The organism is Paenibacillus sp. CF095, from assembly GCF_900101225.1.
Taxonomy (GTDB): Bacteria; Bacillota; Bacilli; order Paenibacillales; family Paenibacillaceae; genus Paenibacillus.
This window is the reverse complement of the sequence record NZ_FMZN01000001.1, coordinates 2,998,917-3,056,587: the sequence shown is the minus strand read 5'-3', so window position 1 is coordinate 3,056,587 and position 57,671 is coordinate 2,998,917. Positions and strand designations below refer to the sequence as shown.

Annotated in this window: 42 protein-coding genes (2 of these 42 cut by a window edge); 37 read left to right on the top strand and 5 right to left on the bottom strand. The window is 46.3% G+C overall.

Annotated elements, in window-relative coordinates; translation table 11 throughout:
* Positions 1-500, bottom strand: partial view of a type A chloramphenicol O-acetyltransferase gene (catA, locus tag BLS69_RS13200; protein ID WP_091032146.1) — the 5' portion only. The gene continues 148 nt to the left of window position 1, outside the view; only the first 500 of its 648 coding nucleotides appear in the window; the start codon lies at positions 498-500; its stop codon lies off the left edge, out of view.
* A 230-nt stretch (positions 501-730) separates the two neighbouring features.
* Between catA and BLS69_RS13195 the strand changes: the two genes are divergently transcribed.
* From BLS69_RS13195 to BLS69_RS13155, 9 genes are all read left to right on the top strand, one after another.
* Positions 731-1,291, top strand: coding sequence for a flavin reductase family protein (locus BLS69_RS13195; RefSeq protein WP_091032144.1), 561 nt, complete (start codon positions 731-733; stop codon positions 1,289-1,291).
* Positions 1,292-1,865: 574 nt separating this feature from the next.
* Complete coding sequence (locus BLS69_RS13190) at positions 1,866-3,959, top strand: acyltransferase family protein (protein WP_091032141.1); 2,094 nt, start codon at positions 1,866-1,868, stop codon at positions 3,957-3,959.
* A 256-nt stretch (positions 3,960-4,215) separates the two neighbouring features.
* Complete coding sequence (locus BLS69_RS13185; RefSeq protein WP_091032139.1) at positions 4,216-5,529, top strand: extracellular solute-binding protein; 1,314 nt, start codon at positions 4,216-4,218, stop codon at positions 5,527-5,529.
* Between the two features lie 101 nt (positions 5,530-5,630).
* Positions 5,631-6,512 (top strand): carbohydrate ABC transporter permease, encoded by an 882-nt coding sequence (locus BLS69_RS13180; protein WP_091032136.1) that lies wholly within the window; start codon positions 5,631-5,633, stop codon positions 6,510-6,512.
* Positions 6,513-6,548: 36 nt separating this feature from the next.
* A complete protein-coding gene (locus tag BLS69_RS13175; protein ID WP_164783106.1) occupies positions 6,549-7,403 on the top strand; it encodes a carbohydrate ABC transporter permease in 855 nt (284 codons plus the stop codon).
* A gap of 30 nt (positions 7,404-7,433) precedes the next feature.
* Complete coding sequence (locus BLS69_RS13170) at positions 7,434-9,215, top strand: sensor histidine kinase (RefSeq protein WP_091032133.1); 1,782 nt, start codon at positions 7,434-7,436, stop codon at positions 9,213-9,215.
* Positions 9,212-10,798 (top strand): helix-turn-helix domain-containing protein, encoded by a 1,587-nt coding sequence (locus BLS69_RS13165; RefSeq protein ID WP_091032131.1) that lies wholly within the window; start codon positions 9,212-9,214, stop codon positions 10,796-10,798. The genes BLS69_RS13170 and BLS69_RS13165 overlap by 4 nt, the downstream gene beginning before the upstream one ends.
* A gap of 167 nt (positions 10,799-10,965) precedes the next feature.
* A complete protein-coding gene (locus BLS69_RS13160) occupies positions 10,966-13,464 on the top strand; it encodes a beta-mannosidase (RefSeq protein WP_091032129.1) in 2,499 nt (832 codons plus the stop codon).
* A 216-nt stretch (positions 13,465-13,680) separates the two neighbouring features.
* On the top strand, positions 13,681-13,908 hold the full coding sequence (locus BLS69_RS13155) for a hypothetical protein (RefSeq protein WP_091032126.1): 228 nt from the start codon (positions 13,681-13,683) through the stop codon (positions 13,906-13,908).
* Positions 13,909-14,025: 117 nt separating this feature from the next.
* On the opposite strand, the gene BLS69_RS13150 is transcribed toward BLS69_RS13155, so the two are convergent.
* Positions 14,026-15,141: an FAD-dependent monooxygenase gene (locus tag BLS69_RS13150; RefSeq protein WP_091032122.1), complete on the bottom strand. Its 1,116-nt coding sequence runs from the start codon at positions 15,139-15,141 to the stop codon at positions 14,026-14,028.
* Between the two features lie 271 nt (positions 15,142-15,412).
* Between BLS69_RS13150 and BLS69_RS13145 the strand changes: the two genes are divergently transcribed.
* Positions 15,413-15,895, top strand: a complete 483-nt coding sequence (locus tag BLS69_RS13145; protein ID WP_091032120.1) for a MarR family winged helix-turn-helix transcriptional regulator — start codon at positions 15,413-15,415, stop codon at positions 15,893-15,895.
* Positions 15,896-15,992: 97 nt separating this feature from the next.
* On the opposite strand, the gene BLS69_RS13140 is transcribed toward BLS69_RS13145, so the two are convergent.
* Positions 15,993-16,292 carry a hypothetical protein gene (locus BLS69_RS13140; RefSeq protein WP_091032117.1) on the bottom strand — a complete coding sequence of 100 codons (300 nt, stop codon included), beginning with the start codon at positions 16,290-16,292 and terminating at the stop codon, positions 15,993-15,995.
* Positions 16,293-16,735: 443 nt separating this feature from the next.
* On the opposite strand from BLS69_RS13140, the gene BLS69_RS13135 reads away from it, so the two are divergent.
* The 5 genes from BLS69_RS13135 to BLS69_RS13115 all read left to right on the top strand — a co-directional run bounded on the left by BLS69_RS13135 (position 16,736) and on the right by BLS69_RS13115 (position 21,690).
* A complete protein-coding gene (locus tag BLS69_RS13135; protein WP_091032114.1) occupies positions 16,736-18,760 on the top strand; it encodes a Na+/H+ antiporter in 2,025 nt (674 codons plus the stop codon).
* A gap of 112 nt (positions 18,761-18,872) precedes the next feature.
* Positions 18,873-19,811, top strand: a complete 939-nt coding sequence (locus BLS69_RS13130; protein WP_091032112.1) for an aldo/keto reductase — start codon at positions 18,873-18,875, stop codon at positions 19,809-19,811.
* A 66-nt stretch (positions 19,812-19,877) separates the two neighbouring features.
* Positions 19,878-20,666, top strand: coding sequence for a polysaccharide deacetylase family protein (locus tag BLS69_RS13125; protein ID WP_091032109.1), 789 nt, complete (start codon positions 19,878-19,880; stop codon positions 20,664-20,666).
* Positions 20,667-20,881: 215 nt separating this feature from the next.
* Positions 20,882-21,088, top strand: a complete 207-nt coding sequence (locus BLS69_RS13120) for a YwbE family protein (protein ID WP_026081155.1) — start codon at positions 20,882-20,884, stop codon at positions 21,086-21,088.
* Positions 21,089-21,108: 20 nt separating this feature from the next.
* Complete coding sequence (locus tag BLS69_RS13115) at positions 21,109-21,690, top strand: DUF4269 domain-containing protein (RefSeq protein ID WP_143023573.1); 582 nt, start codon at positions 21,109-21,111, stop codon at positions 21,688-21,690.
* A 222-nt stretch (positions 21,691-21,912) separates the two neighbouring features.
* Here the strand turns inward: BLS69_RS13115 and BLS69_RS13110 are convergent, their stop codons facing one another.
* Complete coding sequence (locus BLS69_RS13110; RefSeq protein ID WP_091032103.1) at positions 21,913-23,355, bottom strand: hypothetical protein; 1,443 nt, start codon at positions 23,353-23,355, stop codon at positions 21,913-21,915.
* A 526-nt stretch (positions 23,356-23,881) separates the two neighbouring features.
* Between BLS69_RS13110 and BLS69_RS13105 the strand changes: the two genes are divergently transcribed.
* The 20 genes from BLS69_RS13105 to BLS69_RS13010 all read left to right on the top strand — a co-directional run bounded on the left by BLS69_RS13105 (position 23,882) and on the right by BLS69_RS13010 (position 53,176).
* Positions 23,882-25,681 (top strand): sensor histidine kinase, encoded by a 1,800-nt coding sequence (locus tag BLS69_RS13105; protein WP_091032100.1) that lies wholly within the window; start codon positions 23,882-23,884, stop codon positions 25,679-25,681.
* A complete protein-coding gene (locus tag BLS69_RS13100; RefSeq protein WP_176872703.1) occupies positions 25,656-27,269 on the top strand; it encodes a response regulator transcription factor in 1,614 nt (537 codons plus the stop codon). Before BLS69_RS13105 ends, BLS69_RS13100 begins: the two co-directional genes overlap by 26 nt.
* A 185-nt stretch (positions 27,270-27,454) precedes the next feature.
* Entirely contained in the window at positions 27,455-28,441 is a 987-nt protein-coding gene (locus BLS69_RS13095) for an ABC transporter permease (protein ID WP_076208980.1), read from the top strand.
* Positions 28,442-28,458: 17 nt separating this feature from the next.
* A complete protein-coding gene (locus BLS69_RS13090; protein ID WP_017689303.1) occupies positions 28,459-29,367 on the top strand; it encodes a carbohydrate ABC transporter permease in 909 nt (302 codons plus the stop codon).
* Between the two features lie 133 nt (positions 29,368-29,500).
* The gene (locus BLS69_RS13085; RefSeq protein WP_036609560.1) at positions 29,501-31,030 is read left to right on the top strand and encodes an ABC transporter substrate-binding protein; all 1,530 of its coding nucleotides are present in this window, start codon (positions 29,501-29,503) and stop codon (positions 31,028-31,030) included.
* Between the two features lie 180 nt (positions 31,031-31,210).
* A complete protein-coding gene (locus BLS69_RS13080; RefSeq protein ID WP_091032095.1) occupies positions 31,211-31,909 on the top strand; it encodes a hypothetical protein in 699 nt (232 codons plus the stop codon).
* Between the two features lie 299 nt (positions 31,910-32,208).
* Positions 32,209-33,963, top strand: coding sequence for a sensor histidine kinase (locus BLS69_RS13075; protein ID WP_091032092.1), 1,755 nt, complete (start codon positions 32,209-32,211; stop codon positions 33,961-33,963).
* A gap of 73 nt (positions 33,964-34,036) precedes the next feature.
* Positions 34,037-35,665, top strand: coding sequence for a response regulator (locus tag BLS69_RS13070; protein ID WP_091032090.1), 1,629 nt, complete (start codon positions 34,037-34,039; stop codon positions 35,663-35,665).
* A gap of 123 nt (positions 35,666-35,788) precedes the next feature.
* The gene (locus BLS69_RS13065) at positions 35,789-37,480 is read left to right on the top strand and encodes a type 2 periplasmic-binding domain-containing protein (RefSeq protein WP_091032087.1); all 1,692 of its coding nucleotides are present in this window, start codon (positions 35,789-35,791) and stop codon (positions 37,478-37,480) included.
* Between the two features lie 188 nt (positions 37,481-37,668).
* A complete protein-coding gene (locus tag BLS69_RS13060; RefSeq protein WP_074094500.1) occupies positions 37,669-38,559 on the top strand; it encodes an ABC transporter permease in 891 nt (296 codons plus the stop codon).
* A gap of 29 nt (positions 38,560-38,588) precedes the next feature.
* Positions 38,589-39,467 (top strand): carbohydrate ABC transporter permease, encoded by an 879-nt coding sequence (locus tag BLS69_RS13055; protein WP_091032085.1) that lies wholly within the window; start codon positions 38,589-38,591, stop codon positions 39,465-39,467.
* A 32-nt stretch (positions 39,468-39,499) separates the two neighbouring features.
* A complete protein-coding gene (locus BLS69_RS13050) occupies positions 39,500-40,585 on the top strand; it encodes a glycoside hydrolase family 53 protein (protein WP_091032082.1) in 1,086 nt (361 codons plus the stop codon).
* A gap of 87 nt (positions 40,586-40,672) precedes the next feature.
* Positions 40,673-42,745 carry a beta-galactosidase gene (locus BLS69_RS13045; RefSeq protein ID WP_091032079.1) on the top strand — a complete coding sequence of 691 codons (2,073 nt, stop codon included), beginning with the start codon at positions 40,673-40,675 and terminating at the stop codon, positions 42,743-42,745.
* Positions 42,746-42,954: 209 nt separating this feature from the next.
* Positions 42,955-44,394, top strand: a complete 1,440-nt coding sequence (locus tag BLS69_RS13040; protein WP_091032075.1) for an NAD-dependent malic enzyme — start codon at positions 42,955-42,957, stop codon at positions 44,392-44,394.
* Between the two features lies 1 nt (position 44,395).
* Positions 44,396-45,118 (top strand): HD domain-containing protein, encoded by a 723-nt coding sequence (locus tag BLS69_RS13035; RefSeq protein ID WP_091032073.1) that lies wholly within the window; start codon positions 44,396-44,398, stop codon positions 45,116-45,118.
* Positions 45,119-45,418: 300 nt separating this feature from the next.
* Complete coding sequence (locus BLS69_RS13030) at positions 45,419-46,486, top strand: FUSC family protein (protein WP_091032071.1); 1,068 nt, start codon at positions 45,419-45,421, stop codon at positions 46,484-46,486.
* A gap of 101 nt (positions 46,487-46,587) precedes the next feature.
* Positions 46,588-47,079 (top strand): hypothetical protein, encoded by a 492-nt coding sequence (locus BLS69_RS13025; protein ID WP_091032068.1) that lies wholly within the window; start codon positions 46,588-46,590, stop codon positions 47,077-47,079.
* A gap of 243 nt (positions 47,080-47,322) precedes the next feature.
* Positions 47,323-49,698, top strand: coding sequence for an RNA polymerase recycling motor HelD (gene helD / locus BLS69_RS13020; protein WP_091032066.1), 2,376 nt, complete (start codon positions 47,323-47,325; stop codon positions 49,696-49,698).
* A gap of 311 nt (positions 49,699-50,009) precedes the next feature.
* Complete coding sequence (locus tag BLS69_RS13015) at positions 50,010-51,869, top strand: adenine deaminase (RefSeq protein ID WP_091032063.1); 1,860 nt, start codon at positions 50,010-50,012, stop codon at positions 51,867-51,869.
* Positions 51,870-52,255: 386 nt separating this feature from the next.
* Positions 52,256-53,176, top strand: a complete 921-nt coding sequence (locus BLS69_RS13010; protein ID WP_091032059.1) for a hypothetical protein — start codon at positions 52,256-52,258, stop codon at positions 53,174-53,176.
* A 156-nt stretch (positions 53,177-53,332) separates the two neighbouring features.
* On the opposite strand, the gene BLS69_RS13005 is transcribed toward BLS69_RS13010, so the two are convergent.
* Positions 53,333-54,253 carry an AraC family transcriptional regulator gene (locus tag BLS69_RS13005; RefSeq protein ID WP_091032057.1) on the bottom strand — a complete coding sequence of 307 codons (921 nt, stop codon included), beginning with the start codon at positions 54,251-54,253 and terminating at the stop codon, positions 53,333-53,335.
* A gap of 172 nt (positions 54,254-54,425) precedes the next feature.
* Here BLS69_RS13005 and yicI point away from each other — a divergent pair, with 172 nt between their 5' ends.
* A complete protein-coding gene (gene yicI / locus BLS69_RS13000; RefSeq protein ID WP_091032055.1) occupies positions 54,426-56,744 on the top strand; it encodes an alpha-xylosidase in 2,319 nt (772 codons plus the stop codon).
* A gap of 75 nt (positions 56,745-56,819) precedes the next feature.
* On the top strand, positions 56,820-57,671 hold the 5' portion of the coding sequence (locus tag BLS69_RS12995) for a phosphotransferase family protein (protein ID WP_091032052.1). The gene runs 159 nt beyond the window's last position; 852 of the gene's 1,011 nt are visible here — the first part of the coding sequence; the start codon lies at positions 56,820-56,822; its stop codon lies off the right edge, out of view.

Sequence of the window (57,671 nt, the reverse complement as noted above, 5' to 3'; positions counted from 1 at the left end):
AAAATAGGCAACAAGTAGGTTCCCTCATTGTAAATATTCAGATTAAATCCCGTAAAGTTCACCCAAGGAATACTGGAAACGGGAAAAGTATTTGGCGGTTCATTGGGTTTGGCAACAAATTGTTTGTGATCTTTGTAATTCTTCATATCTTCCAGATAACGATTGTGGAACGTCTCGAAATCTTCATGGAATGCTGTCCAGATCGTTGAGAAACTCTTGTCGTCCTCATGAAAAATCGTATAACTCGGAGACATTTTGTCCCAATAGCCCAATTTCCCCTCGGCATCAAAACAAGTTCGAAATTGTCTGTGTGCATTGACAACCGTAGAGATCATATAGATAAGAGCAGGATAGAATTTCAATCCTTTAAGCTTGAGTTCGGTACTCAATAGAGTGATATCCAGATTAGCAGTTATGCTGTAGGTACATCTGACCTGATTCAAGTAGTGGTCAAAGTATGGCTTTCGATCCCACTGATCTAACACGATTGAATTAAACATAAGTTATAACCTCCTAAATTTGAATAATGCCTTCATTTAGGAGGTATATTTGACTGATTTGACCATATCCTATCACATTCCCAGTATCGTATTTTAGAAATTGACCATCTCAGTATAACATGATACTGAATGTGTCGCTTATAGCGAAATCCTCTGCAAAACGCTTTTTCAACCTGCTTCTTTACTTTATAATTAAAATTGTCTTTATAACGAAGAAGAGAGGGGATTAGATGCGTCAGCCGATAGAAGAACCCATATTTTATTCTTATCCTGGAATGGTAGCGGTGGTGACTTCACGTCATGAGGGAGTCCAGAATGTGATGGCGTCCGGATGGCATACATACATCGGATCATCACCAGGCGTATATGGCATCTCCCTTCGTAAGGAAACATACTCCTATGAACTCATTGAGAAGAGCGGCGTATTCGGTGTTCATTTCCTACCAGGTCATCGATCGGAGTGGATTCAAGCTGCAGGAACGTTCAGTGGAAGAGATACGGATAAATTCACAAAATTCGGCATTCCATATGAGGAAGGAATCAAGGTAAGTGTACCCATTTTGACAGACGCTTATTTTGCTTATGAATGCAAGGTTATGGAGATTACGACATATGGTGACCATGAATGGATTGCAGGTGAAGTGTTGCAGCGATATCAGGATCAGAAGTATTTTCTGGAGAATGGAATGGTTGATCTGGAGAAGTTGCAAATCCCAATGTACACAGGGCGTTCAACATACCGGATCATGGATGCGAGGACAGAAGAAAAGATTCACCCGTTCCACCTCTAGGGTCCTAGGCAAGAAGAAGCAATTATGAGCAAAACTTTCAATCCGGTCTGACATAGGTTTATAATGGATATTGGCTGCTGAGCAAGTCGGCAGCCTTTTGTTATGAATTCAATTGTTTCAATCGTTGTGTGCGTGGGTATGCTGGTTTGCGCAAGCGGGACAGGTAATTTTAGCCACTCGATGAAAAGTACTATATTTAACGACAAAATTAGAGTATGATTTTACAGCTATATGAGCTGGCAGGAAAGGTTACATCGGTTTAATCGTTTGTAACTATTCCTGTAAAGTATGAGGCTTATTTCGGGCGTATAATGCTAAACGTGAACTCACGAATGAATATAAAGAATATTTTAATGATTAAACTTAATGGACAGGCAATTCGTCTTCTTTAAGATTATAGAATTCACACAGAATGTAGCATCATCGGATAGTGCTTCAAACAGAAGCTTTTCTTATGTTGTAAATGAAAGATGGAAGGTGCAATACGTATGTTAATGACAACCAGAACGATCAGGAGTTCCTTTATGCCCCCAACACCGATGTTGTTGACCCACAGTAATAAGGAGGGGCATGCATGTCACAATCGTTAAATCGTAAGAGACATATGAACGGACTTGACGGCTTGCGAGCCATCGCTGTAATTGCGGTAATCGCGTATCATCTGAATTTGGATTTTATTCCGGGCGGACTGCTCGGTGTAGGGATATTCTTTGTTCTCTCGGGATATTTAATTACAGATATTCTCGTGTCACAGTGGCAGGAACATGGACGCATTTCACTCGGTGATTTCTGGGTAAGACGGGTAAGGCGTTTGCTTCCAGGCATGCTGACCATGACAGCTGTGGTGATGATCTGGTTGGCCTGTACAGACCCATCCCGGCTCGCTGCGCTTCGTGGTGATATCGTTTCGGGTGTATTATACATAAGCAATTGGTGGTATATCTTTCACAACGTTTCCTATTTCGAAAGTTTTGGCCCTCCATCACCGTTTGGCCATTTCTGGTCGCTGGCTGTGGAAGAGCAATTTTATCTGATATGGCCTCTTCTACTGATCGCTGCAATCGTAGTGTTCAAAAGAAAGGGATGGCTGGTCGTCTTCATTGTTGTCGCAGCTGAATTGTCTACTGGTGCAATGGCCATCATGTATAATCCAGATTTGGACCCGAGCCGTGTATATTATGGAACAGACACGCGGGCATTCGCACTGCTTGCTGGTGCTGCTCTTGCCGTGGTATGGCCTAGTCGTAAGCTGTCGAGCTCTCTGCCTGGCATGAACCGGCTTGTGCTCGATGTGTCGGGACTTGCTGCGCTTGCTTTATTAATCTACATGATGCTGAATAGCAGTGAATATGATCCGTTTCTGTATCAAGGGGGCATGGTGCTTCAGGCTATTGCAACAACGTTGCTGGTAGCGGTGTTGGCTCACCCATCGTCTTTCCTAGGACGTATCATTGGAGCGAAGCCACTACGCTGGATCGGAGAGCGATCCTACGGATTATATCTGTGGCATTATCCTGTCATTATGTTAACCAATCCCGCGGTGGATACGGGAGGAACACATCCTGTACGAATCATTTTACAGGTTGCTGGAACGGTTGTACTGGCTTCATGGTCTCTTAAATATATTGAAAATCCGATTCGGTACAACGGATTCCGTGATTCTTGGTCCCGATTATGGGGAAGAGGGCGGTCATCGATCGGTATACGTAACGTATGGTGGAAGCGGGCAGGTCTGTTGATGACGATTCTGCTGTTGTCCTATACGGTATCTCAGATGATGGTCTCACATGCAGCGAACTCCGACTCCCATTCGGTATCGATGTCCAACACATTGAATGGAGAGAATTCCGTGGCGGAGGAACAGGGACAGGATGTGTTGCCAGCTATTACAGGAACGTCAGGCTCTGGCCAAAAGAACGATGCTCATACCCATAAACCGGAAGCAGGAACGAAAGATGATCCGGGGAAAAATGAGAAGCCAACAGGAGAGTCTGCTCCAGACTCAAAACCTGACGACCAAGACAATTCAGTGAATCCTGGCAAGGACGATCAGTCTGAAGATAAGCCGGCCGATGACTCCGTGACTAACGAGAATGATACACCAGATGATGCTGGAGCGAATCAATCCGATAATACGGATCATACGGATGATGCACCTGATTCATCTCAGGACAATGAAGAAACGGCTCCTCCTGCCCAGGATGGCAAGGTTCATTATACCGTCATTGGAGATTCGGTGATTTTGGATGCAAAACCGTATCTGGAGCAAAGTATATCGGGAGTGTATGTGGACGGACATGTCGGTCGTCAGATGTGGCAGGCAGGTGATGTATTGGAAGGTCTGAAACAAAACAACCAAATGGGCAGCAAAGTGGTGCTGGAGCTCGGGACGAATGGTTCCTTTAACTCCAAAAACTTGAATGCTGTGCTTGATTATCTCAAGGATGAGGATCGGGTATATCTGGTTACTGTGCGCGTACCTCGTCCGTGGGAACGAACGGTGAACAGGGCTTTGAATGAGGCAGCATCCAAATACAGCAATGTCTCGTTGATTGACTGGAACAGTGCAAGTGAGGGACATGACGAATATTTTGAAAAAGACGGCGTACATCTCACTACGCAAGGATCCGAAGCTTTTGCAGAACTGGTGAAAAACAGTATCCAATAATACGCAATCATATTTAATACGATTTAGCACTTATTCATTATATATAGCCTGGGGTGAAGCTACCGACGGCTGCAACAAGAAAGAGCTCTCATTGTGAGGGCTCTTTTTATATGTTAGGGACAATTAGTCAGCAAAGTGAATTCCAAACAGGGAAACCGATATTTTTCACCCCTGCATCCGTGGATCGTCACCTTACGGTATGATAGCGTTAACATTTACAATAAGTGTATTCAAATCGCCGAGGGGGAATATAGAGATGTTGAAAAAATGGCTTTCGGGTTTCCTGGCAATAACATTGTTCTCCATTATTCTGGCTGGCTGTGCTGGCGGGGACACTTCAGAAGGAGGCAGCGGCAATGACAAAGTAACCGTCACACTCTGGCACAACTGGACCGGACAGGATGCAAAGGCGGTTGCGATGCGCAAAATTATTGAAGATTTCCGCGCGGCGCATCCAGATATTGAAGTTGTGGATGAAGGCTTGCCAACAGATGGTCTCAAAACCCGGCTTCGTACGGTGGCAGCTGCCAACGAGATGCCAGACCTGTTCGTGATGTGGCCGGATGCCATGACTAAGGAATTTGTAAAAGGGGATCTGTTACAACCCATTAATACAGAGCTGGACGCAAAGCCAGAGTGGAAAGATAACTTTATCCCCAATGCATTGGACGGATACACCGTAGACGGGAATATCTACTCCGTGCCCATGAATCTGGCGCCGAGTTCCTTCATTTATTACAATGAAGCTTTGTTCAAACAGTACAACGTAAAAGTGCCTGAGACCTGGGCGGAACTGGAACAAGCGATTGCTACTTTTAATCAAAATAAAGTTATTCCCATGGCACTTGGCAACAAAGCCAACTGGGTAGCTCAATCAACGATATTCAGTACACTGGCTGATCGGATTACCGGTACGGACTGGTTCCTGAAAGCGGCAGCACAAGAGGGTGCAAGCTTTACCGATCCGCAATTTATTGAAGCCTTGAACAAGATGCAGGAGCTTGGCAACACCAAGGCATTCCAAGATGGATTCAACAGTATCGATGAGACACAGATGATGCAGCTTTATTTCCAAGGTAAGGCAGCGATGGTCATGAACGGCGGATGGGCCTTGGCAAATCTGGTGAACAATGCACCTGAAGAGGTGCTGAACAACACACATATTACGATTCTTCCTCCAGTGGACGGAGGTCAGGGTGAACCAAGAACAACATCCGGTGTAGTAGGAACCGGGTTGGGTGTAAGTAAAAAGCTGAGCGGTGCACAAAAAGAGGCAGCGATGGAGCTGTTCTACGCGCTGGCAGGACCTGATGGTCAGAAGGCCACATTGGATAGCAGCACATTGGTGAGTTACAAGATTGATCTGGACAAAACCAAAGCACATCCATTGTTCGTAAAATTATATGATCTGATGCAGGAAGTGAAGATCACGCCAGTATACGATTCCAAGCTGGGGTCGGCAACGGTTGAGGTTATTAATAATGCATTGCAAGAGTTGCTTATGGGTGGCAAGGCCGAAGACATTGCGGCTAAAATTCAGGCGGCTCAAGCCAATGCAGTTAGTCAGTAAGCATTCGTTAAAACCCCTTCCCGGCAGGGGAGGGGTTTTAAGTATGAATGGGATAGTCAGTTGCAAGTTGGTAAAGGAATTTATCGAAGGGAAGTGAACAGATGAACGCACTGCGCAGTCGGCGTTTTATTATGCTGGGGTTGGCCCCGGCAGTCATCATTTATGCATTGTTTGTATTTGTACCGGTCGTGTGGTCGGCATACTACGGTTTCTTCAACTGGTCCGGCATCGGCGCATCCAAATATATTGGTGTGGATAATTACGTGGAGATCTGGCATGATCCTGTATTTTGGCGGGCGCTGAAAAATAACGTTATTTTTGTGTTGGCGTCGGTATTTGGACAAATTCCGTTAGCGCTTATGCTGGCGGTCATCTTACACAAAAGCAATCCATTACAGCGGTTTCTGCGCTCAGCCGTATTTCTGCCGATGGTGTTATCCACTGTAGTTATTGGTATGATCTGGCAGTATATCTATCATCCGCAGATCGGGATATTGAACTTTCTGCTGGACGCACTGGGGCTTGAAAGTTGGAAGCTGCAATGGCTTTCCGATGACAAGATTGCCATTTTCTCATTGGTACCGCCGCTGCTCTGGAGCTTTGTCGGGTTGTATCTAATTATCTTCATCTCGGCGTTGCAGAATATTCCCGGCGAGATTCATGATGCTGCCAAAATAGACGGGGCTTCAGGAATCCGGAAGCTGGTATCCGTCTCTCTGCCCATGATCTGGGGTACGGTTCAGGTAGCGATCATTCTATGTATTTCGGGTAGTCTGAAATCATTCGATCTGGTCTACATCATGACCAAGGGTGGTCCGGCACATGCGACGGAACTGCTTGCAACGTATATGTACAATTCCACCTTTACAACATACCGATATGGTTTTGGTAGTGCGATCTCAACAACCATCGTACTGATCTCCCTGCTGCTGATCGGAACAAGCCAGTGGTTAACCAGTCGCAAACGAAAAGAGAATCAATAGAGAGGAGGAGTTATCATGCGCGTGACACCTGTATCCATGCCATCACCACGAAGCAGCTCGGGCCATCCGATTCGCCGCCTACGTAGCGGAATTGTTTGGACGCTGCTAACGGTCTATGGTATTTTAACATTGTATCCGTTCTACTGGCTCGTGATTAGTGCATTCAAAACAAATGAAGATTTCTATAGCAGGCCCTTTGGACTGCCGGAAAACTGGAATGTTGCCAATTTCAGCAATGCATGGGAAAGCTCCAGGCTGGGGACCGCTTTTGGCAATTCACTAATCGTATCGGTGGGGTCACTTATTCTAACGCTGTTTATTGCAGCGCTGGCTTCATTCATCCTGGCTCGTTTCCAGTTTCGCTGGAAAGGGTTAATAATGACCTTCTTTGTTGTTGGTATGCTCATTCCGATCCATAGTACACTTGTTCCCTTATTTATTTTAATGAAACAGATGTCTTTGCTAAATACGTACTGGGCCTTAATATTACCTTATACGGCTTTTGCTTTGCCTACGGCAATTTTTGTGCTTACTGCTTATCTGACAAGTGTTCCACGTGATATTGAAGAGGCAGCTTTTATTGATGGAACAGGACTTTGGGGGCTGTTTACCCGGATCATGTTACCGATGTCCGTCCCAGCGTTGTCTACGGTTACGATCCTAAGTTTCTTGCATGCATGGAATGACTTTTCATTTGCGCTTGTGTTCATCAACAAAACCGGATTGAAAACGTTACCGCTGGCCATTGCGAACTTTGCGGATGGGTATCAAACCGATTACGGCTTAACGCTTGCTGCCATGACCCTGTCGGTCATTCCAACCATTATCTTGTATCTCATATTCCAGGAACAGGTTATGAAAGGCATGACAGCAGGAGCTGTCAAAGGATAAGCGAAAGCGCATCCAGAGGAGGAGAAACGTTTGGCACGCTGGCTCACATCTTCGTTACAAAGGAAGCTATCGGTCGTCGTGACGGCTTCAATGATTGTGCCATTGCTGGCCTTGGGCCTGTTCGCCTTTCTGATCTCTTCCCGCATTACAGAGCAAAAAACAAAACTGTCCGGCATGGATACGCTTAAACAGGTGGAAGCAAATCTTCGTTATATGTTGCAGGATGCCGAGAATCTCTCCATTTTCCTGATTGGAGAACGGGACATTCAGCAGTATCTTAGCCACAATGAAGATCATGAGCTGGACCGGGTGGATATCCTGGGCAGGATGACCAATCTGGCGGCTTCCAAGAAATATATCGCCAACATCGCCATATATCCGGGACGTTTTGATGCCACATTGTCAACCGCTACCTGGTATGAATCCAATGAATCCAACCTGTCGTATCCCTCTGTTCCAAGCGGTGAAGCAGTCAAACAATGGACGGGGGTATACCCGGTGCAGAATTACGCGGGTATTCAAAATGTGATCACATTGGTTCGGCCAATCCGCAGTATCCATGATTATCGACCCATCGGCTGGTTAGCCATTAGTCTGGATGAGAAGGCCATATCCAAGGGATGGGCCGCTCTGGGATTAGGCAGAGGGCAAGGCAGACTGGAGCTCATCGGCAGTTCTGGAGAGATTCTGTCTTCAATGGACAAATCCCGGCTTGGACTTAAGCTGGAGCAGGCCGAACCAGGAGTCACAACGTTAATTCAGGGTGGTGGTAGCGGAACAACCACATATGGTAGTGGTGAGGATAAACGGACGTTGCTCTATTATCCCGAAGAATTGACGGGGTGGACGTTGGTTGGAACGGTTCCCTATGACCAGTACAAGTCCGAGAATCGGTACATTCTTATTCTGACCGGTTGCGCCGTTGCGATGTCTGCTGCGATCAGTGCTGGCTTGGTCTGGTTTACGGTTCGTCGTGTGACGAGGCCGCTTCGTGTACTTACCCGACATCTGTCCCGAATTGATCCGGAGCGTCCTCTTCCGCTGTTTCGGTCTGAAAGTGATGACGAGATTGGCAGGCTTGGGGAGAGTTACAATCTGCTCGGTGCACATATTCAGTTATTGAAGGAAGAGGTTATTCGAGGTGAAGCTCGCAAAAAAGAGGCAGATCTTCGGGTGCTTCAGGCGCAGATTAATCCGCACTTCCTGTATAACACGCTCTCTTCAATTCACTGGATTGCCTTGATGTCTGAAGAGAAGAGGATCGCAGATATGGTTGAGGGCTTGAGTGATTTTCTACGCATCAGCTTAAACAATGGTCAGGACTACTGCCCTGTGGAACAAGAGATTGCTCATATTCGCCATTATGTGCGTGTGCAGTCAATTCGTTTCCCTGATCAATTCGTGTTGCATTATATCGTAGATCCAGCGCTTGAGAAGCGAATGATGCTGAAGCTGTTGCTGCAACCGCTCGTTGAGAATGCCATGATTCATGGCATTCAGCCCAAAACAGGCGTGGGCACCATCACCATAATGATTCGCAAGGACCCGGATAATGAACAGATGAATGTGCTGGTACTGGATGATGGTGTCGGCATGGAGCCAGACAGGCTGGAACAATTAAGGATAAGCATTAGGGAATGGAAGGGAAAACAGCCGGAAAAACAGCTAAACCAAGGAGGTTATGGGCTCTGCAATGTGAATGAGAGGCTGCTGCTCCATTATGGAGCGGATGCACAGCTTGAAGTAGACAGCAGGGTTGGGGGAGGTACCCGGATTTCGTTTTCCATTCCAATCTTGGAGGGTTCGCCATGAGACTATTAATTGTTGATGATGAAGTGATTATCCGTACAGGGCTTGCCAGCGTTATCGCTTGGCATGAACTCGGAATTGACCTTCTTCAACCTGCTGCCTCGGCTGAAGAGGCGTTAACACGCATGGCTGAGGAACGTCCACATATCCTGATGACGGATATTCGGATGACAGGCAGATCGGGGCTGGAACTGGCAGAAGAGGGCCTGCGATTGCTGCCTGAGCTGGAGGTCATTATTTTGTCCGGATACGATGACTTTTCTTATGCGCAGCAGGCGATTCGCCAAGGTGTTACAGATTATCTGCTCAAAACAAGCAAGCCGGAAGAGATCATCAAAACCGTATTACAGGCCAAACAGCGAATCACGGAACGTTGGGAAGAGAAGTCCAGAGAGGGACAGCTTGTGCGGGAGAATCGGGAGCGGTTATTTGCTGGATGGATCATTGATGGTGACACCGCTTCGGGTCATTTTCCTTCATTCTTGCGATCTGATGTTGGAAAAGAGGCAGGGGTTGGTGGCTTTGATGATGAACAGATTCTCAGACAAGTCATTATTCTTCGAGCAGAGGGTTGGGATCGATCCTCGGATGCGCTATTACGATTTGCGGTGCATAATACCCTGGAGGATATGTTACCTGGTGCCATTGCTCATGTAGAGAAACAGCAAATTATTTGTGTAGTTTCATGGCCGCCTGTGGAACATGAAACTACGTTCAGGCTGGAGAGTGCATTACGTCGGGTGGAGCAATTACTGAAGTGCAACCTGCGCGCAGCGGTAGGTCTGCCTGTGCGTGGATATGCAGATCTTCATGAAAGCTACAGTACTGCGTCAGCTGCATTCCGATATCGGGGTTTGGTGGATTATAAAGTATGGCATTATGAGCACGTTCAGGATCGCCAAGGTGGTAAAACTGTACTTACGCACGAAGAGGAGACCACACTTGGTACATTATTGCTGGATAATGATTCAGTCACGTTAACGACATGGACGCGGGAACTTGTGGCTAATCTGATTACAGAGCCGGAGGTCACACCAGAATCGTTCAATGCTTGTCTGCACTCAGCCGTCATTGCAGGTCATCGCTGGCTGACTCGCACAATGCGAGCCACAGGGCGTGAAGAACCCGCAAGGCTCGAGCCATGGTTGCCGGAACCGGATGCTGAAGCTGGTGACCTCGGGGATATGCTGTTCCATCATCTGTATGGTCTGATGCATATCTATCATAGCCGAATGGGTCAGGGACAGGCTGCTCATGTGCAGAAGGCTATCGGTTATATTGAATCTTCATTGGCGCAGGATATTAATCTGCAGCAGGTAGCTGGACATGTTCATTTGCATCCGGGTCACCTCAGTGAGCTGTTTAAAAAAGAAATGGGTGTGACCTTCGGTGATTTTGTCACCGATATGCGTATACGAAGAGCGATGGATATGCTGGCGGTGTCTCCAGCGAAGGTCAGTGAAGTCGCTGCCATCAGCGGCTACGAGGACGTGAAATATTTTAGCAGACTGTTCAAAAAACATACCGGCAAGACCCCGAGTGAATATCGCGAAGAGGCGTTGTCGTTCAAGCCTTCTGGAAGTTAGAAATGAGCAGATTAGGAAACATGTCTTGCCTTACTGCAAACGTTTTCGATGTGGTATTACTCAGGGTTATTGGAGAGTGAGGGCGTACTGTGAAGACTTATAGTTCAAGTCAGGATTTATCGGGACAATGGAAGATACAGCATTTTGAAGTTGGAGAGAAGCGGGCAATGGATGTGGCAGCAGCTGCGCTGGATGACCGTTTCTGGATTGGGGCTGAAGTGCCTGGCGATGTACATGCTGCATTGGTTGAGCGTAGTATCATTGATCCGCCCTATTATGGACATAATGATGCCAAAAGTCGCTGGATTGAACAAAAGGAATGGTGGTACCGCACAACCTTCAATCTGGTGAGAGATGTAGAGACGGAGGAGCACTTTGAATTGGTGTTTGAAGGATTGGATACGTTTGCAACGGTCTACGTGAACGGCCATGAAGTCGGGAAAACGGCCAATATGCTTATGTCACATGCATTTGATGTAACGTCTCTGGTACGCAGTGGCTGGAATGCGATTGCTGTCAAGTTCGATCCGCTACACCTGCATCACCGGGACAAAGAAACCTTCGACTGGTCCTCGTATACGAAGGAACGGCCATGGTTGCGCAAAGCAGCGATGAACTTTGGCTGGGACTGGGGTCCACGTATGGTTACAGTGGGGATCTGGGGTGCTGTAAGGCTGGAAAAACGAACAATCGCCAAGCTGGAAAATGTGTATGCTCGAACGGAATCAGTCAGTACTGAGATGGCTGTTTTGCGTGTCACGGCAGATGTGAAATCCGTCTTGTCTTTCCGTAGCAAACAAAAACGAGAGCAGGCTGTGGTTGCGTCCTGTAATGTTCGTCTGTTGGATCGCAGCGGACACGAGGTGGCAGGTGTCACTGAACTACCCGTAGAGGGTGGCAAAGCGGATACCACATTAAACGTTACGTCACCGCAGTTATGGTGGACTCATGATCTGGGTGAGCCGTATCTGTATACACTGGAGGTTACATTATTCGCAGATGGCGTTGAGGTGGATCGTTATAGCGAGCCTTATGGGTTACGAACGATTGAGCTGGCTCTTCACAATGAACGGGGTGAAGATGTATTTGCTTTTATCCTGAACGGAGTCAAGATCTACGCCAAGGGAGCCAACTGGATTCCGGCTGATCATCTGATTGGCGCCATCCCGAACTCTCGATATCGTGAGCTTGTCGAGCTGTCGGTGGAAGGGCATATGAACATGCTGCGTGTCTGGGCTGGTGGTATATATGAGAAGGATGTCTTCTACGATGAGTGTGATCGGCAAGGGGTGTTGGTGTGGCAGGATTTTGCATTCGCGAACGCATTGTTCCCGGATTTCAATCGTGATTTCATGGATAATGTACGGCAAGAGGTAGAAAACAATGTCCTGCGCCTGCGTAACCGTGCCTCGCTTGCTCTCTGGTGTGGTAATAACGAGATAGACTGGCTCTATGATATGAAGTCGGCAAGTGGAGATATTACCAGTCCGTTCTACGGCGAACAGATATATCATGAGCTAATCCCTGAAGTGCTGGAGCGCTTGGATCTGTCTCGTCCGTACTGGCCTTCTTCGCCGTTCGGAGACAGCAACGGTCAGGATGCGAATGACCCGGATGTGGGGGATCGCCACAACTGGCAGGTATGGCATGGTTCGGTCTATCCAAGGAAGCATGGAGAGCCACCGCTGCTGGACTACAGCATTGAAGGTGTAACGTTCAAAAATTATAAAAAGGATCATGCGCTGTTCAGCAGTGAATTTGGTATGCACGCCTCGGCCAATCGCTACACACTGGAGAAAAATATGCCCGCAGGTCAGTTTTACTGGGGTAGTCCGGAGATGGCCTATCGTAACAAGGATACCAATCATCAAAAAGGTATTTTGTTGATGGAAGGTTACACAGGCATTCCGCAAAATATAGAGGAGTACATGAATTATTCCATGCTGACTCAAGCAGAAGGATTACGCTATGGAATTGAACATTTCCGGCGCATCAATCACCGTAACAGCGGTGCGCTTGTGTGGCAATTAAATGACAGTTGGCCAGGAACAAGCTGGTCCATGATTGATTATGAACTGCTACCGAAGGCATCCTTTTATTACGGGAAAATATTCTTTCATCCTGTCCTGTTGTCACTGGAGCATGAGCCGGGGGAGCCGCTTGCATTGTGGGTTGTGAACGATACACGTGACGTCTTGAAAGGGGAGCTTCGACTCAATGTCTATGCATTGAATGGAGAGAAGATCTATTCCAGTACACATGCTGTTGAAGTAACATCACAATCCTCACTGTGTATTGCTGAATTAACTGAAGCAGAGGTGTTACAGGGCAGACGTGGTGAGGAAGTAATGGTTGAGTTGGTATCCGAAGGGTTTGCAGCACCGAGCAATCGATACTTCTTGCGTGATCCTAAGGATGTGACGTTGCCAGAGTCGCAATTGAGCGTACATGTGAACGAAGAGGAACAGTCTGTAACGGTTACGGCCAGTGGAGCGATTGCACGATTGGTGAAGCTGGAGCTTCCCCTTGGGCGTGTCCGATTCAGTGACAATTATTTCGATCTGCTCCCCGGTGAGAGCCGGACGGTAAGACTTCGTCATCCGGAGCAAACGTCTCTGCCACTGACAGAACTTCGGGTTAGTGCCATGAACGGCAGAGAAGGATAAAATAATAATAATAGACTTCGAATCTTATTCGAGGTTCAAGGTGGTCATCCTGATCAGGGATGCCACCTTTTTTTGCTTTTGCAGCAGGTGAGTTCATGTCGTTGTGTCAGGTTACCCTGTCCTTAGTCCACAAGCGAAACTTCCAATCGGGTTCACATGTTGGCATATTAAGGTTAGAATGATGGAAAGCAATCGTTTTTAAAAGGAGGTAATTTTATGTCATTTGTCTTTTATCCGGAGATGGTTATATTCATGCTGATGCTGATCCTGCTGATTATTGGTATTGTATATATCGTTCGTAAAAGCAAACAAGTATTGCGCCGCTTAAGCAGTCTGGAGAAAGCAGTATATGAAAAAGATAACATCTCATCCTATCCGAAGGACGTTGATACTGTACAAGAAGCACCCAGAGAAGACACGTTTGCTCCACGCAAACGAAAATGAAGAAGGGTACGGAATTACATAAGAAAGATAAACCAACAAGCCAAACAGCCGATTCTTCTCTATGAGGAAGTGATCGGCTGTTTGGGCATATAAACATTTTATCCGTATTAACTGGGTTTAGAGAAAGGATTCATAACGCTGTTGGAAAGAGGATTCCATCTCCACTTGTCGTGCAAGTTGCTGCTGTACCTTTGCACCGCGAATCGTCTGAAGTTCCTGAAGTTGTGCAGTGGAACTGAATTGATCTGCGGCCATTTGGACAAGTAATTCGGCGAGCACATCTGCATCTTCGAGCGCGGCATTAAGTCCAAACGCACCGGTTGGTGTCATGGTATGAGCGGCATCACCGATGAGTACAACATTGTCCTGTGCCCACGACTGGCAATAGCTGCTTTCGACAGATAACAGAACAAAATCACTCCAGCTCTGAATGTTGGAAGCTACAGAATCAGACAGGCAAGGAAAAGCAGATACAAGTTTATCTACAAAAGGAGCAATCGGCTGCTCTCGCAGCTTGGAGTAAGCTCCCTCGGGAATGTTCCATCCAATCTGAACATAACCGCCGAACTGTGAGAACAGTGCGAGCTGTTGACCATCCATGCTGGCCATCCGAACAGCGGGTTCCCAACCTACGGGTGCCGGAATGCGTGCCCAGAGCAGATCATACCCGTGCTTGCGAATCTCCGGGGTCATACCGGAATGTTTGCGTACAGCAGAGTATCTGCCATCAGCACCCACAATTACAGATGCCTCAATGGAGGCAGGAACGCCGTTCTGCCGAATGTTAATACCCACGACCTGGCCGTTTCTGTCACGTAGCAAGCCAGTCATGATGGTATTAAACAGTACTTGTTCATTTGAGTTGTGCTGCTGAGCGTGCGACACGATGGCTTCCAGGAGATGATCTTGGGGTACATGAATACCAACATGAGATTCTCCATTGCCTGGTGATACCGTATGAATAATCTGCCCATTTTCCCAATACTGAATCTGTTCCAAGAGTAGCGCTCCCCGTTCCTGGATGAGGGAATAGAGGCCGTGTTTATTCAAAATGGCTTCGCCGTCCACATTGAGCAACTCCCCGCGGAACGACTTGTGCAGGTGGGGCTGCCGCTCAATGAGGATCGTGGAGATTCCTTTTTGATTCAGTAAGTAAGAAAGCAAAGCACCGCCAGGTCCAGCGCCGACGATGCAAACATCCGTTTTGAGTTGTGATTGTGTATTCTGATTCATGTGCATAAGTCCCTTGCATTATAATGGTGACACTTTATTTACTTTATAACAACAGATTTATTAAAATCATTAAGTAACTAAAAGTAACTTTAAAGATATAGGTTATTATAAACAAACCCGTTGCCATAATGCAATAGGTGAAACCCAAAATAAAACAAGAGTGTTGCAGTCAACTATAGAGTGTCGGATACAAGCGCATTTTTCACAAACATCACAGTGTAAATATGTTACAATATAAGGTAGGTTATGATGAAAGGCAGGAGGAACGTTTATGAGCCCGGATACGGAGCGAAACTCTCAATTGGCAAATGTAGATCAATTGTTGGAGGCCTTCTTCAGATATAAAAATAAAGTATTGGATCAGCAGCAGAAGACCGAAACCAACTGTAAACTGAATCCGACAAAAAGTCATATATTGGGCATGATTTTACGTGAAAAAAAATGTATGGCGGTTGATGTGGCCAGACAACTCAGTTTGTCTTCCGGCGCAACCACCATTGTACTGAATCAACTGGAGACGGAAGGGTTGATCCAGCGGGTGCGCAGTGAAGAAGATCGGAGAATTGTGTGGCTGTCCTTAACGGATGAAGGCGCGCAGCTTGCCAAGACACTTAATGCGAATCGCGGCCGAATGACGTGGGAATTGTTGCAAGCACTTTCCGAAGAGGAGCAACAGCAGATGTTTGGCATGCTGAAGAAAATTGAACTGAAACTGCTGGAGAACATGAAGTCGTTTGAGCAGATCCACCGGTAGTCCATATATGACTTGATTCCTTGAAGACGTCAGTCCTCATGAGTTCGTCCCTAATTGCGGGGGGATGAACCTTGAAGACTGGCGTTTTTGAGTTGGTTTACAAATGAAAGCGAACCACATGATCCGTTAAGCCTTCCTGGATCAAAACTTCTTTTTGTTTGCTGCCCATCAGGTCAAAGTGGGGAAATGGCTGCCGCCGATGAATGTATCGCGGGTCCAGCCCATGATCGTTGCACCAACGCTCGAGACGTTCCAGATCTGCGCAGCCAACTTTGGTGACACTGGTGATGCCGGGGAATCGGTTGTCAATCCAGAAATGAGTGAGGTACGCGATCTCACCCCGAGCCACTTGTTCCTTCCACGCAGCAAGCTCTTGTCGTTTAATTCCAAATGCCATAGATGCAAGTTCCTTTCCAAACGGGTATTGTCCTGAGCATATTGTAACATCTTATATACAGAATCCATCAGAATTCTTCAATCTATATAAGTTAACTAAAGATTATTTACACTGACACTACGATGACAGAATAACCTTCCAATCGCTGTTATCCCCTGATTTTTTTTGATTACCTTTTCCAAAGGGGAAAATCCGGGGATAGCGTATGCTTCCGATGCAGCTTTCTTTCAGAAAGCTTTTAGGCGACCGCTTTGCTTTTTCAGGTTTTTTCTGTCCTCTCCGTTATCGTGTAAATGAATAGTTCAACTTATAATGATTAGTCTGTGACCAGTTAAATGGGTATATGAATATGACAACATTTTTATAATAAAGTCTGGATTATGTTAAAATAAACCTATACAACAAAGGTTTCACCACTTCTATAGCGGAAAGGGATTGTCATCATGGAAATATTTATTGCCGTACTTGTGTTACTGGTACTAATTGGTTTATCCAATATTTTAAACCGGTTTGTACCCTTTATTCCCGTTCCGCTCATTCAAATTGTGCTTGGTGTAGCTATAGCTTTGCTTCCCGCAGGTGTTCATCTGCCGTTGAATCCGGAATTGTTCTTTGTACTTTTCATCGCACCTTTGTTATACAACGATGGTAAGCGAACACCAAGGAATGAATTATGGAATCTGCGTGCACCGATACTTCTGCTTGCACTAGGACTTGTATTCGTGACGGTAGTCGTGGCGGGATATGCCATTCACTGGCTGATTCCTTCGATTCCGTTACCTGCTGCTTTTGCTCTTGCAGCCATATTGTCCCCGACAGATGCAGTGGCCGTTGGCGCCATGGCAGGGCGAGTACATTTACCCAAAGGCATACATAGGCTTCTTGAAGGTGAAGCATTAATGAATGATGCATCCGGCCTGGTCGCCTTCAAATTCGCAATTGCAGCCACAGTTACAGGTGTATTTTCCCTGGCGAATGCAACCTTCAGTTTTATTCTGATTGCGATTGGCGGACTTCTTGTCGGGGCATTGTTATCTTTTCTGTTAATCAGGCTAGGGGTATGGATCCGTAGACTGGGCATGGAAGATGTGACAATTCACATGCTGCTGCAAATCCTGACGCCATTTATCATCTATCTGGTGAGTGAAGAAATTGGGGTATCAGGTATTCTTGCGGTAGTGGCAGGCGGTATTATTCACGCCATTGAGCGTGACCGCGCTGAATCGGTTCAGTTGAAAATGCAGGTGGTATCTGCGAGCACATGGTCAGTCATTTTATTTATACTAAATGGTCTGGTGTTTGTTATTCTGGGTGTACAGGTCCCGGATGTGCTGAGTACCATTTTTGAAAATGTATCGTTTAATAATCTGCAGGTGTTGGGCTATGTGGGCCTAATCTCGGTGTTATTGCTGGTTCTGCGCTTTCTCTGGATCTATCTGTTCTGGCAAGGGAATGAATTGTTGCGTACCAAATCCTCTATTGGCAGGCCCAGATTCAAAGATATTACGATCATTTCCCTCTCTGGGGTGCGGGGGGCTGTAACATTGGCGGGTGCTTTCTCCATTCCTTATGTGCTTCAGGATGGATCACCTTTCCCTGAACGGGATCTGATTATTTTCCTCGCAGCAGGGGTTATCCTCTTCTCCCTGATTGCGGCGAGTGTGTTTCTTCCGGTTCTGGCCAAGGACGATGGGAAATCCACAGAAGAAACACCGCAGAAGTCAGAACGAAAAGCACATGACATTATGCTGAATGCGGCAATACGAGCTGTCAAATCCGAAATGAACGATGAGAACAAAGCTGCGGCACTGGCGGTTGTCTCCGACTTGTCCAAGTACATCAGACAGGCCGCAGGTCAGCTCACCGCCGGTAAACGCAAAGATATTCAGAAACAAGAAACGGCTATTAACCTGATTGCCACCCGCGCGGAGCGTAAAGAAGTAGAAGTGATGCTGGACGAAAATGCAATTGCTTCTGATGCGGCCTTCAAATGTGACAGCTGGCTGGATCGAAAGGAAATGATGCTGGCGAATCGCGCAAACACTCAGTTCATGACCTCGATCAGCGAGATCGGGCGTGTGTTAGGACATCTGTTCACCAACCGGTCCCAGAAGCCGAATCAACCATTCATGCTTGAAAATGCAGAACTGTTCCGTCAGGTGAAGCTGCGTACCTCTGAAGCGGCAATTAAGGCTATTCGTGCCCATATGAATGATGGGAATCGAGTCGTCGCACTGTCGGTCATTGCCAAATATGAGCGTGTAATTGCCAAATTGCGCACTTGGAACCAAGGTAAAACGGAAGATCCGTTTAATCAGGAGAAATTAGAGTTGCAGATGGTGGCGATTCAGGAACAGCGCAATACGGTTCAGCAACTGTATGAAAACGGCGAAATCACCCGTGATGTGGCTGCGAAACTGCGCCGGTTTATTAATGACGTGGAAGCGACTGCGTTGAAAAATACGTAATCCGATAAATCCGATATTTTAAATATGCTAAATGGTTTGATATAATATGTAACAAGAAATATGCATCATTACAGAAATGTACTTATATCGATCAGTGAAGGAGAGATGAGACATGGCAGAACAACAAATTCGGTTGGGCAAGACGGATCTGATCGTGAATCCCATTGGACTGGGTGCGAATGCAGTAGGCGGACATAATATCTATCCGGACATGCTGAATGATGAGACGGGTAAGGAAGTGGTTCGTACAGCCTTGAAACAAGGTATTAACTTTGTGGATACGGCATACATCTATGGACCTGAGCATTCCGAACGACTGATCGGTGAAGTATTGAAGGAAACCGGTCAGCGGCAGAATACGATTATTGCAACCAAAGCAGCTCATAAATTAGTGGATGGCAAGATTGTCATGGATAACTCACCTGCTTTTCTGAGAACATCCGTGGATGAGGCGTTGAAACGACTGCAAACCGATTACATTGATCTGTTCTACATCCATTTTCCGGATGAACATACGCCTAAGGATGAGGCGGTAGATACGTTAAAACAATTAAAAGACGCTGGCAAAATTCGTGCCATTGGCGTATCTAATTTCTCCATTGATCAGTTGCGTGAAGCCAACAAGGACGGGCATGTAGATGTACTGCAATCTGAATATAATCTGTTCAAAAGAGATGCGGAGAAAGAGCTGTTGCCGTATACGGCTGAGCATAACATTTCTTTTGTGCCCTACTTCCCTCTGGCAGCGGGACTGCTGGGCGGGAAATATAATCGTGATACAACCTTTCAGGATGGACGGGCAAAGAACCCGCTGTTTACAGGTGAAGCTTTTATTGAAAATCTCAATAAAGTTGAGCAACTGCGCAGCATAGCACAATCCAAAGATGTTGAGGTCGCTCATCTGGTTCTGGCCTGGTACCTGACTCGGCCTTCTATTGATGCATTGATTCCGGGTGCCAAGCGACCAGAACAGGTCATTAACAATCTGCAAACATTAAATGTGGAATTAACTGCTGAGGAAATTGCAGTTGTGGATCAGATCTTTCGTTAATGAGTTCGGGTGAATCGGGAAATGCTAACAGGGAGTTTACGTATGAAGACAAAGTGAGGACACCACATGAACCTGAAGGCAGCCCGAGTCATCGGAATGTTCACGCTAATTATTTTGCTGGGTAGCAGTTCTGCCTATGCGAAGCCTGTACAGAAGAACCGTCAGTATTATGAGGAACGAGGAGAGATTGTGTGGGAAGTTCCCACACAGGATAAACTCATCGCGCTTACCTTTGACGATGGACCAGATCCGATTCAGACTCCGCAGATCCTGGCTTTGTTACAGCAGTATCATGCCAAAGGAACTTTTTTTGTACTTGGCAAATGGGCAGACAAATTTCCTGAACTGATTAAGCAGGAACAGCTCGAAGGGCATGAAATCGCCAACCATACGTATGCGCACACGTATGCAGTTCGATCAACTAGTGCGGACAAGTACATGAAGGATATGAACGAAGCGGAAAGTTCCATCATTGAAGCAGGCGCGGAGCGTCCCCTGTTGTTCAGGCCACCGGGCGGCTATTACAATGACATGGTCATTCAGGCTGCCAAACAAAAAGGGTATACCATTGTACTCTGGTCCTGGCATCAGGATACACGGGACTGGGCTTCACCAGGTGTATCGGCTATCGTTAAAAAAGTACTGAATAACGCACGCAATGGGGATATTGTACTCTTCCACGATAAGGTGGAAGGCAAGTCCCATACGGTAGCTGCACTCAAAACAATCCTGCCGAAGTTACAACAGCAAGGATATCGATTCGTGACCGTGTCCGAGCTGCTTGCTGTGAAGGCGCGTGAAGCTGCGAAGAACAACACTTCACCTTCGTCAATATTGGAGCACGTGCAACCCTAAGCATGGTAATCCAATTTAGAAACCGTAGGTCTCAGATGAAGAGACCTGCGGTTTCTTTATCTTGGTCTTCATATCAACCATGGAACCGACTTTAGGAGGTTATTGCCGCGTCCCTTTTGTTTTGAAACCAAAACGTCTACAATAGATGGAGCTTTGTGTTTAAGGGTTATATAGTATACAAGATATGAATTACGACATAGAGGAGAGTGAATATGATGAATGGACAACAACGTGTAAATATTAAGCCAGGTCTGGAAGTGGACATTGTGCTGAAGCAGGATCAAGCTACAGGTAAGCTGACACGTGGCATTGTAAAGGATCTGTTAACCAAGTCACCTACGCATCCACACGGAATCAAAGTACGACTGACGAGCGGTCAAGTGGGACGTGTGAAACAGGTCATTACAGGCGGCTCGAACTAACTGTGGTCCAAGGCGGGGAGATGAGTACTACCGCAGAAGTAATGGCACATCTGGCTTCGGGTAATGCACGTCAGCAGGACGCATATCATGTGTTACAGAGCAGTGGATTGCTCGAGATATTAGCTGACTATCACCCATATCCAGCAGGAACGGTACCGATTGATATTGATATTCCGGGCAGTGATCTGGATCTGCTGTGTTATGCAGAGGATCTGGATGTGTTTGAAGCCGAGATATACAATCGAATCGGAGCCATTGCTGAATTTCAATGTGTACGTGGTGGGGATCTTCCAGACCAACGTCCTTATGTGACTTGTAATTTGCAAGTGGGACATTGGCCTGTGGAGATTTTTGCCCAATCCGTGCCAGTTTACAGGCAGAATGCATACTTACATATGATCGTAGAGTGGAGATTGTTGCAACTGTGGGGAGACGCGGGACACCGTGAGATCCGCAGACTGAAACAGGCAGGGTGGAAGACGGAGCCTGCTTTTGCTTCTGTACTTGGATTACAGGGAGATCCATATGTGGACATGCTACATCTAGCCGAGATGAAACGTGAAGATCTCTGGAACTGGGCGCGTTCACGCACGTCTTTTTAAAATGTCTATTTGAGATGAACTAATCATTTACACGATAACGGAGAGGACAGAAAAAACCTGAAAAAGCGAAGCGGTCGCCTAAAAGCTTTCTGAAAGAAAGCTGCATCGGAAGCATACGCTATTACCGGATTTCCCCTTAAGAAAGGGAATCAAAAAAATCTGGGAATAACAGCGATTGGAAGGTGCTTCTGTCATCGTAGTGTCAGTGTAAATAACCTTTGGTCAGATCAGAAAGATGGCTACAATTGTTGTTACCGTGAGTCCCAGCAGTACAGGCTTCAGGTTGCGTCTTGCAAGTTCAAAAGGATTGACTCCGCAGATTGCAGCAGCAGGAATCAATGCCCATGGAATCAAGGTTCCGCCACCTACCCATATGGCTGCAACCTGACCGAGTGCTGTCAGCACAGGTGCGGAATCTGCGGATCCTGCAAACATGGACGCAATCGAGCCAACCAGGGATATCCCCGAGAACCCCGAACCATCCATTCCGGTCACTGCTCCAGTTACCGTCATTGTAATGGCTCCCACCGTATCATTCAATGGCACCAGTCCAGCAAGTGCGACCCCGAGATCATTCACGATCCCGTGTGAACCTTCAGGAAGAGGGTTGATGAACAACTCCGTAATCGCAGCATCTCCCAGATAAAAAAATGCGGCTATGGGAATAACCGGTCCAAACACCTTGAAACCAAACTGAAATCCTTCTATTAAATAATTGGTCGTTTCCTCTGGTCCCGCATGTCGATGTGCGGCAAGGGTAACAGCGATCAGTATAACCACAGCAGTTCCGCCAATCAGAGCTGTTGCGTCGCCGCCTTGCAACTTCAATACAAACATCAGAATCACATCAACTGCGAATAACAGAGGGATAAGCAGAGCGAACGTCTTTTGCAAACGGGGTGACATGACTTGACGTTGAACAGGCTGACTAGTGGGTAGGGAGGTGGACACAGCCTCTGATGAGGAAGAAGGTTCCGTGGTCACGGTACCTGATATAAAATTGGGGGGATGAACAGGTGAGCCTGATTTCATCTCTTTGCGCAGCATCCAGAAGGCTGTAAGTGTTGATACCGTTCCCATGACAATGACCAGAGGTATGCTGGCCGTCATGACGGAAGTAACCGGTATACCCGCCGCATCAGCTGTAAGTTTGGGAGCCCCCTGGATAATGTAATCTCCCGACAGTGCAATCCCATGTCCGAACAGGTTCATGGCAATGGCAGCTCCAATCGGGGGAAGACCTACACGCACGGCTACAGGAAGGAGTACTGCACCGACGAGTGCTACGGCCGGGGATGGCCAGAAAAATAGTGATACGACCATCATGATCAATCCGATACCCCAATACGCGACCTGAGGAGAACGGATAAACCGGGTGACAGGTGTTACCATGACCTCATTAATGCCTGTTCTGATCAGAACACGGCTCATTGCCACAATAATCGAGATGATGAAAATCGTACTTAACAATTCTTTTGTTGCATAGATAAAACTGCTGAAGATCCCAGCAACTGACCCGCTTAAGGTTTCGGTTGCCAGAAGTCCAATGGTCATAATACCTGCGACACAGATGATGGTGGTGTCCCTGCGCCGGATCATTACGGCAATGATCAAGACGATAAATGCCAGATAGACATAGTGTAACGCAGTGAGTTGAATATTCATCGAACAGGCCTCCCTACATCCTGGTGACTAACCCGAGGAGTGATATATCGTATGCATGTCAAGATCGGGCGTTCGTGGAGTCCGGGGCTTGCCGCAGCATTTATTTTTAGGGAGAAGCTTCTGAGCTATAAATGAAGGATTTATTTTACAACTGGAGAATTTATTACAACATGAAGCTTGTTACTCTTGAAATCGGAGCGGATGAAAGTCACCAGAATTGATATGTGAAGGTCACGGGACCCCATAGACAATGGCAAGCAGGGGTGATTACAATAAACATGCCATCATAAGGAAGAAAATAGAAAAAAACTATGTTGAAATAAAGTGTGTGTTCAAAAAGTCTGGTTTTCAGTACCGAGAAGATGGAATGAAGTTAGAAATGGAGTAGCGGAGCGTAGGGAAACTACGTGAGCAACGGACATTTCGGCTGACTTTCATATTCGAAGCTGATGATGCCGCTAGGCATAATTCGTAATCAAAAGCGGACTTTTTAAACTACCTCTAAAAGGGCGGGAATCTATAATCCATGAGTTTAATCCGTTCACTTCGTTTTAAATTTATAGTGGGCCTTACATTGATCATGCTGCCATTATTCATGCTGCTTTATTACAACAACGTCTACGCCATGAAAGTTGTACGTGACAAAGTATCCCTCACCAATATGAATCATCTCGCCAAGAGTGTGGAGCAAAATGAACGTGTATTACAGGAGACAAATCGGTATTTATATAGTCTGGGTGAGCGGGACCCGGATATCATCTCTCTGTTTTTTCTGAAATACGGCAGCGGTGATTATATCATTGCAAAGCAACGGATTATGAACAAATTCATGACAGATATCGGTTTTTATAATCTAATCGATTCTTTTTTTCTATATGATGCCGTGAATGATGATCTGCTGCTCGCCACTTCAGGCAATTATGATGTCAAAAAGTCGGTTGTGCAGGAGAGTATGCCAGTCCAGATGCAGCAATTGGAAGGGGATATCCAGAAGCCGGAATGGAGCATCGTGCGAGGCGGGACGTGGAATGCGCTGGTGAAAACGGTGCGAATCAACCAGCAGTTCTATGCAGGTGCACTTGTTGATATGAATGCACTGAATCATACACAACAATTCACTGAATCCGGAGATCGGGGAGGCGCAGTCATTGTTGGAACAGACGGTGGGGCACTATCGGATTCCACATTAAATACTGCACAGATTCGGCTGGCTGCGGCACATCTTCCTGGCCTGAAGAATCCGTATCAGGTTATCTCTGAAGTTGTGAACAAGGGAGAAGCACGTCAATATTTGATGCTGGGTATTGCCTCGGCCATGTCCGAGATGAATTATATCGTGCTGCTGCCTGAGGAAGACATGATGCGTAACCTCCCGTTTTTCCAGCAGATCATTCGTCTGCTTCCCATTGGTGCGGCAGTAATTCTGGTTACTGCACTGATCTTTTTGCGGCATCTGTTATTCCGCCCGATGAATGCGTTAATCCGAGGCATGAGAAGGGTGAGTCGTGGAGATCTCGATGTGAAGCTGGACCCGCCATCTTCTTCGGAGCTTGAATTTATGACAAGAAGTTTCAATCAAATGACCAGTGAGATCAGGCATCTGAAGATTGATGTGTATGAGGAACAGCTGCGAACGAGGGAGGCAGAGTTCAAACAATTACAGATGCAGATCAATCCTCACTTTTACCTGAATTCGCTCAATATTATTCATAGTCTGGCTTCCTTGCAAAAACATGAGTTGGTGCAGCAGATGGCTGGTCATCTGGCCGATTATTTTCGATTCAGTCTGCGTGCAGGCAAACGTGTTATTCGTCTGGATGAAGAGCTCGAGCACATTCGTCATTACTTGGAAATTCAAAAGCTGAGGTTTCCAAGCAGATTCGATTTTGAACTGGATGTTGAGTCGAATCTGGGACATTATGTGATTCCGCCATTAACCATTCAGCCTTTTGTGGAGAATGCCATTATTCATGGATTTCAGCGCCGGACACAAGCCTTTGTCATTCGGATCGTGGCGCGCCTCGGTGAGAAGTCGTCCGGTCAGGACGATGGGACGGTGCTTCAACTGATGATTGTGGACAATGGTGTCGGATTTGAAGAGGAATTGTTGGGGCGTCTACAACATGGACAATACGCTGAAGACCCGAGTGGACAGCATATCGGTATATGGAACGTGGCTCATCGGCTTTTAGTAAAGTATGGTGATCAAGCCAGTTTGCAGTTTGGCAATGAGGTGAATCATGGCGCCAAAGTCATCATTGATTTACCCGCTCAGACCGAAGAGGAAGAAGGGGGAGCCTATGCGGAACCTGTTGATCGTGGATGATGAAGTGTATGCATTACAAGCAATGGTGGAAGGAGTCGATTGGCAAGCAGCAGGCATTGACCAGGTATACAGTGCTGGTGATGCCGAAGAGGCAAGAAAGATTTTAAAGGCTAATGCTATTGATATCATGATCTGTGATATCGAGATGCCTGGTGAAACAGGGCTTGACCTGCAAAGTTGGGTGTTAAAACATGATCCAGGCATACTGACCATTTTCCTGACAGGGCATGCTTTATTCGATTATGCTCAGACAGCCATTAAGCTAAGCAGCTTTGATTATGTGTTGAAGCCGGCTCCAGCGGATCAATTGACTAAGGTAGTAACTCAGGCAGTGGAGAAGATCAAGGATGGAGAGCAGCGTACCCGTACCAACGAAGTTTATGAGACCGTATACAAACGCTGGAAAACCCATAAACCGCTGCTGACGGAACGCTTCTGGAAAGATGCCATCTCTCAGCGTATCACGTTAACCGAACAACGGTTGCAAGAGCTCGCAGAGCTGTATGGTGCCGAGATTGATCCGCAGGCTCGTGTGTTACCCATTGTGATCTCGGTAGAGGAATGGGTACGTGATTTTGATTTACGTGACGAAGAGGTATTGGAATATGCCCTTCGTAATGCAGCCAAGGAGATGATGCTTGGCGACAAGCCCGGTGAGGTGTTTCAGGATCAAAGTGGATTAAATATTGTGCTTGCTTATGAGCAAAATGGCATCATCCCGAGTGCGAGCGAAGTGGCACAACGTTGTCAGGGGTATATTCAGGAATGTGGTACGTATTTCTACTGTCGGTTGTCCTGTTATGTTGGTGCCCCGGTTGCTGTAACTGAACTGCAAGGCATGTTGAATGAACTGATGGATATGGAACGGCGCAATATTAAGGAGCTTGAAGAAGTTTTTGTCTATGATGAGCGGGGAAGAGATCAGGAAGATCGCTTTTTGCCTATTCCATGGTTTTCGGAATTATCCATTCTTTTTGAGACGGGTAAAGTGGGGGATTTGCGAGAACGTGTGGATGAGATTTTTGAGTTGCTTGCTGCCCAAGAGGGTTTGTCTCCTGAAATGCTGCATCTCTACTATCATGCCATGCTGCATGTGGTCTATCCGCTGCTTCATCAGAAAAACGTGTCAATACGCAGTCTGTATCCGGGTGAACGGGAGCCGGAAGAGGGTATGGTGACAAGGTCGTTGCCGCAGTTGAAGCAATGGACGTCTGATCTGATTGATCGTGTTATCCCGGTATTGTACCCGGACGATCATAGCCCCATGACCATTGTGGATCAGTTGTGCGTTTATATTGAAACTCATATTGGTGAAGAACTTATGCGAGAGGAGCTTGCAGCTTTTGCCGGATTCAATCCCGCTTATCTATCACGTCTGTTTCGGAAAGAGAAGGGGATGTCCCTATCTGAGTTTATTCTGCAGGGCAGAGTAGCCAAAGCGAAGACATTGTTGTCCCAGTCCACAGTCAAAGTGACGGATATCGCTGGCAAGGTGGGGTACTACAATTACTCGCATTTCACCAAAATGTTCAAAAAGTGCACGGGTATAACGCCACAGGAGTTTCGAAAACAGTCACGTACCGTATAGTTCAGGGCGCAGCATGCTGCGCCTTTTGTTTTGTTTAATTTGGCACTAAAGTCATAATTTGATAAGTCAACAGGTCACCACAGCAGATAGAGGTCTTACTCGCCCCGCCGTATACTTGAACCACAGGAGCCGCAACGGAGCTTCATCCTGAGGAAGAATTCAAGAGGAGTGAGGGAGAACAAGTTATGAAGACACAACCCCAGGCGGGTAAGGGAGTACGGATATCGGAAATACCGGGAGAAACAGTCCGAAAGCGCAAGTCTGTGTGGCACAATCTTGGCAAATTCAAGGTGCTGTATCTCATGTTCTTGCCAGGTGTCCTGTTTCTGCTGGTGAACAACTACATGCCGATGTTCGGCGTTCTGATCGCATTCAAAAATGTAAACTATGCTGATGGTATTTGGGGTAGCCCATGGAGTGGATGGGACAATTTTAAATATTTGTTCTCAACCAGTGATGCATGGGAAATTACCCGAAATACACTCGCGTATAACACGGTGTTCATTGCACTGAATCTCTTTGTAGGTGTCGGGCTTGCTATTCTGCTCAATGAAGTGAAGAACAAGGCAATGTCCAAGTTATATCAATCACTTATGTTATTGCCGTATTTCCTGTCCATGATTGTGGTCAGTTATCTGGTACTGGCTTTCCTGGGCAAGGATTCAGGCTTCATGAACTCAACGATTCTGCAGATGTTCGGCGGTCAGCCGATCGACTGGTATTCAGAGCCAAAGTATTGGCCGTATATTTTGCCACTGGTGAACACATGGAAGAATATTGGATATTATGCCGTCATTTATCTGGCAGCTGTCGTGGGTATCGATGAAGAATATTATGAAGCAGCTGTGCTCGATGGAGCAACCAAATGGCATCAGATACGCTTCATTACCATTCCGTTTCTCGTCCCATTAATCGTCATTATGACGTTATTGCAAATTGGTCGTATATTCTATGCAGACTTCAGTCTGTTCTATCAGGTTCCATTGGAATCGGGAGCGCTGTTCCCTGTAACGAATGTACTGGATACCTACGTATATCGTACGTTCCTTATCGGTGGAGATATCGGGATGTCATCAGCAGCCGGTCTTTACCAAGCAATCGTTGGATTTGTACTGGTTCTTGTATCCAATACCATCGTAAGGCGAATTGATAAAGATAATGCATTATTTTGAGAGGAGGCAAGTCAGCTGTGAAATCACGTGATCCACTAGCCGTATCGAAGCGTTCCGCATCCGTTATTCATGCGATGTTTCTATTCTATGCCATTGCCTGTATCGTGCCGATCCTGCTTGTCTTCGCCATCTCATTTTCGGACGAGACAACAGTAATTGCCAATGGATATAAGCTTATTCCAGAGAAATTCAGCCTGACGGCTTATGAGTTTCTGTTCAGAGATATGGATCAGATCATTCACTCGTATGGTATATCCTTTATCGTTACCGTTGTAGGTACCATTACAAGTGTTGCGCTGACCGCATTGTATGCGTATCCGCTCTCACGGAGAGATCTGCCTTACCGGGGCTGGTTCGCTTTTTTCATCTTCTTCACGATGTTGTTTAATGGGGGTCTGGTACCTTGGTACCTGGTCTATGTCAACGTATTGGATCTGAAAAACTCCCTACTGGCACTCATTATGCCGCTACTGCTATCCCCATTCTTTGTACTGGTCATGCGTACATTCTTCGCAAACTCCATTCCGGTGTCTATTCTGGAATCGGCTCGGATTGATGGTGCGGGAGAATTGAGAACGTTTGCACGTATCGTGCTTCCGCTCTCTCTTCCCGTAATGGCAACCGTCGCGTTGTTCAGTACATTGAATTACTGGAATGACTGGTACCTTAGCATGATTTTTATATCAGATAACCGGACGATTAGCCTTCAGTACCTTATGTACCGGACGCTGCTCGATATTCAATATTTAACAACCAACTCCAACGTCTCTTCACAGATTTCGTCGCAGGGTGGATTGCTCAATCTGCCTAACAAAACTCTGCAAATGGCGATGGCTGTGGTCGGTATTGGTCCAATTGTACTGGCATATCCGTTCTTCCAGCGTTATTTCATCAAAGGTCTTACGGTTGGCGCTGTGAAGGGATAACTCTGAACCGGTTAGCGGAGTGGGCAAGGTAAATGAAGATGGACTGAAAGGGCATATACAGAAGTAGTTATCGGTTTAATTGTGAATTGGGGAATTCGGTTGTATGGTTCAACACATGACAGGAGGGGTTCAATTGGTTAGATCATTAAAGGTATGGTCACGCATGATGGCAACGGTTATGGCGCTGAGCCTGGTGCTGGCTGCTTGCTCATCAGACAAGGGTGGAACAACAACACCTGGGGCAGAAGGCGGAGGAGCAAGTGAAGGTGGGGGCAAACCCTATGAAGTGACACTGTTCTACCCAGGGACACCACAGAAGGATGTCGCTCTGGTGGAAGCCGAGATTAACAAAAAGATGGAACCGAAGATCGGAGCCACGCTTAAGATCAATGCAATTGACTGGGGACAGTGGGATAACAAGCTGAATCTCATGATTTCCTCAGGTGAAAAATCAGACATCATCTTCACAGCAGCTTGGCAGAACTACACGGTGAATGTGGCTAAAGGCGCATTCTTGCCCTTGAATGATCTGCTTGATGCACATGGTCAGGATATTAAGAAAAACCTGGACCCTGCCTTTCTGGAAGGTTCCCAGGTGGACGGCGTGAATTATGGCGTTCCTACGAATAAGGAACTCGCTGCCACACGTGGTGTGTTGGTACGTAAAGATCTGGCTGACAAGTATAAGCTGGACCTGACAGCTGTAAAGACATGGGCTGATCTGGAGCCCCTGCTCAAAACAATTAAGGAAAACGAGCCAGCCATCACACCATTCTATATGTCCAATACCAACGGTAACGGGCTGTTGGAGAATCTGGATTGGGATTATCTCGGTGATGCTTCCGTACCTGGAGTCATCTCCAAAACAGCAGGCGGAACAACGGTGCTGAATGAAGTGGAGACCCCTGAATTCAAAGAAGCAGCTGAACTCGCTCGCAAGTGGTATCAAGCGGGATATATCAACAGTGATGCTGCTACTTCTAATGTGTTCCCGAAAGACCAGGCGAAGGCTGGAAAAGCGTTTCTCTGGACAGATGGCATGAAGCCAGGCAAGGATAAAGAAGAAGAAGGGTATGTGGGTTTCCCACTTACTCAGATTGAGATGACACAGCCGACAATCACGACGGGTGATGCGTCTGGAGCGATGCTTGCAATCTCCCGTTCTTCCGAGCAACCGGAGAAAGCGATGCAGGTCATTAACCTGCTGCATTCCGACAAGGAAATTAACAACTTGCTGAACTTCGGAATTGAAGGTACACATTATGTGAAAAAAGACGGACAGGATAATATCATTGCTCTCCCTGATGGCGTAGATGCCAACAGTCGTACCTATAACCCAGGTGCCCAATGGCAGCTTGGTAACCAGTTCCTGAACTTCCTCTGGGATAATGAAGATCCACAGAAATGGGAGAAGTTCAAAGAATTTAACGCCAAAGGTGTCAAGTCTCCAGCACTGGGCTTTACATTCAACAGCCAATCTGTCAAAAATGAAATTGCTGCGGTCAACAACGTGAACAAACAGTTCAAGCCGGGTATGACATCGGGCGCCGTTGATCCAAATGAGATGATTCCGAAATATCTGGAGAAATTGAAAGCAGCAGGAATTGATAAAATTATTGCAGCCAAACAGGAACAACTCGATGCATTCTTGTCTAAGCAATAAATGATCGTCAGCCATGACAGAGAGACTTGTGTTACTACAAGCTCTTGTCAGCGGTGAAAATGGAGGACGTTTTCGGTAAACAACCGAAGGCGTTCTTTTTATGTTGTTTTTTGATTTGGATTGTTAATCATAAATAGGAAAAATATGATATAATAAGGTGGTTGATTAGGGGGTGTTCGTGTGTCGAGAACCAGACTTGTGTTCTCAGGGGCTTTATTGCTATTTGCTATCATCTTTACATTTAACCATCATCTTGGTTTTTCTGTTGGGGATACCATGCTGTCAGCAATAGGTATATCACCGTATACTACGTCTTATTTAAGTGGTGTACATATCACACTTTTCCTTGGATTGGGGATCTTCGCTTGCGGCTTTTACCTTACACGCAAAGAAATCGGGAAATCATCCCCCGGTCTTGCAAAAGGGTTATGGATCGTAGTTATCGCTATCATTCTCAGTTACTCGTACATGACGGATAAATTCATGTATGTTGCCAAGTGGGGAGCTACAGGCATTAATGCGGTATCCTATGTACAGAATGCAAGCTCTTGTACCTTTAACGTGCTGAAAACGGGTGAGACCCGAGCAACCTGTGACCTGACACTCAAAAATTACGGCAGAGATTCCGTATCCGCCGTGTTATTGCCTGATCTCGCACGCAGTTATAAGTTTAAGGACGATCCACTATTGGAAGCTTTGCAGTCTGTCCAATTGAGGCCCGTACATGTTGAGATTGAACGTCATGGAACGTTTACAGGTAAGTTGGAGTTTTACGGGAAAGCGGAATCCCCTCTGTTCGTCAATGGAAAACTTATGGATATTGTGTTGGATGTAGGCGTGGATGGAGCGAATACGGTATTTGATTATGATATTCCATAGTTGATATTTTTATAGAAAAAAAGAATAATTACATAAACAGAAGTGGAATAAGGTTTGAGTTGAATAGAAAGATCAAAGATATATACTGAAATTAGATAGAGAGCTGGCTAATCGCTGGCTCTTTTTGTGCGTGGAAGTTGCATTTAGTGCAGAAATATTGGTTTTATCTCCTTTCCCCTTGAATTGGTAACGCTTACGCTAGATAATGAATCGGTTTGTCTCAAAAAAATAGTTTGTCTTTAGCGCTTACATCATTACAATTAATGTCACGACAAATTAAGACAAGGTGAGATGAAAAGATGTCATATCGGACAAATCTGTTTTCCAAAATGGTCATTCTTATTCTGATTATGCTGATTCCTGTAGTGCTTCTGTACTGGTACTCTAATCACAAAACAACAGCTGTTCTCAGAGATGAGTTGAATCGATCAAATAGTAATCAGCTTGAATTTTTCCAAAATCAAGTGAACACAAACATCGAACTGTTATCCTCATGGCCGAATCTGCTCATACATGATCCTGATATTGCCAGCTTCCGGCGAATCTATGCGGACAGTAACTACTTTGACCTGGATGCGATCAACCTGGTCAAACGTATTCAGAATAAGCTAAGTATTCAGGAAAGCTCATCCAATTGGGCCACAAAGTTATATCTGTACTCTCCTTCGCTGGGCAGGGTGGTTTCCGAAAGGGACGCACGTTCTTACGATAAACAAGCGCTAAGGCAGAATATCAGTTCCGGCTGGGATGTACGCAAAATTCAGGATGGGGACGATGATCGGTTCATGTTTAGCTGGATTACGGTATCTCCGTACGGCATTAAAGACCCGGCTAATAATGCGGAAACGATTATTAAACTGGAATTTGATAGTGATAACATTCGGGATATGCTCGACAAATTCAAAGACGATGGCAGGCATGATCCCTTCTATTTCCGAGAAGAATCGGGGGTCATCTATAACCGGACTTCAGATCGTTCACTAACGAATCAGTTGATGGAAGAACTGTCCGTTCATAAACTTCAGGACGTTGATAACCGTACAGTGGTGATCGGGGACGAGCCTTACATGGTTAACACGGTGAAATCCAGTACAACAGGCTGGTATTTGGTGGACTACATGCCCCTGTCAGATATTCTGAAGCCTATTCATCAATCCAATATGCTGTTCTATTCTTCCATGATTTGTTTGTTGTTAATGAGTTTTGGTGTGGCGTATTTGTTCTATGTTCAGGTACAGGTACCAGTGAAACAACTCATTCGCGGGTTCCAGCGGTTGAAGCAGGAAGATTATTCCGTGAGGATTAAACCAAAGGGCCGCAATGAATTCAGTTTCCTGTCCGAACGTTTCAACTTGATGGTGGAGCAGATCCAGCAGTTATTTGAACACGTTTACCTGGAACAGATTCATGTGCGTGAAGCCCGGTTGAAGCAGCTGCAATCGCAGATTAACCCGCACTTTTTCTATAATTGTTTCTCCTTTATTACGAGTATGGCGAAGCTGAAGCGTATGGACGCTGTTGTAGCGATGTCGCATAACCTATCGCGATATTATCGGTATACGACAAGACAGGAGCGGGACGTGGTACCGTTGACAGAAGAGATTGAATTTGTTAGCTGTTATCTGGAGATCCAACGGATGCGTATGGACCGCATTCATTACAAGATTGATCTGCCTGATGAGATGTTAAGACAGGAGGTACCGCCACTCATCGTGCAACCATTGGTGGAGAATGCAGTGATTCACGGTATCGAAGCGGACGCGGAAGCCGGAGAAATAAGAGTATCCGGGGAAAAACAGGGCGGTGTCATGGTTCTTGTGGTAGAAGATGATGGGCAAGGCATGACGCAGGAGGCACGTGAGGCGCTTCTGAGTAAGCTCAGGGGAACGATGGATCAGGAGATGGGCTGTGGCCTGTGGAATGTGAATCAGAGACTCCAGCTTCGATATGGGGAGCAGGCTGGGCTTGATATAACGGAATCGGAACTTGGCGGATTACGCGTTACGCTGTCATGGCCTGCCGAGCAGGAGTTTCTTCTGGAGAATGAAGGATAAGCACTTGGAATGTGTAGCGCATGATGCACGATGGAATCCATTTGCAGAATGAACGAAATAGGGAGTGAATCACTTGATTGATATATTGCTGGTAGATGATGAGACATACGTAACAGAAAGTCTGGAACTTACGATCCCCTGGGGAGAGCTTGGAGTAACGACCGTGCTACGTGCCGCATCCGGTAAGGAAGCGTTGGAGATTATGGAGGAAAATGCAGTAGATATCGTAGTGACCGATATTCGCATGCCTGGCATGTCCGGACTGGATCTCATTGCAGAGGTAAGCAAGCGCTGGTCTCATATTCGCTGTATTTTACTAACGGGTCACAGTGATTTTGATTATGCTAAAAAAGCCATTCAATTACAGGCAGCGGATTATATCCTGAAACCCGTAAACGATGATGAGTTTATGGGATCGGTGTCGGCAGCCATCACGTCTCTTCGCGATGAGTGGGATGAATTTGATAAATATCACCGGCTTTTATACAGTCGGAAGTCTGACTATAAAATTTTACGAGAAAATCTTATGCATGATCTGCTGCTGGGGCGTGAGATCACGGCGCGGGCACTTCGGGAACAACTGCAACAATATGAGATTCATATTGATCCGGAACAATCGGCTGTGATGATGCTGATTCGGCTTACAGGACGCTTCTCATCAATGGACCAGCAATCTCTGGATCTGATGGATTTTGCGGTAGGTAATATTGCAGAGGAAGTACTCGGAGAGCAATTTAACGTGTGGTTTGGTCGCGGACCCCATGAGTGTCTGGTTATGTTCTTGCAGAATCAAGATCAGATCGAAGCTTCGCAGATGGACTTGGAGACGTTGAGAATCTCAGCTGAAACTTTCCGTGAGCATGTCATTCGATATTTACAGGGAGACCTGTCCATGGTAGTTACACCGTCATTTCCCTTTAATGAGTTAACAGCAGCTTATCGGAAAAGTCTGGGTTCGCTTGTCCTTTCAGGACCGGAAGAACACAAGATTATATATATGGACATGGATCAGGCACTCAGCAAAAGACCGGAGAATGATGCAACGCAGGCGCTCGAAGAGCTGTACAAACCGCCTGTACTTCCTCAATTGCTTGAGACCAAGCAATGGGAAGCGGCAGCGCTTAAGCTGAACGCGGTCTTTGACGCGGCAGAACAGGTTCGATTGTCCAGAGAACACGTGTATGAGATGTATCTGTCGGTAACCAATGCATTTATGTATATCGCCCATAAACAGGGGCATCTGGTGCATGAGATTGATCATGCGGGATTCGATCTGCTCCTTGCCCATCAGTTGATTCAATCCCCCGAGAAGCTGCGGCGCTGGGCAACCGAGATGCTGGCGAAGCTTCAGGAAGAGTTGTCCGATCAGGAAGGTGTGCAGAGCCGCAGACATGTGATCAAGCAGGTTCAGGAGTTGGTTACAAGAGATACAGGACAGGATCTGTCAGTGAAGATGATTGCGGACAAGGTATATTTACACCCCGTATATCTATCGAAAATTTACAAGGCAGAGACAGGGGAAGGTCTTGGGGACTACATGATTCGTATGCGCATGGAGCGTGCTCTGTATCTGCTTAAGAATAGCAATAAAAAAATATACGAGATTACGAGTGAACTTGGCTATCAAAATCCGCAATATTTCAGCAAAATGTTCAAAAAACATTATGGTATGACACCAAATGAATTTCGGGATCAGGCATAATTACAACAACATTCCAGAATATAGGTTGGCAAAGGTGCAGAAATCTTGATTTCGTATCATAGGCTCAAAGGCCTGGTCAGCCTATAATGAAAGGGTAACCAAAACGATTTAAGGGGGAACAACATGAGAGCGCAATCAACGAAAAAGAGATTCTTGACGCTTCTCGCTACAACGCTGAGTCTAACTGTCGTTCTTGCAGGATGTTCAGGAGGCAGTGGGGGCGGAGATAGTGCAACACCAAGTACATCTGGAACCCAAAACGAATACAAAGAAAAGTATGATCCGGAAGTAACCATTACAACAGCATGGGGAATTGACCCTGAGCTGAAGTTTAAAAATGGCGAATCCATGGAAAATAACGTGGCAACCAAGTGGGCCAAGGAAAAATTCGGGATTAATGTCAGCGCGCTCTGGTCAGTAACAGACACAAACAGTGCGTTTGCAACTAAACTTCGTCTGGCTATGTCCTCTGGACAGGAAATGCCAGATATCGTGACGATTGGTAGTGCGGACAATCTCGTTGCTCAAGACTTGATCGACTCTGGCATGTACGAAGAGGTCGGTCCACTGTTCGACAAATATGCTTCAGACACATGGAAAAAAGCGATGGAGCAAGATCCTAACGTCTGGAACCAATATAGTCGTGATGGCAAAAGAATGGGTATCCCTGTTCTGGACTACGCATACAACAATGATTACTTGCTCTGGATTCGCCAAGATTGGCTGGACAAGTTGAATCTGAAAGCACCAAAAACAATCGATGAGCTGGAAACCGTTATGGAAGCATTCAAAAACAATAACCCTGACGGCTTGGCTCCTGAAAAAGTCACTCCGCTCAGCGTTGGTTTCAAAACATCCATGAACACATGGATGGGAGATGTATCCTGGATCTTTGGTGCATATGGCACCTTACCTCAACAATGGAATCTGGCAACTGATGGCAAGCTCGAGTATGGCTCCATTAATCCAGGCATGAAGCAAGGTCTGACCAAATTGAGCGAATGGCTCAAAAAAGGATATATCCCGCAGGAAGCAGCTCTATGGGATGAGAACAAAACAGCAGAGCCAGCAGTTGCAGGAACTGCCGGCATTATTCCAGGACCTTACTGGATGAGTGGGTGGCCACTTCTCGATACAGTGAAAAATGTACCGAGTGCGGTATGGAAACCGATTGAAATTCCTACCGGTCCTGAAGGAAAAGCGATGCGTCACGGAACACAGTTTGTTAATGGTGTTACGTTGATCAAAAAAGATATGGCACATCCAGAAGCATTCTTTACGTATCAGAACTACCTGTTTGACAATTATGCAGACCCAGCACCAGGTAGCCCTTATGATAACGGTCTGTTTGCAGGTTATGACTACCAATTGGATGCAAATGGAAAACAAATGCCGATTGACCAGATTGAAGGCGGATACGTGAACGTTGTACGTTATTTGCTTGTTCGCGACGGTGCTCGTATTCCAGATGCCCAGATGAAAGCACTTCTGAACTTAGCGGATGGCAAAGAGCCTGAAACGAAACTTGAGAAAGATGTTGCTGTCAATTACGGTAAAGAAACTCCAGCAGCAGCGAAAGTGTTACTGAGCCAAGAAGAAATTTCTTTCAAAAACATGTTCACAGGTCCAACAACACAGACGATGAAATCCAAGTTGGACTATCTGAACAAAATCGAGAATCAGGCATTTAACGAAATTATCTATGGCAAAAATCCGGCGGATGCGTTTGATACCTTTGTACAAACGTGGAAATCGGGTGGCGGTGACCAAATCACGCAAGAGGTTAACGAATGGTATGACAGTGTGAAAAAATAGTTACAAGCAGCGCTCAGACGACTAACGTCTGGGCGTTTTTTTGTTTATTCAAGCTGAGGCAAAGTGGTTGAATTTGTGCCATTTATATTGCTTTTATGTGCTGTTTGGACCCCGTAAAAGGTTGATATAATCGCATTATAAGCCACTCAGGGAGTACTTGAGTAGGAAGAAATACAGGGGGAGCAATCATGAGAACTTTGAAACGCACTTGGCCATTCCACGTTATGCTGTTGCCAGCCATTATCTTTCTGATTATCTTCAGTTATGTGCCTATGGGCGGGATCATTATGGCATTCCAGAACTACAAGCCATGGCTTGGGATTAGCGGTTCTGAATGGGTTGGACTGGACAACTTTAGATATCTGTTTGAACGTGAAGACAGCTTACAGGTCATCTGGAACACATTGATTATTGCTGTACTTAAACTGATTTTTAATTTATTTGTTCCATTTGTTTTTGCCATTCTTTTGAATGAGGTTCGCAAGATGGCTATACAGCGAACGATTCAAACACTTGTCTATTTACCTCACTTCTTGTCCTGGGTCATTCTGGGCGGAATTTTGATAGATCTGTTGTCAACAGGCGGCTTGGTTAACCGGGTTCTGGGAACCTTCGGACTTGGGCCATATTTCTTCCTGGGAGACAACAGTTGGTTCCGATCAACGGTCATTCTGACAGATGTGTGGAAAGAATTTGGCTATAACATGATTGTCTTTCTGGCTGCCCTTGCCGGAATTAATCCAGCATTGTACGAAGCAGCGGAAATTGACGGAGCAGGACGCTGGAAACAGACACTGCACATTACAATCCCTTCGCTTGTGCCGATGCTGATGGTTGTAGGAACACTGGCACTTGGTAACGTACTGAATGCCGGATTTGACCAGATATTCAACTTGTATAACCCGCTCGTATATCAAACGGGTGACATCATTGATACATTCGTATATCGTTCCGCAATGCAGAATGGTGAGATGGGCTTTGCAACCGCGATCGGATTATTCAAATCGGTCATTAGTATGATCTTGATTCTTGTATCGTACAGCTTAGCCAAAAAATACGCTGGATATCGCATATTCTAAACGAATGAACAGAGAAAGAAGGGACCACGATGTATCATAAATCATTGCCTTATCGCGTGTTTAATATAGTCAACACCTGCTTTCTGATTTTGATCGCCATTATGTGTATCATACCGATGGTTCATGTCCTGGCTGTATCCTTTAGTACGAAGGCAGCTGCCGACGCCAATCTGGTCAATCTCTGGCCCGTAGGATTTTCACTTGAGGCTTACAAAAAAACGATGAACAATCCAATTTTCTTGAACTCGCTCTGGATCTCACTTCTACGTACAGTAATTGGTACAGCTATTACCTTGCTAATTACGTTCCTGGCGGCGTATCCGTTGTCCAAAGAAAATAGTGAATTCAAAGGCAGAACAATCTACTCCTGGATTTTTGTATTCAGTATGATTTTCAACGGGGGACTGGTGCCATTCTACATGGTTATCCAGAAGATCGGGTTGATGGATTCCTTCTGGGTACTGGTACTCCCTGGGGCAGTTAACACATTCCTTGTCATTCTGATGCTGAACTTCTTCCGCGGTATTCCAAAAGAGCTGGAGGAAGCGGCACTGATGGATGGAGCTAACCATTTCAGAACATTGTTCAGTATCTTCCTTCCCATTTCGATGCCGTCCATTGCAACAATTGCATTGTTCAGTATGGTGTTCCACTGGAATTCCTGGTTTGACGGATTGCTCTACATGAATAACGCCAAGGATTACCCACTTGCTACATTTATGCAAACGGTCATTATTGGACGTGATATGAGTAGCATGAGCATGAATCCAAAAGAAATGGAAGCTCTCTCTCAAACGACGGTAAGGGCAGCTCAGATCTTCATCGGAAGTGCACCAATCTTGATTGTGTATCCTTTCCTGCAACGTTTCTTTGTCAAAGGTATGACGTTGGGCTCAGTTAAAGGCTGAGCCTGTACCCCAAATTAATGGAGGTTGATACAGTGAGCAACTTGACGGAAAAGACATTCATTCTGGGAATGGATGTGTCCTTTATGGATGAAATCGAACAGCATGGCGGGAGTTATACTGATGTGGATGGCAAGGAACAAGACTTGCTGTCCATCCTGAAGATTAATGACGCTAACGCGATACGACTTCGAATCTGGAATGATCCTGTTGGTGGATTCTGCAATCTGGAGCGAACGGTGGAGGTAGCCAAACGGATCAAGGAACAGGGATTGAAATTTTTGCTTGATTTCCATTATTCTGATCGCTGGGCTGATCCAGCCAATCAATGGAAGCCGAAAGCATGGGAGAATCTGTCCTATGAAGAGCTTCAACGTGCGGTATGCATGTATACGGCTGACGTTCTGAGAACGTTGAAGGAACACGATGCGCTTCCGGACATGGTGCAGGTGGGCAACGAGATTACACCAGGCATGTTATGGAATGAGGGACGTGTTGGTGGAGAAGAGCATGATACGGATGAACAGTGGGAGCGTTTTGCAGGCCTTGTGAAGTACGGAATTGCTGCGGTCAAATCCGTTGACGCGGATATTCAGATTATGATACATATTGATCGTGGTGGAGATAACGCCGAGAGCCGCAAGTTTTACGATCGCTTTGAAGCACTGGGTGTGGAGTTCGATATCATTGGTCTCTCGTATTATCCTTGGTGGCATGGCACACTTGATGCGTTACGTGATAATCTTCATGATCTGGCTGAGCGTTATGGCAAACCTATCAATGTAGTTGAAACCGCTTATCCATGGACGCTGGAACAGCCGGAAGGCATTGAATGGATTTTGAATCAGGAAGATATGTTGTTACCAGGATACCCTGCAAGTGTAGAGGGACAGACCAAATATCTGAAGGATCTATTGCAGATTATCCGCGAAGTTCCTGGTGGTTTGGGGCACGGATTCTATTATTGGGAACCTGCCTGGATACCAAGTAAAGAAGAATGGTCCGTCGGTCATCCGAATAACTGGGGCAACCTCACCATGTTTGATTTTAAAGGTCGCAAGTTGGAATCGTTTACAGCACTCACTACTGCAGAAGAATCAGATGTCGTGACATATGTGTAATCTAGCGTAATACGTATCTTCTGTGAAGTCGTTGTTATCGTATATAAACTAAATACAGTAATTAATTAATGCAAGGGAGTTGTCCTTATGACATACAAATTTCCACCTGTAAGTTCCAAAGCCCCGCACATGTTGCATGGCGCAGACTATAACCCGGAGCAATGGCTCCGCTATCCTGAAGTTCTGGAAGAAGATATTCGCTTGATGAAGCTTGCCAAGTGTAACGTGATGTCCATCGGTATCTTCTCGTGGGTATCCCTTGAGCCGGAAGAGGGCGTATATACGTTTGAATGGCTGGATCAGGTTTTGGATCGTTTTGCAGCAAACGGCATCTATGCATTCCTCGCTACACCAAGTGGTGCCAGACCTGCCTGGATGTCCGCGAAGTACCCGGAAGTGCTCCGTGTATCCGAGAAGCGTGTCCGCAATCTGCATGGTTTCCGTCACAACCATTGTTATACTTCCCCGGTATACCGTGAGAAGGTTACTGCGATCAACACAAAACTGGCAGAACGTTATTCGGATCATCCGGCTGTAATCGGCTGGCATATCTCAAACGAGTTCGGCGGAGATTGTCATTGTGATTATTGTCAGGAAGCATTCCGTGGTTGGGTTCAGAAGAAGTATCAAACACTCGATGAACTGAATCATTCCTGGTGGACGACATTCTGGAGCCATACGGTTACAGACTGGAGTCAAGTGGAATCTCCGGCTCCACACGGTGAGACGCAGGTACACGCGATGAATCTGGACTGGCGCCGTTTCGTTACGGATCAGACAGCTGATTTTATCGTGCATGAAACAAAACCGTTGAAAGCTCAGAATCCTGATCTGCCAGTCACAACGAACCTGATGGAATTCTATGGCGGTCTGAACTATTGGAAGTTCGCTGATATTCTGGATTTCCTCTCTTGGGACAGTTATCCGACTTGGCATGATGCAGATGACGACGCGAAACAGGCATCCCGTATCGCCATGATGCATGATATCGTTCGTTCCATCAAAGGCGGTCAGCCGTTCTTGCTGATGGAGAGTACTCCAAGTTCAACGAATTGGCAAGATGTCAGCAAGCTGAAAAAACCGGGCATGCATCTGCTCTCTTCTCTCCAGGCTGTGGCACACGGTTCCGATAGTGTTCAGTACTTCCAGTGGAGAAAAAGCCGGGGGTCCAGTGAGAAACTTCATGGTGCGGTGGTAGACCACGTAGGAACGGAACACACTCGAGTGTTCCAAGATGTCACCGACGTAGGAACGGCTCTTGAAGGCATGGAAGCTATTGTAGGAACAGCGGTTCCGGCAGAAGTTGCGATCATATTTGATTGGGAAAACCGCTGGGCCGTTAATGATTCCCAGGGTCCACGCAATATCGGTGTGAAGTATGAGCAGACCGTGGAAGAGCATTACGAAGCGTTTTGGAAAAAGGGAGTCGCTGTAGACGTTATTGATATGGATGCAGATCTGTCCAAGTACAAGCTGCTGATTGCTCCAATGCTCTATCTGGTACGTGAAGGTGTCGGGGAACGCATTGAGAAGTTTGTAGAACAAGGTGGTACGTTTGTAGCAACTTACTGGTCTGGTATTGTTAACGAAAACGATCTGTGTTTCCTGGGTGGATTCCCAGGCCCGCTTCGTAAGACACTTGGCATCTGGTCCGAGGAAATTGACGGATTGCATGATCGTGATCTGAACGGAATCATTCCGGAGAAGGGCAATGAGCTTCAGCTTAATACAGCGTATGATGCAATTGAACTGTGTGATCTGATTCATCTGGAAGGCGCGAAGTCTCTGGCTACGTACCGTTCTGACTTTTATGCCGGACGTCCGGCATTGACGGTCAACCAATTGGGTTCAGGAAAAGCATATTACGTAGCGACACGTCTGAAAGCACCATTCTATGATGATTTCTATGCGAAACTAATCGCTGACCTGAACATTGAGCGTGGACTTGAAACTGAGCTGCCTGCCGGAACAACGGCACATACACGTACAGATGGTACTGCAGATTATGTGTTTGTACAGAACTACACACCAGATGAGAAGCTGGTTGAATTAGATGGACAGTCCTATACCGATCTGCTCAGTGGTGATGCTGTGGAAGCAAGTCTCAGCTTGAAGCCATATGACATTTGTGTTCTGCGCAGACCGGCTGCCCGGAAATAATATAGATTTTATATGTTATTAAATAAATGAAATTAGTATTAAGAAGAGATGCCCTGAACGCCTGCATTGGTGTTCAGGGCACCTTTTTTATTTTATGCATTTGGCTGTTGAACGACTTTTTCTGGACAAGATAAAGGATAAACGTGTCCGCGCAGCGAAGACAAACACGTAACATGTAACTCAAGACTTTCAGTCTGGGAGGAATGGAAATGAATCAAAGAAATCTGGATGGTAACAGCATTATTATTCGACTGGAAATGACAACTAAGGATATCAAGTTTGGCGAAGTGGCTTCGGCCATCTCGGAAGCTGGGGGAGACATCATTGCCATCGACGTGATTTCCACCAATCAGGATGTAAGCGTGCGCGACTTGACGGTCGCCGTTACAGATGCGCAAGATAACAGTAAAATTATAGAAGGGGTGCGCCAGCTCAAAGGTGTGTCCATTATTAACGTATCGGATCGGACGTTCCTGCTTCATCTGGGCGGTAAGATCGAAGTAACACCAAAGACCCCGATTCAAAACCGGGAAGATCTGTCACGTGTGTACACACCGGATGTGGCTCGTGTATGTTCAGCCATTTCAGAAGAACCCGGCAAAGCCTTCTCATTGACAATTAAACGGAATACAGTGGCCGTCATATCTGATGGCAGTGCGGTGCTTGGACTTGGTAATATTGGTCCTCGTGCAGCGATGCCTGTGATGGAAGGTAAAGCGATGTTATTCAAACAGTTTGCAGGTGTGGATGCCTTCCCAATCTGCCTGGACACACAGGATACGGAGGAAATCATACGTACTGTGAAAGCGATATCACCTGGTTTTGGCGGCATTAATCTGGAGGATATCTCGTCACCGCGTTGTTTCGAAATTGAACGTCGTCTGAATGAGGAATTGGATATTCCTGTATTTCATGATGACCAGCATGGCACAGCGGTTGTGTTATATGCCGGTCTGATCAATGCGCTCAAACTGGTGGGCAAGTCCATTGATGATGTGAAGATTGTGGTCTGTGGTATCGGTGCAGCAGGTGTAGCATGCAGCAACATATTATTGTCCGCGGGAGCCAGCCGGCTTATAGGTGTCGATCGTGAGGGTGCGATTGTACGGACACAAACCTATGAGAATGAAGTCTGGAGTGATTATGCAGCTCGTACTAATCCCGAACTGGAGACTGGCTCGCTGCGTGATGTCATTCGTGGAGCCGATGTGTTCATTGGCCTGTCCCGCGGGAATCTGTTAACTCGCGAAGATGTGCAGACCATGGCAGAAGATCCAATCGTGTTTGCAATGGCAAACCCGGTACCAGAGATTATGCCTGCATTGGTGGAAGACATTGTGGCGGTAATGGCAACAGGCCGATCCGATTATCCGAATCAGATCAACAACGTGTTATGTTTCCCGGGTATCTTCAGGGCAGTTTTGGATTGCCGTGCTACTGAAATTAATGAAGAAATGAAGCTGGCAGCCGCTCAAGCGATTGCTTCGGCCATTACGGATGAAGAGCGTACACGTTATTACATTATTCCGAGTGTGTTCAATGATAAAGTGGTCAAATCGATGCGCAGTCGCGTGATTGAAGCAGCTATTAAGACGGGTGTAGCTCGGCGTATTCCGCGTGAACAGGCCCGTGAAGGCGGGGAATCGTAAGATGTCAGAGAACCCTCTTCAATCTGGTGGGAATCTGCAGGAATTAGGGCACATGCATAATATAGATGGAATAACGGCAGGAGAGGCTGTTCTGCGCGCCGCCCGATCCTTTGTTCAAGGGGACTCATCCAAGCATAGTGATGGTCATGACTGGCCGCACATTGAACGGGTAACCGCACTTGCGGTTGAACTCGCTCACCGCATGGGTGCAGATCCATTTGTCTGCGAACTGGCCGCATTATTACATGATGTACCGGATGAGAAGCTGAATGAGAGCTTGGAAGCCGGGATGGCCAAACTGAATGACTGGCTGGATACCCAGCCTCTTGACCCGGATATACGTAATAAGGTTGTGGGTATTATTAGCACCATCTCATATGCGGGAGGCCAACGTCCTGCAGTCAGTTCGCTTGAAGCACAGGTTGTTCAGGATGCGGATCGACTGGATGCACTGGGTGCGATTGGGATCGCGCGAACCTTTGCCTTTTCAGGCGCCAGAGGGCGTGAGATGTACGATCCGTCCCTCCCCCCACGGGAGCAGATGACCCGTGAGGAATATCGCAATGGGCGCAGCACAACGATAAATCACTTTTACGAGAAGTTGTTCAAGCTCAAGGATCTGATGAATACCTCCTATGGCAAGGAGCTGGCGGAACAGCGTCATGATTATATGGTACAGTTTGTGGACCAGTTCAAAAGGGAATGGGAGGGCACGGACCGTTAGGCAGGCATAATAAGCATGAGCATTCCACAAAGTATAATTAAGTAACGGAGGCGAATCTTTGAAGTGGTGAAAATCCATTTTGAAGATTTGCTTCTTTTTGGGTTAATAATGTGTATTAACATACATAAGGAAATCAATTTCACAATACCTCTGACTTATGACATGGCATCGGAAGACCTTACATGGTACAATAAATCGTTCTCCTGAATGAATTCAGGCAAAAAAAGAAATATGGGGTAATAATGAACATGATTATCAAATGTAAAATTTCAGGTTCGGTAAAGAGGAGGGGTCACCACCATGTCGTTTGGTGCACGTGTACTTAAGACGGGGATTGCGGTCACGCTTGCCTTGTACCTAAGCAGCCTGTTCTTGAACCCGCAATCTCCCGTGCCTGCCGCAATCGCGGCTATATTCGCCATGCAGCCTTCCATCTATCGTTCTTGGAAATACTTCCTGGATCAGTTGCAAACGACCACGCTGGGAGCTATTGTCGCCCTTCTGGGGGGCATGGTGCTGTCCAATGAGCCAATCGCCGTTGGATTAATTATTGTACTTGTCATCATGATCTGTCTTAAATTGAATATGGGTGAGACGGTTGGCCTGACACTGGTCACGGTTGTATCCATTATGGAAGCCTCGGGTGACTGGCATTTTGCACTCAATCGTTTTCTGTTGACACTGGTTGGTATTGTCTCGGCGTTTCTCATCAACATTACGGTATTTCCTCCGAAACCGAAGGTTCAGTTCGTGAAGCAGATCCATAGTGTATTCAGCGGTATGTCGTTGCTTCTGCGAACCTCGATCTCGGATGAGATCAAGGAAGTTGTATTCCGGGAGGAGAAAAGCAACCTGGGCGGTTCCATTAAGTCTTTGTCCGACAAGTATAACTTGTTCGAAGAGGAACAGAAAAAGATGAAACGTTCGAAATTCAGCGAAACTCGTCAGATGGTGGTCTACAAACAAATGCTGCTGAGTCTGCAAAAAGGGTATGAGGTGCTGGATTCGGTGGAACGCCACTATTTCCAGGCACCGCGGACAACGGCCATGGATCAGTTTTTTGACTCACATCTTGAACTGGTTATCAAATTCCATGAGCACGCACTGCTCAAGTTCGAGGATAAGCTGAAACCTAATGGGGAAGAGGCCGCACAGTTTGTATTGGATAATGACCGTTTCATGGAGCAGGCGATCACCCAGTTTGATATCGACAAGGAAGGGATGTTACGATTGTCGATCGTGGCTGCTGCGATCTATGATTACGGATATCAGCTGGAACGTCTGAATCGACTTGCCGAACATGTGCATAGTGCCAGTGAAGACAAAGAATCACAGGACAAAATTTTGAACTGGCTTAAGTGGCCTTGATAACGAATTGCGCACCTGCTTTGTGATCATATACAATGGAACTACAACATTGCCCGGACAATCGTGTCCGGGTTGTTTTGTCATACATAAGGCTGAATGGCATGAATATTAACGAACCGAGGGATAGAGACATGATTATTGAGGAATTAGACGCTGAACTAATGGAATGGTTGAGTGGGACAAATCTGGAGCATAAACAGCATGAGGCCATGCAACTGCTAACCGTATCTGAGGATCAATGGCCGCATCAGGCGATGATCAGTATGGGGGAAGTGATTGCGATAAATCCGCGTCAGCTTAGACTTGCTTTATGGCAAGGTACACAGACCAGTATGAACATGAGCAAAACAGGCAAGGCTACCTTGATTGCGGTTCAAGGACATCGATTGCTGCATATCCGTATAGAAGTAGAACGGTTGCCTGAGATTAAGAGCGCTGTTCATCCGAGAGATCGTTTTGATGCACAAGTGCTCCATGTACGTGTGGATCACGCGCCATATGCGGAGATCACTTCAGGAATAACCTTTCAATTAAAAGATGAACTTGGGGCAATTACACGCTGGAAAGAGACGATTGAAGAATTACGAAAGTAGGCAGGAGTAGCTAGGTCAGTTGAGGACCGGTAATTGGGTAATAATGAAGAAGAAAACAACAAAAAACGCCTCCGCTTGCATCGGGACGTTGTCACTGGTACAATAAAAAATGGTTTTCAGAAAATTAGAACTAATTAACATATAATTAAAATGTTTACTTTCTAATAATTATACCATTGCCTTTTCGGGCTTGTCAAATGGGATTTTGAGGACACAATCCGGGGAAAGAGGGGCTATTAACATATGAGTACAGATCAGCAATGGATTGAGGAACAACAACGGGTCAACACGGTGACCGATCAGATTGAACGCAAGATCACAACGTTAGAAGATGAAGTAGGTTCCTTCCGTGACGAAGTGGTTGGCATGAGAAAAGATTTCTGGGACGAAGTCACGATGAACTTCAGTGAAGCGGACGATGTCGGAGAGACTTCAACCAGCATGCGGCAGCAGTCACAGGTACTGTCCGATCGGGAGCGCAGCCATCTCAATACAGCAGCTGCGTTGGATAAAATGAAACGACTGCATCATTCACCGTATTTTGGGCGCATTGATTTTAAGGAAGACGGGTATCCAAATGCAGAACGAATTTATCTCGGCATTGCATCGTTGCTGGATGAGAAGGAAGAATCTTTTCTGGTCTACGACTGGCGTGCGCCAATCTCTAACCTGTATTATGACGGAGCACCGGGCCCGATCACATATCATACACCAAGCGGAGAGATCAGCGGTGATATAGAGATGAAGCGGCAGTTTGTCATTCGGGACGGACGTATCCGTTTTATGTTTGACACGGGGGTTACGATTGGTGATGAGTTGTTGCAGGCCGTGCTCAGTCGAACTTCAGATGCACAGATGAAGAGTATTGTAGCGACCATTCAGAAGGAGCAGAACCGGATTATCCGTAATGACCGGACACGTATGCTCATTGTGCAAGGCGCAGCCGGCAGTGGCAAAACATCCGCGGCGCTCCAGCGTGTGGCATATCTTCTCTATAAATACCGCGAGCATCTGCAAGCGGATCAGATGGTTCTTTTTTCACCGAATCCAATGTTCAACAGTTATGTCTCCACGGTACTGCCTGAGCTTGGGGAGGAAAACATGTTGCAAACGACCTTCCAGGAGTATCTGGAGCGCCGTTTGGGTCGTGAATATCAACTGGAAGATCCGTTTATTCAACTCGAATATGTACTTACGGGGACGGAAGATCCCGATTATGAAGTTCGCATGTCCAGCATTCGCTTCAAGTCGTCCGAAACTTTCCTGAAAGTCATTACACGTTATAAGGAAAGCATGTTGTCAGGTGGCATGAAATTCAAGCCGGTTCGCTTCCAGGGCCGAGCGATTGTCACGTCAGAGGCTATGGCTGAGAAATTCTATAGTTTCGAGTCGTCCGTTAAGCTGGTGAGTCGACTGGAGATGTTACGGGACTGGATGCTGAAAGAACTGTCTGCCTTTGGTAAAGGTGAGTTGGATGCGCCTTGGGTTGATCAGCAGCTTGATCTGATGGAGCCGGAGGATCTGCAACGTGCATATCAACGGTTGAAGCGCAAGCAAAAAGGAAAGACCCATACATTTAATGACTTCGAGCAGGAAAGAGAAATTCTGGCACGTATGGTGGTCAGTGACCGACTCAAACCGTTGCGCAAATGGATCAAGTCCTTACGATTCGTTGATATAAGACAATTATATGCACATCTGTTCAGCGATCAGGCTCAGATGGAGCGATTGCTGGGTGACGAAGCACTGCCTGCTCAATGGGATGAAATTGGTAAGATGACTTTACGCAGATTGAAGTCTCAGGAGTTGGCATATGAAGATATTACGCCATACTTGTACTTGCGTGAGCTTATGCTTGGATTCCATATTAACTCCAATATTCGCCATGTCATCATTGATGAAGCCCAGGATTATTCTGCGTTTCAGTTGGCATTTATGAAGAGATTGTTCCCGCGGGCGAAAATAACAGCACTTGGTGACTTTAATCAGGCAATCTATGCCCACTCTTCAGTACTTAGTGGAACAGGACCCTTGACTAACCTGTACGGACCAGACAATACGGAAGTGATTGAGCTGACTAGAAGTTATCGATCTACCCGGGAGATCGTGGAGTTTACACGTGGTATGGTGCCTGGTGGGGAAGAGATTATTCCATTTAACCGTAGCGGCGAGAAGCCTAAAGTGATTGTCTCTTCTGATGCCGAGCGTCATATGAACGTCATCACGACAGACCTGAAGCACTTGATTAAGGAAGGATACGAATCGGTCGCAGTCATCTGCAAGACCGCCGAAGAGAGCAGAGACGTACATGCTGCATTGAGCAAGGTACTGCCCACAGCACCGAAGTTAATCAAAAAAACGACGCTGGCTTTTGAGCAGGGTGTTCATGTGATCCCAGCGTATCTGGCCAAAGGTGTGGAGTTCGATGCTGTCCTGATCTATGACGGCTCTGCGGAGCAGTATGCGCAGGAACATGAACGCAAGTTGTTCTATACGGCTTGTACACGAGCGATGCATCTGCTGCACGTTTACTGCGTGGGTACACCGAGTCCTTTCATTACTGCCCAGTCGGAAGAATGGTATGATCTTGGCAAGGTGTCTGCTGCGCAAGTGGACTGACATAACACTTCATATGCATGAAGAAGGCTTCCGTTCAATGGAACGGGAGTTTTTCTGTATATGATACATAGATCGGGAAGAAGCTAGCTTAGCGAGGGAATTATACGAGATGAGGTTCCAGCCATTTAAGTGATCGTATTGAATGAGGATACCTAACGTGAATCCGTAAGGATTGGGTCCCGTGGATAAAGACGACTTCATAATTTGTATTTAAGCACAATAGATGTGATTTTTCTTTACACATGAAGTCCCGACTCATATAATCGTAACAATATATTTTTTTTGGATCGTTTATTAAAGGAGGCAACAAAATGAACAAACCATCTTTTGAACGGCCGCTTATGGCCGATTGTGTACCTGATCTGGTCGCTACAGCACGGGGAGATTTGCCAGCGACTTTGGTCATTCGGGGAGGTACGCTGGTAAACGTGATATCGGGTGAGATTTTGCCTGAGATGTCCATAGCTGTACAGGGAGCTCGAATCGCTTATGTTGGTAAAGATGTAAGCCACACCATTGGAGAACATACCCGGATTATTGAAGCGAACGGTAAGTATATCGCTCCTGGTTTGCTGGATGGACACTGCCATATCGAAAGTACACAGATGAAAGTAACCGAGTTTGCGAGAGCGGTATTGCCTTCAGGCACGACCGGAGGTTTCTTTGACCCACATGAGATCTCTAACGTGCTTGGTCTCAAAGGTTTGAGACTGATGCTGGATGAAGCGCGGACCACACCGATGGCTGCTTATATGCAGGTGGCTTCCTGTGTGCCTTCCACTCATCCAGGATTGGAGACAACAGGTGCTTATATCGGGCCTGAAGAGGTAGCTGAGGCTCTTTCCTGGGGTCCGGACATGATTGGCCTTGGTGAAGTGATGAACTTCCCTGGGGTAGTCTATGGGGACGAGACGATGATTGGTGAGATACAGGCGACCCTCCGGGCAGGTAAAGTGGCAGACGGTCATTTCACCTGGGCAGCAGATGACTGGCGTCTGCCAGCCTATGCAGCGAGTGGTGTTACGGGGGATCATGAGTGTGTGACCAAGGAAGATGTGGTTGAACGTCTGCGACTCGGGATGTATGCGAAGATGCGCCAAGGTTCGGCATGGCATGACGTGGCTGAGACAATCAAAGCCTGCACTGAGCTTGGACTGGATACACGCCGGATGATGCTGGTGACCGATGACCGAAGCTCTGAATCCCTGCTCAAAGAAGGACATATGGATTTTGTTGTTCGTCTTGCAATCTCCCAAGGTGTGAAGCCGGTCACTGCTTTTCAGATGGCAACCATTAACACGGCTGAGCGCTTTGGTGTTGCGCGTGATATTGGTGCGGTTATTCCGGGCAATATAGCCGATATTATTCTGCTGGACGGCCGGTTGGCGGATGTACGTGTGGGCATGACGATTGCTGCCGGGCAAGTTGTAGCCGAGAACGGGAAAATGACGGCGGTCTGGGACAGCTTCACGTACCCTGAGGAAGCACTGAACACGGTGAAGTTAGAAGCTAATATTCAGCCAGTAGATCTGGAGTTGGCTGCACCGATTCAAGAGGGGATCATTGGTGCCAAAATCATTCATGTGACAGAGAACCATGTGGATACAAAGGAGAAACACCTGCCCGTCACCGTAGAGAACGGCAAGGTTGTGGTTTCAACTTCAGGGGAAGTATGCAAAATTGCGGTATTGGAGCGTCACAAACAAACCGGGAATCGAGCGGTAGCGCTTGTTGGAGGCATCGGCTTCACATCCCCTGCAGCGATTGCGATGACGGTTGCTCATGATAGTCACAACCTGTTGATTATCGGTAATGATGATGCCCTGATGGCCGAAGCCGGTAACCGTGTCATTCGAATGCAGGGCGGAGTCGCCGTGGTAACGGCAGCAGGTGTAACCGAATTCCCGCTGCGGATTGCAGGTTTGATGTCAACCGAGCCATTCGAAGTCGTTGCAGCCCAATCGGCAGCAATCAGTGAAGCTTTACAGTCTGCAGGATGTACGTTGAATAATGCGTTCATGACGCTTTCGTTGCTCGCGCTGGTTGTGATTCCAGAACTACGTTTGTCCGACAAGGGTCTTGTGCGGATCTCGGCAGAAGGTATTGAACTGGTGTCCCTTTTCGATGAAGTGGTTGAGAATACACCTGTAGCTCCATCGGGTAATGAATGAACGGAAATGTCGACTAGAGCACAAATAAATTAAGATACATGCAAAGCCGCCTTAGGGCGGTTTTTTTGTACATTGTGGGAGAAAACGCTTTCTAGGTCTTCTGGATCTCGGTGTGCATATGGCAATAATGACTGAAGTCATGCTGAAATAAGGGTTAATTTAGAAAATAGTGAATAATTGTGACTTTTGAACTATATATACAGAACTACGAATTCCCGAAATATAGTTATATGATTCTTTCGTAGTGAGTCTTAAAGATGATATTGCATATAGAAGCAATCCAAATTCGTCGTACCTAATAAATATCCATTAAATGAATATGAAACGACACAATTTCATCCAGATTTGCACGTCAGAGCTGATAACTTCAGAGGGAGTGTACAAATATGAAAAGCAAAAGGGGTTACCGTTTTATCGTATTACTGAGTTGTTTGATCCTGTGTGCGAGTACAGCCTGTTCTTCCAAAGCCATTGCGGATGGTTCAGTCGACAGTTATGCAACGATTCATGGAAAACTTGATGCACCGGTGAGAGCGACATGGGTGTGGGATACCACCCAGATCCGAAGTAATCCTCAAGAGGTATTAAATTATGCTACAGCGAACAAAATCAATACGATCTATCTGCAGATGAACCGGGATATAAAAATTCCTGAATATAAAAGTTTTATCCGTCAGGCGAGAGCCAAGAACATTGCGGTTGACGTCATGGATGGAAGATCAGCCTGGGGCTTGACGGAAAGTCGGGAGCAGATTGCATCTTTCCTGGACTGGATCGAGACATATCAGGCGCAAGCGTTGCCCAATGAGAAATTTGCTGGTATCCATCTGGATATTGAGCCACATGTGCACCCGCAGTGGAAAATCAATCAGGCCAGTGTAATTACCCAGTGGCAAGGCAATGTGGAGTACATTGTTGAGCGAGCATCACGGATGAAGATGCCAGTAGCAGCTGATCTGCCTTTCTGGCTCGATAACTACAAAATTCCGGGTTCCACGATGGCCGTAAGTAGCTGGATGATTCGCAAGTTTGATTCCATCACCATTATGGCTTACCGCGATACAGCTGCTGCAATCTATAGTGTGGCGAAGGATGAACTTGCAGAAGCAGCTCTGCTCGGCAAGACGATCTCAATCGCCGTGGAAACAAAGCAAAGCAAGGAAGGCGACTTCATTACTTTTTATGAAGAGGGATCTGCTTATATGGAAGCACAATTGAAGTTGGTCGAAAAAATGGCTTCAGTACATGCGTCCTTTAACGGTTTCTCCGTACATGAGTACACTTCATGGAAGACGCTGAAAAAGTGAGACATCAATAAATTCCTTAGCGCAGTTCTTGTAGCAGCACATGAAATGAGTTCTAGCTGAGACAACGTGCCTCAGAACCTTATCTTGTTAGTTCTTGGGAATTGGAAGTGATAAAGAAGGTGTTTGCAGCTGAATAGCTGTGAGCACCTTCTTCTTTTACACCTGAACTAGAGCAGACTCCATTCCTACGTTCTCATAGAACATTTTGCGATACTGTGAAGGTGTAGTGGCTTTATGTTTTTTAAATGTAGTGATGAAGTAACTTAGATGCTCAAAACCCACATCCATGGCGATATCAACAATCTTGTGATCCGTATTCTCAAGCTGAACGCAGGCCTGTTGAACGCGGTAATAGTTAATGTAATCAACCGGGGTTTTCTGCACCATCTGTTTGAAGAAACGACAGAAGTGTCCTTCGCTCATATTGGCTTCGTCGGCCAGTTCTTTCAGCTTTAATGGTTCAGGATACCGTTTGTGAATATACCCGAGCACGGATTTCAGGCGCTCTACCTTGTCATGACTCCCTGTAGCTACGGTGCCTTTGAGCGGAGCAGGTCTCATATGTTCGAACATTCGGGCAAATATGAGGTACAGGTACGCTTTTGTTGACATTTCACACGTTTCGGTTCGGGTAGCATGGTCCGCAAATATGCGTTTCAGGTGATCCAGAATTTCTTGTCCCCAATCCTCATCTGCCTTGATGTGACAAGGGGGAATCACCGTTTTGCGTACCAGTGGACCGATGAATTTCTCTTGGACCGTATCAAAGGTACGGCTGCCAAGCAGCTCGGGATTAAATACAATAGAAGAAAATACGCAGGGAACATCACCCTTCAGATACCCCGCATGAATCTCGCCTCTATTGATGAAAATGGCTTCTCCAGCTTGAACCTGGGCGGTGTTCATATCGATCTGAAAGACGGCGCAGCCCTTGGTCACCATGGTGAACTCCATCTCATCATGCCAGTGGCAATCGAGAATGCTATCTCCGTTTAGTTGTTGAATATCCGGGTACACACTGACGGGATACATGGCATTGCCGTGAATCCGGTCTTCCCGTAATCGTTCACGTTCCATATCAGATTCTCCTTTTGTTACATTATTAATGTAATCGTTTCCATAGATTGGTGATGATGTTCAAGAATCGGATGTTTATTATCAAAATCGTGATATATTTGGTCAAAATAAGAGAAGAAATTCGTTATTAATATCAATATTATTATAATATAACCAAAGGGGGAAAGAAAACATGAAATTTACTGATGGATTCTGGATGACTCGTGAAGGGTACCAGATTCAAAACCCGACTGACATTCGTGATATTGTGCAAAAAGAGAATTCTGTGACCGTATATGCGGCAACTAAATATATTCGTACCAAAGGCGACACGTTGAACGGAACATTGCTGAAAGCAACGTACAGCTCACCAATGCCTAACGTTATTCGTGTAACCTTGAATCACCATAAGGGCGGCGTGAAAAAAGGGCCTGAATTTGAGCTTAACACACAAGAAGCCAACGTTGAGATCTCAAAAAATGAACAAGGTGCTGTTTTGAAAAGCGGCAATCTGGAAGTTCAAATCGACAAAACAAACGGTTGGGACATTAGCTTCCTGTATGGAGGAAAACGGATTACAGGTAGCGGTCAAAGAGCTGCTGGTTATATTACAGGTCCAAGCAAGGAAGCGTACTTCCGCGAGCAGCTGGATCTCGGTATTGGTGAATACGTTTACGGACTCGGTGAGCGCTTCACGCCGTTTGTTAAGAATGGCCAAATTGTAGATACCTGGAATGAGGACGGGGGTACAAGCAGTGAGCAGTCCTATAAGAACATTCCGTTTTATTTGTCCAATAAAGGATATGGCGTATTTGTAAACCATCCTGAACGCGTATCATATGAGATTGCATCCGAGAATGTATCTAAAGTTCAGTTCAGCGTAGAAGGCGAGACGTTGGAGTACTTCATTATCGGCGGTGACAATCCAAAGGATGTACTTGATAATTATACGAAATTAACAGGTAAACCAGCGCTTCCACCAGCGTGGACTTTTGGTCTGTGGCTGACAACGTCATTCACAACGGATTATGATGAAGCAACGGTTAACCATTTCGTAGATGGCATGGCTGAACGTGATCTTCCGCTCTCTGTATTCCATTTTGACTGCTTCTGGATGAAGGAATACCAATGGTCTGATTTTGTATGGGATGAAGCGATGTTCCCGGATCCGGAAGGCATGCTTGCACGTCTGAAAGAGAAGGGCCTTAAAATCTGTGCTTGGATCAATCCATATATTGCAGAAAAATCCTACTTGTTCGATGAAGGTATGGAGAACGGTTATCTGGTCAAAACAGCCGATGGCAGCGTATGGCAATGGGATATGTGGCAAGCAGGTATGGCTCTGGTTGACTTCACGAATCCGGATGCTGTGAACTGGTATAAGAGCAAGCTGGAAGTCCTGCTGGATCAAGGTGTAGATTCATTCAAGACAGACTTTGGCGAAAGAATTCCGACCGATGTTGTGTACTTCGATGGTTCTGATCCGGTTAAAATGCACAACTATTATACACAGCTCTATAACAAAGCTGTATTTGAATTGCTCGAAGAGAAGATTGGCAAAAACGAAGCTGCCCTGTTTGCACGCTCTGCAACAGCTGGTGGGCAACAGTTCCCGGTTCACTGGGGCGGTGACTGTTCTTCCACGTATGAATCCATGGCTGAATCACTTCGCGGTGGCCTCTCACTGGGGCTTTCCGGTTTCGGATTCTGGAGCCATGATATCAGTGGTTTTGAAAGCACAGCGAGCCCTGACGTATACAAACGCTGGGTACAATTCGGATTGTTATCTTCACACAGTCGCCTGCATGGCAGCACTTCGTATCGTGTGCCTTGGCTGTTTGACGAGGAATCCGTGGACGTTGTTCGTGACTTTACCAAACTCAAAATCAGCCTGATGCCGTACCTGTACAATTCTGCGGTAGAGTCAACGGTAAAAGGTATTCCGATGATGCGCGCTATGCTGCTGGACTTCCCAGAGGACCCAACAACATATAACCTGGATACGCAATATATGTTTGGTGATTCAATTCTGGTGGCTCCAATCTTCAACAAGGAAGGTGATGTGAGTTATTACCTGCCTGAAGGAACTTGGACGAACTATCTGACAGGAGCGAAAGTACAAGGTGGACGCTGGATCAGTGAAAACCATGACTTTAAAACACTGCCAATGATGATTAAGCCAAACAGTCTGATCGCTGTGGGTGCGGTGGATAGCAAACCGGATTACGACTTTGCGAATGATGTGTCCTTGCACTTGTTCGAACTGGCTGATGGTCAAACGGCTCAAGCTGTCGTTGTGAACCAAGCGGCAGAGCAGGAGCTGACAGTTAACGTTACACGTAATGGTTCAGTGCTGGATGTTCGTGCTGAAGGTGCAGGCAAACCATGGAACTTGGTGCTTCGCGGCATTGAGAGTGTATCCAGCGTTGAAGGTGGTTCCCAAGTGTCTGGTGCAAATGGTGTTGTCGTTACGGCAGCAACAGGCGAAAGCGTGCTTACAATCCAACTGTAAAATGATATAGTAAAAGAAAAGGACGGTGCCGAAAGGTGCCGTCTGTTTGTCTACGATGATAGGAGATTGAATGAAATGAGTACAATGAATTCCGGTTTGCACTGCACGATATCAGCAGAGATGCTGCATCAACTGGTAGAGATTAATTTTGGAAGCGATACCAAAGTAAAGGCGTTTGGTCTCCTGCAAGGTGGACTTTTTAATACAACCTATCGGATTCAACTTGAACATACATCCTATACGGATGTGATTTTACGTTTGGCTCCAGAGCGGGGAGAGATGGCGGCTGGTTCTGCGAGTGACCCACTCTTTTCTTTTGAACGTACGATGATGGCGGCTGAACCGATTGTGTATGAATATTACCGTAAGGCATGCATTCCTGCTCCCAACATTATCGCCTGTGATGATAGCGGATCCATCATTCCAAGAACGTACATGTTTATGGAATTTATCCCGAGTAAGCAGCTGGATCACGCATCTATTTCAGACATAGACAAAGAGCGATTGTATCATCAGCTTGGCGCGTATACCGCCATCATGCATCAGATCGAGGGTGCATCGTTTGGCTGGCCGCAAGGAGATGGGACGATTAAAGGCTCGGATCAATGGTCCGAGGTGTTGCACTCTTTTGCAGAAGAAACGGCACTTAAAGCGGCACAAGCCGATTATATGTCAGGTGTGGGAGAAGAAATCGCCGCTATTTTCATCAAAAATAAAGAATTATTCGATCAAGTGACCCATCCGGTACTGGTTCATAATGACCTGTGGGAAGCCAATGTGCTTGTTCATCAGGAAAATGGTGAGCTAAACATTGCGGCCATCATTGATGGAGATCGTTCCATGTTTGCCGACAGGGAGTTTGAAGCCATATTGTCGACAGAATCGGTGGCTTTTCATGAAGGATATGATCGTCCACTGGACTCATCC

What these genes read in the sequence shown, in the direction of transcription:
- BLS69_RS13195 (WP_091032144.1), top strand. Translation starts at nt 731, where the DNA reads ATGCGTCAGCCGATAGAAGAACCCATATTTTATTCTTATCCTGGAATG.
- BLS69_RS13190 (WP_091032141.1), top strand. Translation starts at nt 1,866, where the DNA reads ATGTCACAATCGTTAAATCGTAAGAGACATATGAACGGACTTGACGGC.
- BLS69_RS13185 (WP_091032139.1), top strand. Translation starts at nt 4,216, where the DNA reads ATGTTGAAAAAATGGCTTTCGGGTTTCCTGGCAATAACATTGTTCTCC.
- BLS69_RS13180 (WP_091032136.1), top strand. Translation starts at nt 5,631, where the DNA reads ATGAACGCACTGCGCAGTCGGCGTTTTATTATGCTGGGGTTGGCCCCG.
- BLS69_RS13175 (WP_164783106.1), top strand. Translation starts at nt 6,549, where the DNA reads ATGCCATCACCACGAAGCAGCTCGGGCCATCCGATTCGCCGCCTACGT.
- BLS69_RS13165 (WP_091032131.1), top strand. Translation starts at nt 9,212, where the DNA reads ATGAGACTATTAATTGTTGATGATGAAGTGATTATCCGTACAGGGCTT.
- BLS69_RS13160 (WP_091032129.1), top strand. Translation starts at nt 10,966, where the DNA reads ATGGATGTGGCAGCAGCTGCGCTGGATGACCGTTTCTGGATTGGGGCT.
- BLS69_RS13155 (WP_091032126.1), top strand. Translation starts at nt 13,681, where the DNA reads ATGTCATTTGTCTTTTATCCGGAGATGGTTATATTCATGCTGATGCTG.
- BLS69_RS13150 (WP_091032122.1), bottom strand. Translation starts at nt 15,141, where the DNA reads ATGAATCAGAATACACAATCACAACTCAAAACGGATGTTTGCATCGTC.
- BLS69_RS13145 (WP_091032120.1), top strand. Translation starts at nt 15,413, where the DNA reads ATGAGCCCGGATACGGAGCGAAACTCTCAATTGGCAAATGTAGATCAA.
- BLS69_RS13140 (WP_091032117.1), bottom strand. Translation starts at nt 16,292, where the DNA reads ATGGCATTTGGAATTAAACGACAAGAGCTTGCTGCGTGGAAGGAACAA.
- BLS69_RS13135 (WP_091032114.1), top strand. Translation starts at nt 16,736, where the DNA reads ATGGAAATATTTATTGCCGTACTTGTGTTACTGGTACTAATTGGTTTA.
- BLS69_RS13130 (WP_091032112.1), top strand. Translation starts at nt 18,873, where the DNA reads ATGGCAGAACAACAAATTCGGTTGGGCAAGACGGATCTGATCGTGAAT.
- BLS69_RS13125 (WP_091032109.1), top strand. Translation starts at nt 19,878, where the DNA reads ATGAACCTGAAGGCAGCCCGAGTCATCGGAATGTTCACGCTAATTATT.
- BLS69_RS13120 (WP_026081155.1), top strand. Translation starts at nt 20,882, where the DNA reads ATGAATGGACAACAACGTGTAAATATTAAGCCAGGTCTGGAAGTGGAC.
- BLS69_RS13115 (WP_143023573.1), top strand. Translation starts at nt 21,109, where the DNA reads ATGAGTACTACCGCAGAAGTAATGGCACATCTGGCTTCGGGTAATGCA.
- BLS69_RS13110 (WP_091032103.1), bottom strand. Translation starts at nt 23,355, where the DNA reads ATGAATATTCAACTCACTGCGTTACACTATGTCTATCTGGCATTTATC.
- BLS69_RS13105 (WP_091032100.1), top strand. Translation starts at nt 23,882, where the DNA reads ATGAGTTTAATCCGTTCACTTCGTTTTAAATTTATAGTGGGCCTTACA.
- BLS69_RS13100 (WP_176872703.1), top strand. Translation starts at nt 25,656, where the DNA reads ATGCGGAACCTGTTGATCGTGGATGATGAAGTGTATGCATTACAAGCA.
- BLS69_RS13095 (WP_076208980.1), top strand. Translation starts at nt 27,455, where the DNA reads ATGAAGACACAACCCCAGGCGGGTAAGGGAGTACGGATATCGGAAATA.
- BLS69_RS13075 (WP_091032092.1), top strand. Translation starts at nt 32,209, where the DNA reads ATGTCATATCGGACAAATCTGTTTTCCAAAATGGTCATTCTTATTCTG.
- BLS69_RS13065 (WP_091032087.1), top strand. Translation starts at nt 35,789, where the DNA reads ATGAGAGCGCAATCAACGAAAAAGAGATTCTTGACGCTTCTCGCTACA.
- BLS69_RS13060 (WP_074094500.1), top strand. Translation starts at nt 37,669, where the DNA reads ATGAGAACTTTGAAACGCACTTGGCCATTCCACGTTATGCTGTTGCCA.
- BLS69_RS13055 (WP_091032085.1), top strand. Translation starts at nt 38,589, where the DNA reads ATGTATCATAAATCATTGCCTTATCGCGTGTTTAATATAGTCAACACC.
- BLS69_RS13045 (WP_091032079.1), top strand. Translation starts at nt 40,673, where the DNA reads ATGACATACAAATTTCCACCTGTAAGTTCCAAAGCCCCGCACATGTTG.
- BLS69_RS13040 (WP_091032075.1), top strand. Translation starts at nt 42,955, where the DNA reads ATGAATCAAAGAAATCTGGATGGTAACAGCATTATTATTCGACTGGAA.
- BLS69_RS13035 (WP_091032073.1), top strand. Translation starts at nt 44,396, where the DNA reads ATGTCAGAGAACCCTCTTCAATCTGGTGGGAATCTGCAGGAATTAGGG.
- BLS69_RS13030 (WP_091032071.1), top strand. Translation starts at nt 45,419, where the DNA reads ATGTCGTTTGGTGCACGTGTACTTAAGACGGGGATTGCGGTCACGCTT.
- BLS69_RS13025 (WP_091032068.1), top strand. Translation starts at nt 46,588, where the DNA reads ATGAATATTAACGAACCGAGGGATAGAGACATGATTATTGAGGAATTA.
- helD (WP_091032066.1), top strand. Translation starts at nt 47,323, where the DNA reads ATGAGTACAGATCAGCAATGGATTGAGGAACAACAACGGGTCAACACG.
- BLS69_RS13015 (WP_091032063.1), top strand. Translation starts at nt 50,010, where the DNA reads ATGAACAAACCATCTTTTGAACGGCCGCTTATGGCCGATTGTGTACCT.
- BLS69_RS13010 (WP_091032059.1), top strand. Translation starts at nt 52,256, where the DNA reads ATGAAAAGCAAAAGGGGTTACCGTTTTATCGTATTACTGAGTTGTTTG.
- BLS69_RS13005 (WP_091032057.1), bottom strand. Translation starts at nt 54,253, where the DNA reads ATGGAACGTGAACGATTACGGGAAGACCGGATTCACGGCAATGCCATG.
- yicI (WP_091032055.1), top strand. Translation starts at nt 54,426, where the DNA reads ATGAAATTTACTGATGGATTCTGGATGACTCGTGAAGGGTACCAGATT.